Raw genomic sequence first — 52,646 nt, 5'->3', positions numbered from 1 at the left:
GACGCCGGGGGCGTTCGCGGTGCCCGCGCCAGGGACCGGGCAGAGCAACTACCTGGCCAACTTCACGAACTTCCGCACATCCGCCCAGACGCGCGGCCCGCTGTACCTGTTCGATCGGCTCTCCCATCGGGGCGGCCTGTCCGGCACGGTCAGCACCGCCCAGACGGTCGGGCTGAGCCTGCCGTCGCGCGTGAGCGACAAGACGCAGGTGCAGATATTCCTGGAGATCAACACTCCGGTCGGGTCGACCTCCCGTACGGTGTCCATCTCGTACACCAACGAGGCCGGCGTGTCCGGGCGCACGGCCAAGTTGTGGAACAACACCACCATCAACAACCAAATGGCCGGCAGCCTGTACGGGCCGTGCGACCTGCAAGCCGGTGATCTCGGCGTGACCAGCGTGGAGACCCTGACCCTGTCCGGGTCGACCGGCACCGCCGGGGACTTCTCGGTGGTACTGATGCGCCCGGTGGCCGCGCTTAGTGCGGTCATCAGCAGCGGCGTCAGTTCCGGCGACCAGATCACCCTGGCCACCGGTGGCCTCTACGACCTCGGCGCAGACCCCTGCCTGATGCTTGCCGGCATGCTTGACGGCGGTTTCGGTGAGGTCGGCCAGGTCGCGGTCTGTCAGGGGTGACGGCGCATGTCGATAGCCAACCGTGACGCACTGATCGCCGGCCTGGCTGGCGGCGTTACGTACGCCGTCGTGAAACGCTCGGGCTCCAACGCGGCGCTCGTCGAGCCGGCCCGCCAGGACGCCTGGGGCTACCACGGCAGCCCGCCACCCGGCACGGTGCCATCCACCGCGACCATTTGCACCAACGTCACCACGGGCGCGATCCCGCTGGCCACCGCCGCTGCCGGCAAGAACTGGTACATCGCCACGTGGACCGCCGCCAACGGCGACAGCGGCGGCGAGATCTCGCTGTGGGACCGGCTCTGCCACCGCACCGTCGCCGGCAACACCACGACGAGCAGCCTCGGGATGCTCCTGCCCGCGCGGGTCACTGACTACTCGACGGTGTGCGCGTTCGTCACCACCACGGGCGGCATGAGCTTCACGTCGGTGCAACTGGCGTCCTACACGAACCAGGCCGGCACCACCGGCCGGGTCGGTGCGACGAGCACCGGTGCCAGCTACATGACTGCCGGCGGCGTGCCCACCCTGCAATTGCCGCTGGCGTCCGGTGACACGGGCATTCAGGCCGTCGCCAGCTTCACCCACGCCGGCAGCACCGGCACGATCAACCTCATCTTGGCCCGCTGCCTGGTGCCGGGCCTTGCGCCGATCGCCGAGGCGGCCACCATGCAGGGCTGGTCGAGCATCGTCAACGCCGGCCCCGACCCGTGCCTGTATGTCGTCCATAACGCCAGCGGCGTCGGCGCAAACCGTCAGGTGCACGGCCTGATCCGCGCGTTCCAAGCCTGATCCGCGCGTTCCAGGCTGACCGGCCGGACCACCGCTACCGGGGAGGGGCGTCTACCGCATGGCCGCTCCGGCACCGAGCCTGCTCACCGTCGCCGAGGTCCGCGCCCTCAACGACCTGTCGGTCTACGCGCCGCAGGACGCGCTGGTCGACCCGGACCTGTTCGGCGCGCCGTCGGCCGCCGCCTACAGCGGCACCGCCGACCTGCCGGCCAGCACGACGCTCGCCGACACGGGCAGCAAGACCGCCGCCGGCCAGGCTGGCACCACCAACACGAGCAGCCTCGCGCTGGTCGCCGGTCGGTACGCCACCGGCACCGCCGCCGTCGCCACCACGTCCAACACGCTTGGCGACACGGGCGGCAAGGCCGGCGAGGGTGCATTCGACTTCCCGGCCACCAGCGCGGTCGACGACACCGGCGTGCACGGCCCGCGCGGCGGCGCGGTCAACGTCGCGGCCACCGCGACCATCGTCAACCCCGGCGTGCACCGTGGGGTGGGCAGCGGGCAGGTCAGCGGCGCCGACGTCATCGCCGGGCAGGCCGGCGCGGGTGGGCACAGCGGCGCTGGTGCCGCCACGGCCGCGGCGAGCATCGGTTCCACCTCGACGGTGGGTCGGACCGGTGGGGTCGACGAGCCGGCCAGCGCCAGCACGGCCTCGACGGGGACCAAGACCGTCGCCGGCACCGCCGCCACGGTCACCACCGCCAGCGCCGACGGTGCCGGCGCGCACACCGGAAACGGCACCGCCGACCTGCCGGCGACCGGCAGCGTCGACAATCAGACCGCGCCGACCGGCGGCGGCGTCGACCTGCTTGGCGCCGCCGACCTCGCCGCCGAGGGTGGTGGCGAGCACACCGGCCCCGCCGCCGCGGCGAGCACATCGAGTGCCCAGGCTGCCGGCGGCAAGACGGTTGATGGCAGCGCTGACGCGCCGGCAACCGCCACCCTGGATGCGCAGGGCACCCAGGGCCGCACCGGCAGCGCCGACGTGGCCGACCTCGCCCTGGCCGCCGCGCAGGGCGCCAAGTCCGACGCCGGCAGCGCCGACGCGGGCGGCGCCGGTACCGGCAGTGGGACCGGCGCCAAGGCCACCGGCGCGCCGTACGCGGTGTCGGCGTTCGCACTGATCGGCCTGCCTGGCTTCACCGGCCGCATCGGCACCGCTGCGGACCTGCCCGGTGCCGGTTCGATCGACGCGCCGGGCGCCACTGACCGGACGGGTACGGCCGACGTGCCGACTTCGGTGGCGATCGATTCGACTGGCGCCGCTGCCGGCGGCGCCTTGTTCGACACCATCCCGGTGACCGTTTACCTGGCCGCGTCCGGGCACGCCACGTTCCAGAAGGTGGCCGCCGGCACCGCCGCCACCACGGCCGCCAGCCGGATCGCCAGCCACGGCGGGGCATCCGAGCCCGGTCCCGCGGACGGCATCACGGTCACGCTGATGGTGGCGGCGGCCGGTCGTCGCCACTCCTTTGGAGCCGGCGCCAGCTCGTCGATCACTATCACCTCGACCGCGGCCGGTAGGCGGCGCGCCATCGGCACGGCCACCGCGGCGGCTTCGACGGCTCTGGCCTCGCACGGCGCGCTCAGCGCTTTGACCGTCGGTGCCGCGGTCGAGACCGGGCACGCCAACCCGGTACGGCCGGTCAAGACCGTCAGCCCACTGGCTGCGACCGAGACCGACGCCGCGCAGCCGGTCACCCGTACCCGTACGGTGCGCCTCGGCACCGCGGTCGAGACGGACACCGCCCACCCGGTACGGCTGAGCCTGATTGTCCCCGGCGTCGCGGTCGAGACCGACACCGCTTTCCCGGTTAGCCGCGTGCGCGCGGTCAACCTCGGTACGGCCATCGAATCCGACATCGCCCCGCCGCTGCGGGTGCTGACCCGCCACGTGGTTCGTCCCCGTACCGGCTACGTGATCCGCCCGCATGCAGCCCCGTCCAGCCGCTACGTCATCCGTCCCAACGCCGGCCTGGTGGTTCGGCCGCTCTAGCGAGAGGGGCCGACGTCGATGCCGATCCCGTTTCACACCCACCTGATCGACGTCCTCGACCTTGATGTCGCGCAGAGCGACGACGAACCCTACGGCGACGACACCGAGGCCACCCGCACCGTCAGCTCGTCGAACGTGCGCGCCGTGCTCAGCCGGGCAGTCAGCGGCGCGGAGATCATGCAGGGCGGTGAACAGTCCAGCGTGTACCGCCGGTTCAAATGCGACGAGGTGCCGCTGACCCACACCTCGTGGGTACGCGACACCGCGGACGGCACCGTCTACCGGGTGGTGTGGGTCGATCACCGCACCGTACTCGGCATGAAGTACGTGACCGGCCAATTGCGTCTGGTGGAGGGTCTGCCGTGATCGGCGAACCCGAAGAGCACTTCGGCGAGGCCGCGAAGCGGCACTGCCTGGTCGTCGCCGAGCACGTGGTCGACGAGACCAGGAAGATCGCCGCCAAGAAGTTCGCTGGCAGCTCGGGCCGGCTTGCCGCCGGCTACCAGGCGCAGGAGTTCGAGAACGGCGCGGCCATCGGCAACCCGTCGTCGCCGTTCTGGTCCTACGTCGAATTCGGCCACGCCATCGCCAACCAGTACGGCGAGGTCGAGGGCGAACGGGTCGGCCAGCGCGCCCACGTCCGGCCCGCCATCGAAGCCGTCAGAAAGCTGCGGTCATGACGCTGCCACGGGTCTATGTGGACGCCGAGGATGTGGTCAAGAGCTGGCTGCTCACCACGTCCGTCGCGCCCCTGGTCAGCAACAAGATCTACATGGCGATGCCGAAGGGCACGCCGCTGCCCAGCGTGATCCTCTCGCGGGTCGGCGGCTCGCCGCAGGCCGGCAGCGATGTGCCGGCCGACGAAGCCCGGATCAGCTTCGACATTTACGCCAGCCAGCGCCCGCAGGCGAAAGCCATCACCGCCGCGCTGGTCAGTGAAATCGAATCTCTTGCCTACCTCGACGCGGTGGTCACACCGGTCGGGCGTCTCGACGCGGCCGAAGTCATCAATGTGCTGTGGCTTCCTGATCCCGTCAGCGACACTCCGCGATACATCGTGGATGCACGAATGGTTGTACGCGCCGTCTAACCGCGGCTGAACCCCTCGCCCCCGGAAGCAGGTTCCGGGGGCTTTTCCATGCCCAAGGTCCGGAGGAAAAGACCATGGCGAACTTCCACTCGGCTGCGGTGCGCTTCGGTAAGCCCGGCCTGCTCTACATCGCGCCGCTCGGCACGCCCGAGCCGACCACGGAGACCGACGCTTGGCCCGCGCCGGTCGCCCCGGCCACGGTCGGCTGGGTGCCGCTCGGCTACACCGACGCAGGTAGCACCTTCACTTACTCGACCACCATCGACAAGGTCGAGGTCGCCGAGGAGCTGGAGCCGATCGCCTACACGCCCACCTCCCGCGAGGCCAAGGTGGACGTGTCGCTGGCGGAAATGACCTACCGCAATCTTCAGATCGCCTTCAACGGCGGCGTGATTCTCGGGGACGGCACCTCTTGGACATTCGAGCCGCCGGACCTGGGCACCGAGCAGCGGGTGATGCTCGGCTGGGACGCGAGCCCCGACCCGACCAACAACGACCTGCGCTTCATCTTCCGGCGCGTCCTCAATGGCGGGTCGCTCAACATCGACAACAAGAAGGGCACGCAGAAGCAGCTCATCGTGTGCTCGTTCTCGCTGGAGAAGCCGACCGACGGCTCCAAGATCCTCAAGATCATGGGCTCGGACACGCTCAACCCGGACGAGACCTGATCCGGTGAATCCACCGCGCGCCTGGCGGGGCCGCGCGTAACAAATAGCCCCGCCTGAACCGCCGCCGTGAGGCTTATCAGGCACATAGCAAAAGGGGCATGTTCGTTGAGCTATAAAGATTTTGATAGCTGGCTGGCCGAGCAGCGTGGCGAGGTCACGTTCACCGTCGGCGGCCAGACCTACACCGGCCGCAAGCGCGTGCCGTGGCAGAAGATGAACAAGTACCTGATGTCGCTCGGCGAAGACACCGACGGCATCGAGTCCACCAAGGACTTCTTCCGGATGGTACTGGTTCCGGCCGACCGGGAGCGGTTCGTCGCGGCCATCGACTACGACGGCGACGACGATGAGCAGATCCTGGCCTCGGAGCAGGTGGGAAAAATCCTGGACTGGCTGCTGGGCATCTACACCGGCAAGGGCGAGAAGGACAAGCCGGTCAGCACCGACAGTCAGCCGTCCAATGTGGTGTCGCTGAACCCGAAGGCCAGCTAGCCGGTATCGACACCCGGCAGATCAGCGAACTGGTGCGCTGGCTGCTGGAACGCTACACCGGCAAAACCGCCGAGCGGCGCCGGCTGATCCTGTCCCGCGCCGCCGCGTACTGGGGCGCGGTTGAACGCGCGCTCATGCAGTTCTCCAAACTCAGCGCCCGCCAGGCATTCCTCGTCATGGAGGAAGCCGTGGTCGACGAGATGCGCAAGCAGCGCCTCGACCTCGCTGCCCGCGTCGACTTCACGCCCGAAGGCGAGCAAATCACCGAGACGCGTCTGCTGCTCGATGAGGACTACGAACAGGACCTGAGCATCCGCAATCTCGGCGCCGCAATGGGCGATGGCCTCGTGGAGGTGAGCTGATGGCGACTGTCATCGAAGAAGCACTCATCGCCATCAAGCCGGACTTCTCCAGGTTCAAGGAGGAGCTGACCGCCGGACTCAAGGAAGCCACCGCCGGCACCAAGGTCAAGGTCACCGTCGAGGCGGACACCGCAGCCGTGGTCGCCAAGGTCAGGGCCGCGGCGGACGAGGCCGGCAAGACCACCGCCAAGGTCAAGGCCGATGTGGACACCGCGCCGGCCAAGGCCAAGCTCAAGGCGCTGTCCTCCGAGAAGGTCACCGTCAAGGCTAAGGTCGAGGCCGAAGGCGATTTCATATCGCCGGTGCAGCAACGCATGTTGCGGCAACAGGTCACCGATCTGCTCGCAGCGCAGCGGGCCGCCCAGAAGCAGATGGGGTCGGCCGAGGCTGAGGCATACCGGGAAAAGGCGCGCCGGGAGGCCGCCGCGACGGCGGCGTCGGTCGCGGCGACCAAGAAGCGTGCCGACGCCGAGGTGGCCGCGTACGCCGAGGACTACCGCCGCGCGCAGGCGCAGCGCGCCAAGATGGGCCGCCTAGAAGAGCAGGCGTACAACGAAGATCGGCAGCGCACGGCTAAGAAGGTCGCCGACGCCCAGAAGCTGCAACAGGACATCGAAAAGGCCGAGCGCGCCGCGCACGCCGAGAACGACCGTCGCAACAAGAAGGCCGCCGACGACGCGGATGCCGCCGCAGAGAAGGCCCGCAAGCAGCGCGAGGTCCTCGGCAAGGCCGAGGCGCAGGCGTACCGGGAAAACGCTAAGCGCGAGCAGAACGAGCGCACCCAGGGCTTCCGGAAGTTCGCCGAGTACCTGAACGTGCTGCCCGGCATCGGCGGCGTCGGCCCGCACGCGGCCCGCACCATCGCCATCGGCATCACCGCCGGGGCGCCGCTCATTGGCGCCGCGATCAGTTCTGCGGTCGCGCTCGGCTTCGGCGTCGGTGGCATCGCCACCGGCATCGTCATCGCGGCCAAGGACTACCGGGTCAAGGCTGCCGCGACCAGCCTCGCCGCCGACATGGGCCAGACCCTGCAAGGCGCGGCCCGGCCGTTTGCCGACGAGCTGGCGCTGGTCATCCCGCAGATCGGCATCGACTTCGCGGCGCTCAAGCCGAAGATCGCCGACGTACTCACGCCGCTCGGCAAGACACTTCCCAAGATCGAGCAGGGGCTGGCCGGGTTCGCCCAGGCGGCCCTGCCCGGCATGGCCACCGCGGCGCGCAACGCGGCACAGTACATCGACGCCATCGCCAAGAAGGGGCCGGCGATCGGCAAGGCGTTCGGCACGCTGGTCGCCGACCTGACCGACCCGAAGGGTGTCGGGTTCCTCAAGGGACTCCTCGACTTCATCGACGCCGCGGTGGTCGACATCGGCAAGTTGGTCAAGGCGTTCACCGACCTGTACGCGGTGCTTCACCCGGTGCTGTCGGTCGTCGGCGATGTTGTGGACGGCGTCACCTCCCTGGTGGGTGGGCTGTCACAGATGGGCAATCCCGGCTTCGCGGCCGGCATCCTCACCATCGCCGCCGCGTACACCGTGTTCGGGGCGCGGGTTCGGGCGGCGGCTATTGGCGTCAAGACCATGTGGGCCGAGGCCACCGCCGCCGCGAAAGGCTACAACGCCACTACCTCCGCCAGCAGTGTCGGCTTCGGCATGTACACCGGGCCGGCTGGCCCGCAAGCTCAGCCTGGTTTCTTCGGCCGCATGGGCGCGCTGGCGAATAGTCGACTGGGTACCGGCGTCATTCTCGGCGCTTCGCTGGCGGCCACCGCTGGTGGTAGCGCGCTGGCCAATGCGGGTCACCCGATCCTCGGCGGCGCGCTGTCCGGCGCCGGTGTCGGTGCCGGTGTCGGCATGTTTGGCAGCCCGGTTGCAGCGGCTGGTGGCGCCGCGGTTGGCGCGGCCGTCGGCAGCGTCACCGGTGCCATGTCCGCACAGAAGCAGACCTCGGACACCCTCGCGTCGTCGCTCAAGCAACTTGCCGACAGCTACAAGTCCACCGGCCAGATCTCGCAGGAGTTTGTGAGCCAGTTGGCGGCCGGCGACTCGGCGCTGCGTGACCTGGCCCTGCACTCCCATAAGTACGGGGTGGAACTGCCCAGCGTCGTGCAGGCCATCGCCAGCGGCAGCCCCGAGGCGATCCAGGCGCAGATCGACGCGATCCGCACGAAGCAGGGTGCAGCCGACAAGACTCCCACCGGACTGGCGGCCCTGTCGCCGATTCTCGCCGTCAAGAAGTACTTCAACGAAAAGGACTTCGACGCCGCCGCCGACGCGCTGACCGACGACAAGGCCGCCGCCGAGGCTGTCAAGGCCGCGATGGACGCGTTGACCCCGGCGCTTGACCAGAACGCGGTGTCGTGGAAGAAGGTCACCGACGCGATCACCGCCAACAACACGGTCTTCTCCAACTTCCAGAGCCAGCTCGGCGACGAGTTCAGCCCCGAGGTCAAGACCGTCAACACGGTCGCCGACGCGTACGCCAGTTACCTCAGCGCGCAGCGCAGCGCGGACGACGCCCGGTACAGCGCGGCGCAGACCGCGCAGTCCACCGCACAGGCCAACGAGAACGCGCTGCACGGTGTCACCGAGGCCGAGCACGGTCTGGCCGAGGCGCACTACGCCACCGAGCAGGCGCAGAAGTCGCTGACCCAGGCCCGCAAAGACGCGATCCAGAACCTCAAGGATTTGCAGCGGCAGGTTCGCGACATCGGCGACAACGAGGAAGAGCTGAAGATCCGGCTCGTCGAGGCGCAACTGGCCGAGGTACAGACCCGCGGCCTGCCCGCCGAGGCGCTGGCCCGTCGCCAGGCGGTGGTCAGCCTCGACGAGGCCCGCAACGCGCTCGCCGACTTTCAGGCCGACGCGCCGGCCCTGCGCGACAAGCTCGCACTCGCGCAGAAGCAGGGCGTCGAGGGCACGCCCGACGTGGTCGACGCTAAGCACAGCCTTGCCGAGTCGCGCCGCAACGAACTGGAACAGCAGCGCAACCTCAAGCTGGCCCACGAAAACTACGCCAACACGCTGGAAAGCAGCCGGCACCAGAACGAGCTGGCCCGGCGGGCGGTTGACGACGCGAACACCGCGTTTGACAAGCAGGGGAAGGCCCTCGGTGATCTTCTGGGTCACCTGAACCTGACCAAGGATGCGGCCAAGGCTCTCTACGAAAACTCGAAGCTGCTCGACCACCAATTTAACTTGCAGATCACCGACAACGGCTCTGCGAAGATCAGCCTCGATCACATCTACCAGCAGTACCAAGGGCTGGCGCAGCTCGCGAAGCTGTACGGCATCGACGTTGTGCAGTGGACGCCACCGTCGACTGGTGAGACAGTGCCGTTCGGCCCAGTGCCGCAGCACAAGGGTCCCGTCCAGTTCAAGGCGGCCGGCGGCCTGGTCGGCGGCTGGTCGCCGCACGACGCGGCCGACAACATCCCGGCGATGCTCAACGCCGAAGAGTTCGTGGTCAACGCGAAGTCCACCCGCAAGCACCGCATGGCACTGGAGGCCATCAACGCCGACCGGTTCTACTCGGGCGGCGGGTTCGTGCTGCCGCTGAACAAGCCGATCGACACCTGGTGGGAGCCGATCCAGCAGAACATCAACGCCCTGATGGGCTCGGCCGGCGTGTTGTCCTCGGCGGCCGGCGGCTCGTCCGTCGCGGCGGTGCAGAACTGGCTCAAGGGCACCGTCGACCCGCTGCCCTACGTGATGGGCGCCAACGGGCCGACCGCCTACGACTGCTCGTCGCTGGTCGGCGAGGTGTGGGCGCGGCTGACCGGCAACGCCGACTACAAGCGGTACTTCGTCACCGGCAACGAGCGGGCGTTCCTGACCGCGCACGGGTTCAAGCCGGGCACCGGCACGTTCACCGTCGGGTTCAACGCCGGGCACACGATGGGTAACCTCGGCGGGCTGAACTTCGAGGCGGCCAACTCCCGCGACGGCATCCTCATCGGCCCGCACACGTCGAACGTGCTCAGCTTCCCCAACGTCATGTACCTGCCGCAGCTCGGCGACAAGTTCGTCAGCGTCCCCGGCGGCGGCACGGCGGCACCCAAGGCGGCCAACGTCACCGTCGGCGGGCTGTGGGGCGGGATCATCAAGCAGATCCTGACCAGCGCGGCCCGGGTCAACTCGGGCATCGCCGGGGGTGGCGACCCCGGCAAGGCGGCCGGCACCGGCGTGAACCGGTGGCGGGCCACCGTCGAGCAGGCGCTGCGGGACAACGGATTCCCGGCCAGCAACGACTACGTCAACGCGGTGCTGCGCCAGATCGTCACCGAGTCCAGCGGCAACGAGCTGGCGATCCAGAAGGTGCACGACGTCAACTGGCCCAACAACCTGGCCCGTGGCCTGATGCAGACCACGCCGCCGACGTTCTTGCAGTACGCCTTCCCCGGCCACGGCAACATCTACAACGGCTACGACAACCTGCTCGCCGCGCTCAACTACGTCAAGCACCGCTACCACGGTGACGTGCTCGGGGTACTCGGCCACGGGCACGGCTACGACGCGGGCGGCTGGCTCAAAGACTTCGGGTACAACGCGACCGGCTCGCCCGAGGCGGTGCTGACCCCGACCGAGTCCCGCGCCTACGTCAAGCACGCCGAGGCGGTCAGCAGCAACGGCGGCGAGATGCGCCTCGACGACTGGACGATCAACCGGCTCGCGCAGGCGCTGTCCACCCGCCCGGCCCACCTCAACCTGGATGGCCGCAGGGTCGCCGACGCGGTCATCCCGCACCTGACCCGGAGGTTCTGAGTGGGTACCACGCTCTCCCTCGTGGACGGGGCCGCCGAGGTCCGGTTCGCCGCCGCCGGGATGAACTACGACAGCCCGTACAAGTGCAAGAGCTACGACTTCGGCTCGCCGACGATCCGCGAGGTGGTCACCGACGCGACCGGGGTGTCCGGCACCGTCGACCTGTCCAGCCTGACCGGCTCGCGGCAGGTACAGCTCGCGCTGACCGTGTGGAACGACGACGCCGGCACCCGCCACCAGCACCTGGACACGCTGCGCGCGATCTGCCAGCCGGCGCGGCGGCCCTGGCTGTACGCGCAGTGCGACGGCTGGGAGCAGCAGCGCCGCATCCAACTGCGGGCCACGCCGATGACCTGCACGGTGGGCAGCAAGAACACGTCCTATCTGGAGGTGTCGCTGGCGTTCGCCGCGCCGACCGGGCTGTTCGAGGCGCTGGAGCCGGTCGTCACCGGGCCGGCGTACCCGCAGACCGGGGCCGGGTTCTCGCTCGACCCCGGCGACGCCGGCAGCGCGGCGCTGTACCTGGCCCCCGGCGACGCGGGCAGCCCGGCGCTCAGCCTCGCCGCGGGCGACGGCGGCAACCTGCTCACCATCACCAACGTGGGCAGCGCGCCGGCCGCGCCGGTGTTCACCATCACCGGGCCGTGCGCGTCGCCGCAGATCATCAACTACACCACCGGCGTGCGGATCGCCTTCGGCAACTACACCGTGCCGGACGGGCACTCCGTGGTCATCGACGTGGCCCGCCGCACCGTCCTGCTCGACGGCGACCCGGCGCAGAGCCTCTACAACCGCGTCGACTGGTCGGTGTCGCGGTGGTTCCTGCTCGAGCCCGGCACGACCACCCTCGCGTTCGCCAGCGGCGACGACGGGGCCAGCGGGCAGTTGGTCGTCCAGCACAGCCCGCGCTTCTTCTAGCCCCGCTGCCCACCACCGCCTCCACCGTCCGAAAGGGTCGCCGTGGCCGACACCTTTGTGTACTCGAACGACCAGGCCAACATGCGCGACTACGCCGTGTGGATGCAGGCGCCGGCCGGCACCACGGCCTACAACTGGTCGGTCGGTGACCTGCGCACGCTGATCGCGCCGGCCTGCCCGTCGGCGGGTGTGGCCAACCCGGACGACTTCAACGTCACCACCACGTCGGCCAACACGGTCACCGTCTCGGCCGGCGTCGGCGTCACTGCCCCCACCGGCATTGCCGGGGCGTCCGCCCAGGAGCGGTACGTGTTCGCCGCGTCCGGGCCGGTCGACGTGCCGATCCCGGCCAACGGCGGCGGCACGTCGCTGTTTCACCGGCTGATCGCCCAGGTCGACGACCAGCAGCTCGCGATGGGCGTGTCCGACAGCGCCTGGTGCTACCGGCTCATGCTCGACACCGGGTCCGGCATGCCCAGTGCGGCCAACATGAACGCCATCTCGCTCGCCCAGGTCAAGGTCAACCCCGGTCAGTCGTCCGGCTACACCATCACCGACCTGCGCGACCCGTGCGGACACCAGTGCGGGGTCACCCTGTCCCGCTCGACCAGCCTGGCCGTGCCCAACGGATCGGGCGAGGCCGACCGCGACGGCATCCACTTCATCGCCGAAGACGACGACCCGTGGCACCTGACCACGCTCAACTCGGGCGGCACGCAGATCTTCCTACGCCACCCCGGCATCTGGGACCTGCAAGTCAGCGCCGTGTTCAGCGGCGTCACCACCTGGGGCGAGATCGGCATCGGCGTCAACGGCATCACCGGCACGCTGCTCGCACAGAACAAGGGCGACGCGATCCCCAACGGCAACATCCTGACCGCCACCGCGCTCGGCGTGAAGATCATCCCCGGCGCCGGGTACTACGTGGAGCCGTACTCGCTGGCCGGCAACACCGGCGTCACCATGACCGGGTTGCGGTTCTCCGCGTACCGGCGGATGTACCGGGCGAGCTAGTGACCGTCGCGTCCCACCCGCCGATCTATACGGCGACCGCGAGCAACGCCACGTCGGCCGTCGTGCACGGCATCTACGCGCCACCCGGTGCGACGCTCTGGGTCATCACGACCTCGACCGCGCTCGGCGGCGCGTACAACAACGGCGTCACCAACATCCAACTGGTTGACGGCGGACCGTGGTACACCACGTACCCGCTCGCCCCGAACTACCTCCTCAACACGAACGCGCCCAGCCCCGCCGGCATGATGGTGTGGACGACCTGGATCGGGCAGCTCGGGCTGAGCAACGCGACGCTGACCGTCTCCTTCGGATACAGCGCCAACGCGCGGGTCGACGTCACGGTCTGGACCGGCGCCCGCGACCCGCTGCACGCGTGGCTCGCCAACTCCGGGCAGAGCGACACGACGGCCACCCCGCCGTCGGCTGGCTCGATCGAACCGACCGAAGACGGGTCGGCCGCTATCGTCGCGATGTGGTGGAACTCGTCGGCCACGCCGGTCACCAGCCCGGACCCGGCCCAGTGGACGACCCTCTACACCGGCGCGGCCAACGGCGGCACGACCGCCGTCGTCTGGCGCAACGTGAACGCCGGAACGGTCACCGCGCCACAGTGGACTTTCGCCGCGCCGGTCACGTCGATCGCCCAGGTGCTCGGGCTGCGCGCCCCGGCCAAGTTCGCGACCCTGGTCGACGACTTCAGCGGCACGTCCATCGACTCGACGCTCTGGACCGACGGCGGCACCCAGGGCACCGGCACGCTCGACATTCCGGTCTTCGGCGCGGTCTACTCGCAGACCACCTACGACCTGACCGACTCGGCGCTCACGCTGCACGTGGGCGCCGTCGACTACGAGTCGGCCGGCGGCGATCACGAGATTTACATCCGCCCCAACGAAAACACCGGGCCGTACGTCGGCTGGCTGTTCGGCACCGGCAGCGGTGACCGATCCGCCTTCCAGCAGGTCTGGTGGCGATCCCAAGTGGACGGCGTCCTCGTGTACAACGAGGTCCCGTACCAGCCGTGGGTGCGCTTCCGGCAGGACGCGGCCGGCATCTTCTACTTCGACAACTCACCAGACGGTCGCGTGTGGACGACCGCCGTCACGTCGACCCTGCCGATCGATCTATCCAACGCCGGGTTCGGCATGTACGGCGCGATGTCGATCGACAGCGTCAACGTGCCCGCGCCGCCACCACCACCTCCGCCGCCGATCTGGTCCGGCCCGGCGGTGGCCGACCTGCCGGCCGCACCCACCCAGGCACTCGTCGTCGGGCCGTGGCGCACCGGCGTGAACTACGAGCTGGCCCAGGCGTCCGGCCGGAAAATCACCCTCAACCTCACCGAGCCGTCCACCATCGAGTTCCAACTGACCGGCTACCCCGACCCGCTCACCGGCCGGTTCGACGCCACCCAGATCGGTGAGGGCGTCACCGACGTGCTCTGGCGCCGCAACGGCGTCGACATGGTGCTCTGCCGGCTCGCCGCCGCCGACGACCGCATCGACGCCAACACGCACACCGTCTCCTGCCGGTGCGTCGACTACCGCGGACTGCTCGACCGGCGCCTGGTCTACCAGGACACGTCCGGACCACTGGCCAGCTCGGGCTACAAGTCGTTCCCCGACGGCACGATGCTCTCCGACATCGTCTGGACGCTGATCAGCGACACCCAGGGCCTGCCCGGCGGGGCGCTCGGCCTGACCAAGGGGATCTGGCCGGTCAGCACGCCGATCTACTCACCCGGCTACCAGGTGCCCGACGGCGACACCGTCTGGGCAGCGATCAAGCGGATCGGCGCGCCCGGCCCGGTGTCGATCGTGGCCAGCCAGCACGACAACGACACCCAACTCGACGTGCTCATGGTCAACCTGCCCGGCTTCGACATCGACATCGACCCGGCCAAGCGGGTCAACCTGTACTACTCGATGCGCGGCGCGGACAACGGGGTGCGCCTGGACTTCGCCGCCGGTTACGGCGGGGCGATCCAACAGGTCAACCGCACCCTCGACCTGGTACAGGACTACGCCAACCTGGTGCGGGTATCCGGCGGCAACGAGTTGACCAAGAACCCGATCATCATCCCGGCCGCCGGCAGCCCCGAGGAAGCCGACCTGCTCCGCCGCCCGGAAGGCCGCTGGGAAAAGAGCGAGGGCAACCCCAACGTGCTCACCCCGGACACCCTGCTCCAGTTCGGCGCGACCGTCTACGACCAGTACGCCCGGCTCCAGCCCGTCTACGACATCACCCTCGCGCCCGGCGTGTGGGACCCGGCGCTGATCGGGCTCGGCGACATCGTGCACGTGTCCATCACGTCCGGCCGGCTGCAAGTCAACGACAAGCTGCGGGTCACCTCGATCGCCATCGAACTCGACTCGTCCGACCGGGAAACCGTCACGCTGACCGTCGGCCGGCTGCGCCCCAACATGCTCAAGTTCCTGTCCAACTCCGTCCGCGACCTGAACCGACGCTGAACGGAGGCCAGCCCGCGTGACCATCTACAAGGTTGATTGCTCAAACCACGATTGGCAGCGCGGCGGCATGGACCTCGCGGCGATGCGCCGCGACGGCGTGGACGTGTTCATCCACAAGGCCACGGACGGGCCGAAGCATTACCGCGACCCGTACTTCGCCCAGGCGATGCGGCGCGGCCGGACCGCCGGCATCCCGATCCTCGGCGCGTACCACGTGCTGTGGAACACCAACGTGGTCGAGCAGGTCGACTGGTTCATCGACACCGTGCTCGCCGCCGCACCATGGGCGGCGACCGAGCCGTTCGAGTGGATGTGGGACTGCGAGCCGTTCGCCTACAACGGCGGCGCGCCCAGCCTCGCCACCATCAACGCCGCCACCGCGCACTTCGTCACGCGGCTGCCCCACCACCAGCCGCTGGCCTACTGCCCGAAGTGGGTCTACGCCAGCCTGCGCGGCATCACCTGCCCGGTGGTCGCCTCCAACTACGGCACCAACCCGAGCGCGCACTACCGCAGCGCCTATCCCGGCGACACCAGTGGGCGCTGGGCCGGTTACGGCGGCATCACGCCGCACGTCCTGCAATTCGGCTCCAAGACCACGGTCGGACGCCAGCCCACGGTCGACGCCAACGCCTTCCGCGGCTCGCTCGACGAGTTCAAGGCGCTGATCCACCCCGGCGCCGTAACCGCCATAAACGCAACGACGCCGGCATCCACCAGCGCGCCCGGAGAGGACGACGACGTGCACGTAGAACTTCCACCCGGCGAGCGCGCCCTGTTCACCTCGCACGCCGTGGTCGGCGGCAAGGGCTGGCTGTGCCTGTCCGCCGCGTTCGGCGACTGCGACGTGCGGGTGGCCCGGTTCGTGGGCGGCAAGTCCTGGACCGACGCGCAGGTGCAGGTCAGCGACACCGGCGCCCACTGGTCGTTTCCGCTGGACGGCGCGGCCGGCGACAAGGTCACCGTGGAAAACCACGGCCCCGGCCTGCTCGCCATCGACACCTTCGCGGACCGCCCGTGGTCGTAGCCGCGCTGTGGCCTGCGTACGCGGTAGCCAGCGAAGGGGTCGACCTCGGCGCGCTCGCCCAGTACGGCGCGGTCGGGCTCATCGCCGCCGGCGGCATCTGGTTCGCCAAAGGCACCGTGCAGCGCGAGCGCGAGCGCGCCGACCGGCTCGAAGACGACAACAAGCGGCTCAACGCGCTCATCGTCGACCGGGTCATCCCGGCGCTGAACAGTGCCACCAACGCCGCCGAGGAATCCGGCCGGCTGCTCAACGCCATGCAGCGCGAGCGCGAGGTGCGTGCCGAGGTCGCCCGTCGCCGTGCCGCGCCCATCGACCCGGAGGTGCTGTAAGTGCCCGCTTCGGGAGCCGACATCGAAACCCGCGTGATGGTCATCGTCGAGATGCTGGAACGCGCGGTGGCCGAGGTCCGGCGGCTGTCGGCCGACATCAAGACCGACGACGACAAGCACGAGCAAACCTTTCCGCCGCCACGGGAGCCCAACCCATGACCGACCCCAACGTGCCGGTGCCGCCGACCCTCGGCGAGTTCCTGGCAGAGATCCACCGCGACGCGCAGCGGCTACGCGGCGACGTGTCGGCCGCCGAGCTGGCCCGCCGCAAGGCCACCATGGTCATGTTCGGCCTGCTCTGCGTGCTGACCGTCTGCATGATCGCCGTGCTGATCGTCGCCGGGCAGAACAACACCATCGCCAGCCAGACCCGCGAAACCAACGCCCGCATCGCCGACTGCACCACCGCGACCGGCACCTGCTACCGGCAGGGCGCGGCCCGCACCGGCAGCGCGATCGCCGCGATCCTGCGTGCCCAGATCGCGCTGGGGGAGTGCTCGCGCCTGTACCCCGGTGAATCCGGCCCCGACTTCGACAACAAGCTGCGCGATTGCGTCTACCAGCGCATCGCCACCGATCCCGGCCCGCCGACCGTGACCCCGTCGGTCAGCCCGTCGCCGAGCCGGTGAGTTGATCGTTGTGCCCACCGTGCGCCACGTCGTCATGTACTCCGGCGGCATCACGAGCTGGGCCGCCGCGCGCCGGGTCGCCGACGAACACGGCACCGATGATCTCGTGCTGCTGTTCGCGGACACCAAGGTCGAAGACCCGGACCTGTACCGATTCAACGAGGACGTGGCCCGCGACATCGGCGTGCCGATCACCGTGGTGGCCGACGGGCGCACACCGTGGCAGCTCTTCCGCGACGTGCGGCACATCGGCAACACCCGGATCGCGCCGTGCTCGCACAAGCTCAAGCAGGTGCCGTGCCGGGAATGGCTGGAGGCCAACACCGACCCGGCCGCCACTACCGTGTATGTCGGCATCGACTGGACCGAGACCCACCGCCTGCCGGCCATCCGGCGCGGGTACGGGCAGTGGTCGGTCGCCGCACCGCTGTGCTCGCCGCCCTACGTCGAGAAGCGCCACCTGATCGAGCAGGCCAGGGCGCGCGGCATCGAGCCACCCCGGATGTACGCCCAAGGGTTCGCCCACAACAACTGCGGCGGCGCCTGCGTGCGGGGCGGGCAGGCGCAATGGGCGCGACTGCTGGAGGTCAACCCGGAGCGCTACGCCGCCGAGGAGCGGGCCGAGGCTGAGATGCGCGACTACCTCGGCAAGGACGTATCAATCCTGCGGAACCGGCGCGGCGGCACGCTTAAGCCGCTCACGCTGACCGCGCTGCGCGAGCGCGTCGAGGTTACGCAGGACGTCGACCGCGATGACTGGGGCGGCTGCGGCTGCTTCACCGAACAGGAGAGCGCGTGACCGTCTACAACAGCCTGCCGCCCGAGCCCGCCCCGGACAACACCGACGCGGAACCCGCAGTCACCATCGGCATGATCTCGACCGCCGTCGCCGCGCTGCTGACGCTGATCGTCGCGCTCGGCCTGCCGATCAACGACCACGTCCAGGCCGCCCTGCTCGCCGTCATCGCCACCGCCGCGCCGATCGTCACCGCACTGTGGACCCGCGGCCGGGTCTACTCGCCACAGACCGTGGCGCGGCTACTCGCCGCCGCCCGCAGCAAGTAGGATCTGCTCCGAGACGCTCGATGCACCAGGGGGTACGCCCCGCTCCCGACTCCGGTCGGGAGCGGGGCGGCTTTTTGCATTCCGCACCTTGCAGGATGCATGGGTGTATTCATTCACCCGCCGGAGTCTTCCGATCAAACCGGCGCGTACCGCATCCTGATGGGCAATCCCCGCGAGGCCCCAAACCCGCGAGGCGCACCGCAGGGAGACACAACTGAAAAGGTCGACGCGACGTGGCCTGGGCAGGAGCGGGCGCGTCGACCCACTGCCTCCTCGCCCACCAGGCCCGGTCGGTCGCACCCGGCCGGGCCGCAACTATGCGTCGCTCACCGGTCCTGCCCGCCGGGGTAGGTGTTGCGGGGTAGCTTCATCTGCCGCGCCCGCGCGGTGTAGATCGTGTCGACCGGCCGCTCCAGCGAGCGGGCGATCTCCCCGTCGTTGAGCCCGAGCCGCCACAGCCGGTACACCTCGGCGTACCAGCGCGGGCGCGGGATGCGCCGGATGTAGGTCGAGCCGTCCCGGCGGGTGCAGGTGATGACCAGATCCGCGAGCGGATGCGTCCCGTCCCCGTCATCCACGCCGGGTTCAACGATCAACGGACGGGCAGGTCGCGGGCCGCGCAGCAGCCGTCGCAGCCGTGCACGCCCATCCAGCCCCGACCGACACGGTAGTGGTAGGCGAGGTCGTCGGGGTCCGGGTGGCCGGTGCCGTGCGGGCACAGCCGCTCCATCAGGCCCCGGTCGCCGCGCCAGTTCAGCCGCCAGCCGCGCATGTGGTGCGCCGACGGGCGGTGGACCACACAGTGCTGTCCCGCGCACAGGTCGGGGGTATGGACGTTGAACAGGGTGGCGTCGCCGACCTGCACGCCCAGTTCGGCTTCGGCAGCGGAGCCGATGAACCACACCGTGTCGTCGGTCGGGTCCGGGATCATCTGGGTCACGACGCTCCTCGATCGTGATTACGTCAAGCCGTGCGTACGTCAATATTGGCCTCGGGGCGGTTGGCAAGGAAGCTGCGCATCGACATGAGCACCCCGGCCCGCGTCGCCGGGTCCATCCCAGGTAGATCGTTGGTGACGTAGTCGATGACCTCGTTGATCGCTTGCCGTCGGTACATGCACGGGTCGCACAGGAATGTGCCGTCCGGCAGCCACCACGCGGCGGCCCTGCCTCGGTGCCAGCGGCAGTCCCCGTGAACCGGCATGCGCGCCGGACCGCCCTGACCGGCCATGACGTCTCCTCTTTGGTCGGTAACGGTGATTCTGTTAACCCGGCTGCCGTCAGTTCTGCCGCAGCTTGTTGGCGTGCTCGGCCGCCACCCGCCACAGGCGGTCCAGGCCGCCGCGATGGAACTCCACCCCCGCACCCTCGAGCGTGTCGTAGATCGCGGCGGCGACGCGTTCCCGCTCGGACAGCGGCATCCACTGCTCTTTGGTCAGTGCCGTCGTCAGTCCATTGAAGATCAGGCCGTAGACGCCCTGGTCACGTGCCATATCGCCCTCCCTGTTGGTCGATAACCGCGACTTACGTCAAGGTGCGTGCGGCCCCGCGGCGGGCTCCACGAACAGCTCCACCATCCCGACCTGCCCGTCCGGCGGCGTCCGGCCCATCTCAACGGCTCGCACCGCCATCGACCCCTCATACGCCGGGTGCAAGTAGACCAGAGCGACCCGCCACACCCCGCCCTCGTGCTCCGGCGACGTGTGCGAGATCAACGACCCAACCGGCGGCAGCACATCGTGGTAGCAGTCGCCCAGGTCAATGTCGCCGCTGTCGCGTTTCCAGTACAGGTGCAGTCGCAGCATTAGCCCTCCGTTGGTCGATAATCAGGAGGTATGTCAACCTGATGCGTTCTCGATCGCGTTGTCGATGGCCGCGCGCAGCCAGGCGAGGTCGACGTGCTTGTCGCGGTACAGCGAGGTCAGCCGGCGGGTCACATCGTCGAGCATCTCCGGGCCGAATCGGTCGGCCAGCGCCAGTAGCTCGGTGATGATGGCGGCGGCCCCGTCGGTGTCGAAGATGTAGCCGACCCGCACCCGGTCGGTGGTCTTGTTGATCCGCCCGTCGAGCGTCATGAAGATCGCCTGCCCGCCCAGCACGCCGCCGCGCACGGTGTCGATCGTGCAGACCTCGGTGTAGTCGAGCAGGATGGCGTCGGTCGCGTCGATGACCGTCGCGCCCCGGTCGTGCGGTCCGCCCGGCCCGGACATCGAGCCGCCGAGCTTGCGCGGATCGCTGGCTCCACTGGGCTGCGCCGCCGCGTACAGATCGCCCATCGGCCTGCGCTTACGCGGGTCGCCGTACCGGCCCTTCTTGGTGCTCATCGAGCCTCCGTTGGTCGATAACATCGAAGTATGTCAACTACTCGGGGTCGATCAGCGCGAAGGCGTCCTCGAAGCCGTTGACGTACTCGATGCCGTACTGGCCGGTGCGGAACTCGGCGCGCAACTGCTTGGCCTTGGCCCAGATCGTCTCGGCGGCCTCGATCCGGCCCTGCCGGCGGTAGTAGCACGGGTCGCACCGCATCGAGCCGTCTTCCATCAGCCACGCACCGGGCCGGTTCGGATGGTTGGCGCACGGCCCTCTGACCTGCATGAACACTCCTCAATGGTCGATAACCTGAATTCGTCAACTCAGCACGAGCCGGTTGTCCTCGGTATCGGTGATGACCCACGCCAGCCCCTCGACGTAGCGACCGTGTGCGTTGAGTGCGAACATCCGCTCACCCCACACGACCACCTCGGGTGGCTGGCCGTTGGCCTCCATCGCTTGCAGGGCATGGGATTCCACGCGGCCCAGCTTTCGGCCGTTCGCTAAGTACAGGTCCATCAGATTGGCCCCTTGCCCCGCGTCTCTGCGATGCGCCGAAAGTCTTGGATGTCCTCCGGGGTCGGCGGGTCGCCCATCCGCTTGACGAGCATCCCGTGCACGATCACCCACTCGCTCTCGGGCAGGGCCGCGTACAACTCGGCGACCGTCTCGCCCGAACGCACCTCGGCAACCGGCTCGTCCGGCTGCCACGACGCAACCTGCATGAACACCTCCCTTGGTCGATAACGGATTTCGTCAACTAGAGCCGCGTCGGCGTGCCGGTCCGCTCGTGACACTTGACGCAGTAGCCCTTGCGGATGTCGTTGGCGTTGTACGAGGTTCCACCGCACTTCGGGCAGGTGATCGACGGCTGCTCGGCGGCGACGCTGCCCAACTCCTGGCCGCGCTTGCGGGCGGCTCGCATCTCGGCGTCGAGATAGCACTTGGCCGCCATGCGCTCGGCCGCCCCGAGCAGCACCGGCTCCACGGCATCGGCCAGCTCACCGTACGGCACGCGGGCGCGCACCTCGGCCGGCAGCTCGACGCTCCGCAGGGCGTTGATGAGGTCGTCTCGGATCACGGGGCATGCCCCTCCCACTAGTGCGGTCCCTACGTCAACTCGTCCGGCGTCACGCCCAGCCACCGCTCGTACCGGTCACAGATCGGTGCCAACCACCGGCCGGGCATCAGGTGGATGCGGTGGTGCCACCGTTCGCGGGCGCACCGCCGGAAGAACATGGTCGGGCAGTACAGGAAGTGCGCCAGGGTATCGATCACCTTCCACATCCGTCTACTCGTCACCGCCACAGCCGCCGGTACCAGGTCGGCGACGGACCGGTGGTTGGCCACAGCGCGGGCAGTTTTCGGCAGTCCTCTCAGTACGCCGCGTCGGTGGCGCGCGGCTCGTGCCACCACGCCAGCCGCCAGCCATGCGGCGCGCGGGCGTCGCGGAAGGCGAGCAGGCAGCGGTCGGTGTGGTCGTCCAGGCGTTCCAAGAAGGCGGCGAAGCTGTCGCCAGGCAAGATCGGGACAAGGACCTCGCCCTCGTGGCCGATCGCGCGCAGGCGCGCACGAAACGACGCGTCACCCAGCAGGCGGGCGAGGTCGAACCCCAGGCTGCGCCGCGCGGGATTGGCCCCAGCGTCGATCATCGGCTCACCGTTCACGTCACCCCTCCTCACGCAGCATCTCGACCAGTGCCGCGATGCCGTACATGGTCGCCTCGGCCGACCAGAACTGCTGGTCGGAGATGGCCTTCTGCCGGTAGAAGTCTTTCTTGGCCAGGATGCGCACCTCGGTCTCGGTGTAGAGCTGGGCCCGCTCGCCGCGCAGCTTGGCCATCGCACCCGGCTCGCCGTGCTTGGGCGTGCCGATCAGCGCCAGGTACTCGCCGGTCACCCGGTTGAACCGGGCGCTCGCCTCCTCGTAGGCGGCGAGCGCGGCGGACCACTTGTGCAGGAAACGGGCGAGCGGGCTCATGACTCTGATCCAACCCCATCGCGCCCGGCCTCTTACTCGACCTCGTCGGTGTGGTCGCCGTATACGCGCTTCGCGTCGCGGAACGCGATGGACAGCAGCACGAACGACACCCCGCACAGGGTCAGCGCGGTCCAGGTTGCCCAGTTGCCGCCCGGCCGGATGAAGCGGGCCAGGGCGGCGACGGTGAACATGCACGTCACGAACGCGGCGCTGAGGTAGCGCAGGCGGCGCGTCGCCGGGACGCGGCTGGTCACCGGTCCACCGCCGCCAGTGCGATCCGGTGCGCGGACTTGACGTGCTCGGGTAGCTCCACGCCTTGCAGGGCGTCGAGCAGGTCGAGCATTGCCCGGCGTGTGTCGTGGCACGGGCAGATGCACGCCGCGCCGCACCTCTTGCACTGGGCCGGCTTGCGCGGCACGCCGGGCGCCAGCTCGGTTGCACTACAGGCGTCGTGGTCGTCGTGGCGGCAGTGCGTGGACCAGTAGTGGTGCGCGCCGCCCGCGAACAGCACGTCGAGCTTCGCGCCGTCCGGGACGTGGATCCTGTCGCTCATCGTCGGCCCTCCCGCCGGTCCCGGCGCGTGATCAGCACGGCGCCGCCGACGACGACCCCGAGGAGCGCGCCGGTGCCCCCGGCGAGTCCGGCCAGCACGGACACCGCGACTGGGCTCACGCCGACCCGTCCTGGTCCTCGGGTTCCGCCTCGGTGTTGGTGGCGAAGAAGGCGATCGTGGTCATGGCCAGCCCGAACGCGTCACTCGGGTTGCCGGCGCACTGGGCCAACTGCTGCGCGACGCCCCCCGCGACGCGGGTGAACGCCTCCATGTCGCCGACACCCTCCCCGATCAGGTGCCGCGCGTAGCCGTACGCCCAGGACGCCATGTCCCGGGACATGGCGTGCGCGTGGTCGAGCGCGGCGACGTGTCGCGGGTCCATCTCGGGGATCGGTTTGCTGAACTCCTGCCAGTCCTCTGCGGGCTTGCTCACGGGTACTGCAACGACGACGTTGTCGCCCAGCAACGGCGACAGGTCGACTTTCACCGCCTTGGCCTTGAACGTCTCGGGCCGGTCGGTGCGGTCCCAGGTGACCACCTGGCAGTCCGAGGTGCCGCAGAAGCCCTGCGCGTCGAACGCGAACACGGGCGGGGTGTCGCAGCCGGGGCAGCGCGGCGAGCGCAGGACCAGTCCGCTCACCGTCCACTCCCACGGGTGAACCACGGCCGGACCAGGTCGGCGTCCACGGTCATCCTCGCGCGTTCCTCGCCGCGGAAGACGGTGACCGTGATTGTGAGGCCGTCCTGACGGACGACCCGCCCGTACAGCGACTGGCGCAGGCCGGGCAGGTTCACCGCCACTTCCTCGTTCTCGGTGAACCGGGGCAGGTCATGAGTCGGAGATCGAGACATCTTTCGCCCTCCTGTGCATCCGCCACATCCGCAGCTTCGCCGCGTTCCTGGTCGGGCCGTCCGCGGATTCACCGCAGCCCGTGCAGGTGACGAGCACCTGCCCGCTCGGCAGGGTGGAGAAGTCAAGCCTGACGACGTGGTCGCCGTTGTGGCGACCACGTCGTCTGCCGTCCGTCGTTGTCACCGTGGTCGTTGTCACCGTGGTCGTTGTCGACTTGCGGGTCGCCTTCTGTGCCGGTCGCGGCGGCCTGGTGCGGATCTCCTCGTGGCTGCGCAGCAGCCGCAGGTAGGCGGCGCCGCGGGTGCCCGCGACGGCCGAGGCCGACCCGCACGAGCAGGCCGCCTCGACCGTCCCGTCGGGTAGGTCCACGTAGGTCAGCTTGTGCTTGCCGGTCGGCTTGCAGTACGTGCAGTCCACCGTGTTCGGGTACGGCGTGGCCGGGGCCGGCATGACATTGCCGTCCCCGGCCCGCGCCACGTAGCCACAGGTCGCCTCGTGCAGCGTGAACCCCACCTGCGGGCGTGCCCGCTTGTGCTTCTTGCGCCTCTCCCGGCGCACCGTCACGCACAGCCCGTCCAGGTGCCCGCCACCGGCCGGCCCGACCGCCGCCAGACTCACGCCTGCTCCACCGCCCTCCGCATGCAGCGCCGGCACTTGGGCATCGTCGCCGCCCGCTCGTACTCGCGCTGACTGCCGCCGCCCAGCCATTCACTCCAATAGCCGCGCGGGAACATGCCGCAGGCGGCCACCCGGTTCAATCCACCATGGGCACCGGCGGCCAACGCGTGCGCAATCATGCCGGTTTCCAGGTAGCGCCAGTGCCAGCCGGTGCGCTCGGCGTCCTCGCGCACCCGCTCCAGCAGCCGGCGCATCTCCGCGCCGGATTCGGTCACGCCCCCGTACACGTCGTACATGCCTAGGCCGCCTCGCTCAATTCGACGGAGGCCGCGACGACCGCAGCGGCAGTCTCGTCATCCTTGGGCGGCAGGTAGACGTAGGGGAATGGCTCGTCGGCGGGCCGGAACTGCAACCTCTTGTCGGAACCGCTGTGCTTGTGCCGCCACGCCTTGAGGATGAGCGCGGCGGCGATCCACTGCGGATACGCCCGGTTACCGCCGTTGACGGTCCGGCCGTTGATGAATTTCTGGCGCAATTCCCAGGCGTAGTCCGTCTCGGGGGCGTTGCCGGTGCGCAGCGCCTCAAAGAATTCATCCACCCGCGTGTCGCCGGGAAGCGCCTGGCGGATCAGATAGATGGTTGCCACCAGCGCGTTCGCGTTCGCCCGGCGCAGCGACTTGCGAATGTGCTTGGCCTCGACCACGGCGGCGCGCAGCGGATCGCCGGCCTCGCGGATGAAGCGGCGCACCGCAGAGTTGCTGATCCGCCGCGTCGAGGCATGCGCGCGGGTGTTGTCGCGCTCGATGCGCAACAGCATCGCGGCGGCCCCGGTGAGAATGCTCGGATCGGCCTCGCCCTCCACTTTCGCGTTCTGCGCGGCGGTACGTGGCTGGCCGGTATCGATGCAATCGAAGTTCTTCGGGGCCATGCCCACCGTGCAGGCCATGAACTGCTTCTTGCCGGTGCGCCTGATGGCCGCGAACCGCGATTGTCCATCCTGGAAGACGCCATTCCAGTCCACCGCGACGCCCTGGTGCGTGGAGGCGAGTTCGCCTTCGTTTTCGATTTCGTCGACGAAGTACTGAATCCGACCCTCGGACTCGTCGCGGTTATGCGTGTTGATGGATTCCAGCACCTTTTCGGCCGCTTCGGGAGTGACCCAGCGCCACCGGGTTTCCGGAAACTGGGTGGGCGTCAGGAACCAGTCCAGTTCCAGTTCCTTCTCCGCGTACGGTCCGGCCGCGCGCTCGGTCAGCGCCGCCTGCTTGGCCTTCTTGGTGGCCTCATCGGACAGGCGCTTCGCCTCGGCCTCGGCCTTCTCGCGTTCCTCGGTGAGCCGCTTGTTCTTGGTGGCCCGGTACCGGCGCTCCCACTCGGCCTCGGCCGCGGCGAACCCAAGGTCGTTGAGATCCTTCCACCGCTTGCGGATCTCGGTGACGCCGTTGCGCGGGCTGCCGTGGATCTCGATCTTCTTGGCCGTCCCCGGTGGACAGACCCGGTACCACCACCGCACGCCACGATCACGCGGCGCGCTCTCTACGACCCACCCGATGCGGCGACACCGCGCGATCATGTCGAGCACGTCGCCGTTGTAATTCGACAACTTTCCCTACCTCTCAGCCCGAGCCGGGCCACCAGGGGTGACTACTAAGGTAGGGCAACGAGGGCACGCAACGTAAGTAACGCCATCGGATGAACATCACCCGGCAGGCGTAACCGAGCGCAAGGTCACCCGTTGGCGGGGACAACGAGGGAAGGGGCGCGGGCGTGACCGAAGTCGAGGCCGACGAGCGACGTGACCAGGACAACGACCTGGTTACGCTGTTCCTGTCGATGCCGCCGGAGCGGGCCGAGGCGCTGCTGACCTCGATCCACGACCACAAGGCCGACGGCAACATCGGCGCCGTCTGGATCAACGCGCGGCACATCATCGCCGGCACCACCAGCGGTCGGCTGCCCAGGCCCGCCAAGGTGTCCGGCGTGGTCACCGGCGCGATCGACCAACGCACCTGGTGGGGCTGGAACGCGCTGTTCCTGGCCTTCGTCGCGGTGGCGGCACTGTGCTTCTCGGTCGCCGACCAGCCGACCCGCACCATCGCGGTCTTCTTCGGGATGGCCTACCCGTACGTGCGACACATGAGCTGGCGCTGGTCCAGGCGGCGGTTCACCAGCCACGACCGGCACGAATAGAGACGTGCGCCCCGGTTGCAGTTGGCTGTGGGAGGTCAGCCGGGGCGTACCGCACCAGCGCGCCGCCAACCACTGGGAGCCGCACGCCCCGGCGGCGCGTCCGGCGCGGGGCGGGCATGCAGACCGCGGGGAACGCGGCCTGACTCCCGCCCCGCGCCACCCCCTAGTAGAACCGACGGAGAGTGGCCCGCAGTGAGCGCTACAGTAACCGCCATGACGACCGACGATGCCGGGATCGGCCGGCAGGTACGCAGATTCCGGCTGGCCGGCGGCATGAGCCAGCAGCAGCTCGCCGACGCGGCCGGGTTAAGCCAGCCGTTCATCAGCAAAATTGAAAGCCTCAAGAAACCGGTGACCAGCCGGCACACGCTGCTCGCGCTGGCCGAGGCGCTGCACGTGCCCAGCCAGGAACTGCTCGGCATCCCGCTGCCCGCGTCCACGCGCGAGGATCTGGTCAGCCTGTCCGCGGTCGCCGGCATCCGCGCCGCGCTGGACTACCCCGACGAGCCGGTGATCTGGCGGCCCCGCCGCGAGCTGGTCGTGCTGGCCCGCACCATCATGGCCGCGCGGATGGCGTGCGACTACGGCCTGATCAGCGCCGGTCTGCCCGCGCTGCTCGCCGAGACCCGCGCCGCGCACGACGCCGGACACCGCTGGGCCGGTCCGCTGCTGGTGCGCGGCCTGGTCGCCGGCTCGCTGACCCTGCGCCCGATCGGCTGGCAGGATCTCGCCATGCGGCTGGCCGAGGCCGCTCGGCGGGTGGCCACCGACACCGGCCACGCCGACGACTACGCCGCCGCCGAGTTCGCCTACGCGCAGGCCCTGCTCGCCTCGGGCAGCCGCCGCCGCGCTAGGTCGGTCGCCGTACAGGCCGCCGACGCGCTGCCGCCGACCGAGCGGGTCTGGGCCGGCATGCTGCACCTGCACGCCGGCCTGTGCGCGTCCAGCGCGGGCGAGCAGGGCGGCGCGGCCTCACACTTCGAGCAGGCCGAGACGCTGGCCGCCACCCCCGGCGACGAGGTCGACCCGTGGCTGATGGAGTTCACCCGCGACAACGTGCGCACCTGGCGGATCGCGGGCGCGCTGGAGGCGAACGGCACCGACCCCGACCGGGCGGTCAACCTGTCCCTGCAGGTCAACCGGACGCACCTGGTCACCCGCCAGCGGGCCAGCCGCTTCGACATGGACGCCGGCCGGGCCTGGTATCTCGCCGGCAAACCGGAGCGGGCCGTCGCGTTCTTCCTGCGCGCCCACGAGGTCGCCCCGCAGGAGACCCGCACCCGCTCCTCGGTGCGCGAGATCGTCGGCCAGATGCAGCGCGACGCCAGGGGCGGCGGGTCGGCCGAACTGCGCCGGCTGGTGCAGGCGATGGGGGTGGCGGCGTGAGCGAGCACCACCACGTCGTCGCGATGGCCTTCTTCGGACTGCTCGGGCTGGCGGTCGGCACGTTCAGCCAGCAGGCGTTGCACAGCGATACGCCAACCGCCATCGGGCTGTGGTTGGCGTGCGGACTGATGCTCGTGGTCGGCCTCGGCGCCAGCTTGGTGTTCTGGCGACTGATGGAACCGTCGCGTCCGCGCGACGACAACCAGGAGGACTGAGATGCGTACCTACACCTTCCCCGAGCGCCGCCCGCCGGCCGGTGGCCCGTGGGACGACGAGCCGGACAAGGCACAGTGGATCGATGAGGCGACCGGGTTGGACTGCCTGATCGTGCGCAACCACTTCGGCGCGCTGTGCGGGTACGTCGGCGTGCCGCCATCGCATCCCTGGCACGGCAAGGACTACGACGACGTGGACGCCTTCGCGCACGGCGGGCTGACCTTCGCCGGCGCCTGCCAGGAAGGCGCCGAAGACGGCCCCGGCATCTGCCACGTGCCCGAGCCGGGCCGGCCCGCCGACGTGTGGTGGCTCGGGTTCGACTGCGGCCACTACATGGACCTCAGCCCCGGCATGCTGGACAGCCTGCCATCCGACCTGCGCGAACAGATCGAGGCGCACCAGACCTACCGCACCTTCGACTACGTACGGGGCGAGGTCGCCGGGCTGGCCGTGCAGGCGGCAGCGGCGGCCTCGCACCCGTCCGAGGAACATGACCACGAGTCATGATCCGGCCACGGGCAACGCATTAGCGTGCGCCTATGGCTATCTTCCGACGCCGTAAGGCTGCCCGCCGCCGGCATCCCGGCACACCGTTGCGTACCCGAGCCGCCGTCCCGCCGTCCTGGACGCACCCGACCATGGAGCTTCCCGTGCTTGGCACCGACACCGCCGACCTGGTGCGCGGCTACGTGCTGGTGGGGCGGTGAGCATGCTCGACGACCCCGCGTTCCACAGTGGCCGCGACGTGATGGCCCGCGCGCAGGAGATCCTGTCCATCCACGAATACGGCCACGACGGGCGCTGCCTGGCCTGCAACACCCCGCAGTGCCCGCTGCGCGAGGACGCGGTGCGGGTGTTCTACAGCCGCTACGCCGACCTGCCCGCGCGCCGCACCACGGGCAGCCGGCCCGAGCTGGCGCTGATCCTCGGCGTGCCGATCACCGCGCCGATGTTCACGCCCCGGCTGCCGACGTGGGCCGGCGGCCAGCGGCAGGTCTGCGGCGGCTGCGGCGGACGTGGTAGCAAGACCGAAGAGGTGCAGCGCCGCGACACCTGCGGATCGTGCGGCGGGCGCGGCTCGCGGCGCAGCGGCAAGGTCGACGTGACCTGCGGCGGCTGCGGCGGGCGCGGCGCTGTGCACCGCACCAGCCGGGTACAGGTCGCCTGCCGATCCTGCGGCGGAAGGGGATACCGATGAGCAACGACCCCGGCGACGACAACGCCGATAGCGGCGAGCTGAGCCGCTACACCGACCCCGGACAGCCGCCTCCAGGCTTCCACGCTATCGCCTGCCCGGACTGTTCGCTGGGTTACCTCAAGCCGTCCGGCGCGGCCAAGGCCGCCGCCGCGGGCACCCAGACCGGTACGTACTGCACCGCCTGCGGCGGGCGGCGCTGGGTGTGGGCGCGGCTGTCCCACTAGCACACGAACCTCTCGGCCCGCTTCCCCGTCGGGTCGAGACGCACAGAGGCCCGGCCATCCCGCAGAGGGGTGGCCGGGCCGTTTCGTCGTTCGGGGCGCGGGCTACCCCGGCCCGATGCCCGCGCGCACGAAGGCGCGCATCGCGTACCCGTACATCTTCTCGACCGCCTCGCGGTAGGACAGGTTGCGGCCCTGTCCGTTGAGCACCAGCGGCGGGCGGGCCTGCTCCTGGTACGCCACGGCGACCAGGTCGAAGAACACGGTCGAGTTGCTGACCTCGGTCACCGCGATCCACTGGTGCGTGAGGTGGATCGGGCGGGTCGGCAGCTTGATGTGCGCGACGACCCGCTGCCCGTCGAGGCGCTCCGGTAGGGTGCGGGTCTCGCCCTGCCAGGGTCGGGCGGAGGTCATCGGCCCGCCTTCCTGCGGCCGGCGTTGGTCTTGCCGGGTGGCGGTTGGGTCTGGTCCTGGAACGGCTCGACCACCTGCGTGACGCCGTGCGAGTTCCTGTCGCGCTCCTTCCAGTACGACTGCCGGTCGGACAGGTGCCGGTTGCAGCAGACCACCGGCCGGCGGGCCTCCTTGCCGTCCATGTAGAAGAACTTGATCGTCCACGTCGCGACGCTCCGGCACGACGGCGCGCAGGTGATCTCGTCGCCGCGGGCCATCCGGTCACCCATCACGCCGTAGCGCACCCGCGTACCCATCAGCCGCCGCCGGTGATGTCGTCGTCGGTGACCTGCCGCCCGCCGAGCTGCTGGAACAGCACCCCGTACAGGAAGCCCTCGACCCACGCGTTGGCCATGTAGTTGGTCACCTGCTTGCGGCTCGCGCTGGCCGGGGGCAGGTTCATGCCCGCGCGCTGCACGCCCATGTACGTCACGCTGATCAGGTCGGCGATCGACGCGTACGCCGCCTCGGGGTCAACCCTGTCAGCCTTCCATGCCTCGACCTGCTTGACGACCTCTTGCAGGCGCTGGAAGTCGGGGTGGCTCGGCCGGAACGGGAACTGCTCGGCGAGGTGGCGCTCGAAGTCGTTGTCGTCGCTCATGCGGTCTCCTCGCTGTCTCCGGCGCGGCGCCCCTGGTCGCAGGTCGGCCAATACCGCGAGCCGCGCAGGATGCGGCCTACACGCAGCACCTGCTCGTTGGTCATCGGTGGTGCGCTGTCGACAAGTGCCCGTATCGCCTGCTTGGTGCTCTCGCGCATCGGCGGGGTGTTCGGATTCTGCGCATCAAGCGCGGCGCAGATCAGGTCAATGCGGTCGTCCATTAGGGGCCTTCCTTTGTGATCGCCTTGAGCGCCGCAGCGCGCAGCAGTGCCGACACGTTGATCCCGGCCGACTTGGCGGCCTCGCGCAGACTGGCCGCCTCGTCACTGGTGAAGCGCAACGAGATGACCGTGTCCAGTCGCTCGGGTTCACGACTGGACACTGGCTCGCCCCACATATCCGGGTCGTCGCGGTGCTCGTAGTAATACTCGGCCAGCTCGGCTTCGGTCATATCGCTCGGGTTCTTGCCGGTCCGCGGGGCTGGAGCCACCGGCCCATAGACGGCCACCGGCGTCCCGACCTCGGGCTCGCCAGAGATGTCGATATCGGCCTTCGCCATCGCGATCAGTTCCTCTAGGCGCTCCCGGCTGATGGCGGGACGCGCTCTCGCCCGTACCTCTTCCGCGATCTCCTCGGCGCGTTGCTCGGTCAGTCGCTCGCCGTCCACGTAGATCTCTTCCTTGTCGAGGTTGACGTCGGGGCCGACGGTGTACTTGTGCCCCTCGTTCGCCGCCCCGAAAATGGGACGGAGCGGCGAAACCTGGCTGACAGACCGACGCCGCAGGTTGTCGGCATGGGCGCGGGCAACTGCATCCCAGAATGCCGCGACGCACTCCTCCCTCATGCGGCGTCTCGCAGCGGCAGCAGCGCGGCGCGCAGCACGTCGAGGGCGTGGCGTACCTCGTCCTCGTCGGTGGCCACCGGGCGGCTGTGGCGGGCCAGCTCGCGGTACATCGCGGCCCGGATCAGATCTGAGCGCGAGACGCGGTCGCGGTCGGCGATCGAGTCGTAGACCGCTAGCAGCGCCACCGGCAGCCGCAGGCTGATCTGGGTGGTCTCGGCATGCGGCGACAGCGGCGTGACCTCGAATGGCGCGAGGTAGCCGGTACGCGGCGCGGGTAGGTCGAACACGGCGGAAAAGTCGCCGCTGTCCATCGCGGCGCGGATGTCCTGCTCGGTGAGGTCCATGGTCGCAGTGTACCCCGCTGGGATACGAGATCCAGTAGACGCCTGTCGTCCGATCGGGTGGACCGTTGCCACATTCCGGGGCATACCGGACTCAGGCTCGTTGAGCAGAGCATGTCGCTGACCGAGCTGGCCGTACTGGGCATCGTGTCGATCCCGGCCGGCGTGCTGGCCGGTAGCGGCCTGGCGATGGTGATCGTGCGGGTCGGTACGCCGAAGCGACGGCCGGCGCCGCGGGCGCGGCATAGGGCATCAACAAGAGGGAGACGGTCAAGAGTGGTTGACGATCATTTCGATGAGTTGGTGGCCGCGATCAAGGCCGAACTAAAGAAGGAATGGAGTTGCGCGATCCCGGTACAGCGGGCGGACACGGACTTGATCGCCTACATCCGGAAGGCGGGGCGGCGGGCCGTGCGAGAGATGGGCTACACCGTTGAGACATTCGTGAGCACGCACGAGCGCTCTGACGGGACCGTCTTGGTCTACACGGTGATCAATGAACCCTTGCCGCCAGACGTGGAGGGGCGGAACCGCGAGACACTGCTCGCAGCTCTGGCGGGCATCCGCGCGGCCAGATCATCGGAGCAGGCGACATCGTAGGCTGCGCATGGATCGACCCTCGCCACGTTCGGGATGGCGAGGGTCGATCGGTTCAGGAGGCGGACTACTGAGCCTTGCGCTGGAACGGCACCACGTTGCCGGTGGCCTGGGCAATCTTGCGGGTTGGGTCCCAGTTCCTCATCGCGATCTTGTTCTTGTTGCGCTGCTCATCCATGTCAAGGTAGATCTCCGTGGTCTTCTCACTCTTGTGGCCCAGCGCTTCCTGCACGGACCGGATGTCGCGCTTCTCCTCGTAGAACTCGTTGGCGAACGTCCGGCGCAGGGTATGCCACGCTTTGCCGTCCAGGTGTTGCACGCCAGCCGCGACCAACAACGGCTTGAGGCAGACGTACAAGTTGGTGGCTGGCCGGTTCGGGATCATCGGCCAGTCGGGGTTCATGCGATCAAACCGATCGCGGTACTTGCCTTGCAGTCGGCCGGGCACGACGTACCAGTCATCGCTGATAGTGCCGTGCCGTTCGCCATAGATGCCGTGCCATGTTTGCAGCTCCCGCTCCAGCGGCGGGTTGAACATGGCCACGTGTTCATCGTCCGCCTTGTCGCGCGGGAAGTGGATCTCCTTATCGGCCCACTTCACGTGACCCCACCGAAGGGCGGCGATTTCGGAGACGCGCATGCCAGTGAAAAGCGCAAGCGCGACGGCCATGCGGTCCCGTGGGTGAGTCTCACCAGCTAGTCGCATGACCTCCATGCCCACCTCGATCGTTAGCGGGCGCTTGCGCTCGCCGCTCTTGCGCTTCCGCTTCGCGTATTCGATATGAGCTGTCGGGCTGATCTTGCCGTGGAAGTACCCCCGCGTCTGCCAGTAATGAACGAACCGGCTGTATGCGGTCCGGTCCACGTTCAGCGACTCCTCGGAGCGGCCGTGCAATTCCTGCCGGCGCGACGCCGGCACCTTGAGCGCGATGCCCCCCTTGCTGAGTCGTAGGGCCTCATCGATGTGCGTGCGGTCGAGCCGGGTGATCGGCATCCGCTCGCCGGTGACGTTGACCAACACATCGAGCGGCCGGGCGTAGGCGCGCCGCGTGCCGGCCGACCGGTGCGTCAGTCCCTTCTGTAGGAACTCGTCGGCGGCGGTTCGCATGTTAACGCTCAATTCAGACAAACCTCCTGATCAGTATTGAATAACAACACACAATGCCCTACAGTGCCTCATAGGACTTCATTGCCGATAGGGTATCGAATCGCTCTAAAATACGGAAATTGAACTTCTCTTCTTTCAGCCTCTGACCTGCGGATATAGACGTCAAGAAATAGTTATTTTTCCGTAATAAAATCCAAAGTGGACAGAACTTTTGGTGGAGGCTCGGGTCGACTAAACGGCTACTTGCGCGCCAGTCGCGCAGCCTTATTGGTCCGGAGCCTCCGCCCGCGCGATCAACCGCACGACGTACGACAGACTCCCGGTGTAGGTGGTACCGAGCCCGGAGACCACGTCCTCGCGAGCGTTCGGGAACAACCAGTTCCCCGGAAGCACAACCCGGTCACCGACCTGGAGCGGGCTACCGCGCCAGGCGTACGCGTATCCCTTACTGCACCGAATGATTTGATCTCCGTCAGCCGTCTTTTCGCGAAGTGGTGGCTCGATTGGTTTCGGGCGTCGCTCCTGCTCCAATTCCAGCACCCGCCTGTGGAGCCTGGTGATCTCCGCTCGGTCGCTTTCGTCGGAATGCCGCCGTCCTGCACTCCAACCCTCTTCATAGGCGCGGTCCTCCGCGGTCGCATGAACACTGCAGGCGCGAATACCTGGGCCATTCAAAATGGAGCGGCAAGGCTGGCCCGATTTCGTCGGGCGGCCACACCTTCGTTCATCTGTCATGTTCCGATCGAACTGCCCACTGGGCGCCCGCTTACTTATGGCGCGCCGCCAGGTCACCCGATCGGGAGAGCGGGGCCCGGGGTTTTTCCATGTCCGCCCGGCGTGTCGATCTTCACCCTGCCCCCGCGCCGACGCCCGAACGGGTGAACCCGTAACGGTCCCGAGTGGACAGGAGTGGACAGGGGTGGACTCGACGTCACCCTGAGTCATAACCCCAGCTTGCGCCGCGTTTCCGCCCTGAGTAACGTGACGAACACCGCCAACCGGAGCACAACAGTCCGGAAGGGGCAACAAGGCAAACGTACGAAGTTTTTTGAACCAACGGGCGGATACATGAACATACCCATCAATACGGACAGTCCGGAGCCGGTCGACGCACCGAAGGTGAGGCTGTCGCTGGCCGGCGGCTTCGGGGTCTGGCTGCCTCCGCTGATCTCGCTCGCGGCGGCGGCGTACCTGCTCACCGTCTCACCGAAGACCGTCAAGAGGTTGATCAAGAAGGACAAGCTCGCCGCGCACAAGGTCGGGGCGGACGGGCGCAAGTTCGCCGTGGTGACCGAGAGCGTCGGCGCGTACCTGAACGACACCGTCGTGACCCCGGCCGACCTGGACGGCGACGACGAAGGCGACGACGTGTACGGGACCGACCGATGAAGACGACCAGCGCGGACGACCTACTCACCATCGACGACATCGCCGCCGTGCTGAAGGTGTCCCCGGCGACGGTCCGGGCCTGGCGGGTGCGGGGCAAGGGGCCGCGCGTCACCAAGGTCGGCAAGCACGTGCGATTCCGTCGCGCCGACTTTGACCTGTGGCTGGCCGCCTGTGCCGAGCCACGACCCGCACCGGTCAGGCACCGTCGGCCCGCCGCCTAGCACCCACCACTCACCAACGCCCATGAACCAGCCCCTATGAGGGCTGTCTTTGGCGACCCCGCAAACAAGAAAGGAGGACGCCTGAAATGAACCGCACCAACCGCCACCTGCTCGCCGCGATGCCCCGCTGGGCGCGCGCCAACGGGTGGGAGCGCGCCGCCGCGCCGCGCTGCTGGCGGCGAACCGACTGGACCGCGGAAGTGTCCTGGACGCCCGACGGACACATGTCGGTAACGCTGCTCGACCGGCACGCGTGGAACACGGCGCGCCGGTCGCAGGTCGACGTGACCTCGGTACAGCAGGCCGCCGACGTGCTCGCCGCGCTGGGCCTGCTACCGGCGACCTTCTCCTCTATCTACCGGTTCGGTCGCGCTGCCGGCTGGAGGGACGGCGTAGACGCCATCCTCCACGCCGCTGGCCACGAGCAGCGGGCCGGTGCGGCGTGCTGAGGATCTTCACCATCGGCGCGTTCGTCGCGGCCGGCGCGGAGTCCGCCGCGTACCTGGTCACCGACGACGGGCACTGGATGGCGGCCTCGCTGCTGACCTACGTCGTCGGCGGATTGGCGTACCTGAACCTGCGGCTGCGCCGGTCGCTCGACGCCGACGAGTACGACGCCGAACCCGACGAGTACGGCGACGGCGACGTGTACCACACCGACCTGCACCGCGCCCCGCTGGACGAGTACCTGGTCGACCAGCTTGACGCGGACGCGATGGCCGGGCGGATGCGGGCGCTCGACCGCAACCCGGCGGTGCATTGGATCGGGGCGCAGGCGCGCGAACGCGACCGGGTGCCCGACATGCCGGCGCGGCAGCGGCGGGCCTGGGCCGATCTGGTCGGCGAACTGCAAGACGACGACGAGGCGGTGTCGCCGTGGTGATGCCCCGCAACGACCCGACCCTGCCGCAGGTGTGGCTGGACGCCGCATCGGCGTTCCTGCGGCACCTGCCGTCGCGCGGGCTGGTCCGCGAGCAGGTCGCCTACGGGCTGAGCGTGCTCTACGACCTCGGCTACGTCATGCACCCCGACGAACACGACCGGATCTGCCAGGACTACGCCGACCGGCTACGGACCTGCGAACGGGCCGCCGACGAGCTGGTGCGCCAACTACACGGGGGAGAAGACCTATGACCACATACGACATCACGAGCCGGTTGCACGGCGGCAACGCCGAGAGCGCCGAGGCCAACGAGTCCATCGAGCCGGACAAGGCGCGGATGCGCCAGGCGGTGCTGCGCTACATCGAGAGCCGCGGCCTGGTCGGCGCGACCTGCGACGAGGTGGAGCACGCACTGCGGATGCGACACCAGACGGCGAGCGCCCGCCTGACCGAGCTGAAGCGCGCCAAGCAGGTCGTGGCCACCGAGCGGCGCCGGCCGACCTGGTCCGGGCGGATGGCAAGGGTCTACGCGGCAGCCGGCGACGACGGCGAGGTGGCGGCGTGAGCGACCACAACGATCCACCGTGCGGCTCATGGGTCGATTGGTACAACGTCATGGAATCCGCCATGCGCAAGGCCGACGGCTGCGATGCGCCCGACGAGAGGGTCACCGTCTGCGCGCGGTGTCTGGCCGGGTACGCGGTCAAAGAGCTGTCCGCCACCGGCCTGGTCGCCATCACGGAGTGGACATTCATCGGTACCACCGAGGGCGGCGGGCGGGTGTACGTCGCGCTCAAGCCCGCGGTCTACAGCGAGACCGACGAGGTGCCGGCGTGAGCGAGCACCAGATCTGCGACATCTGCGGACACCAGACGTACCCGGCGGTGCTGTGCGGTCGTGGTTCGCGGTGCATGTTCTCGGCCAGCTCGACCCGCCCGGCGGCGGCCGGCACGCACCTGCACTGCCTGTCGGACTGCTGGTGCACCGACGGCGGCTGCCTGACGGCACCGCTGCGTGAGGTGGCCGACAGGTGACCGGCCCGACGCTACTCGACAGCCTGCACGCCGCGCCCGAGCCGAAGCGAGATCGGTGGGGTCGCCCGTTGATCCCGCATCCGCAGACCGGCAGGGAGATGGCATTCACCCGCGTCACTACGTTCGCAAAGTCGATCAGCGACACGTTCGCGCTGACGAAATGGGAGTTGAGGATGGCCCTCAAGGGGCTGACCCTGCGGCCGGACCTGTTCAGCCTGGTCAGTGTTACACCGACCACCGACAAAAAGACCCTCGATCAGGTCGCGGTCGACGCCAAGGAGGCCGCCGGCTCGTCGGTCGCGGCCCGGCAGGGTACCGCGAAGCACACGATCACCGAGCGGGTCGACCGCGGCGAGGACGTGGTGGTGCCGCCCGAGTTCGCCGCTGATATCTCGGCGTACTCGCGGGCGCTGGCGGCCGGCAAGCTCGCGGTCGATCCGAACTGGATCGAGGGCCTGGTGGTCATCCCGGAGTTCAACCTCGCTGGCAGCTTCGACCGGCTGCTGCGACCGCTGTGGCGGCCGACCGGCCACCTGGTCGGTGACCTTAAGTCGGGTAGGGACGTGATCTCGTTCGGCATGTTGGAGATCAGCGTGCAGTTGGCCTGCTACGCCCACGGCGCCGCGCTGTGGGACACCCGTACCCAGACGTACCGGCCACTGCCGCCGATCGACCAGGACGTGGCCGTGGTGATGCACATGCCGGTCGGCTCGGGCACCTGCGACCTGTACGCGGTCGACATCAAGGCCGGCTGGGAGGCCGCGCAGTTGTGCGCCGACGTGCGCCGCTGGCGTACCCGCAAGAACCTCGCCATGCCCTGGGCGGACTGGCGGGCCGGCGACGAGGAATCGGTCATTGCCGAGATCCGCGCGGCCGAGTCGGTAACCGAACTGGAACTGATCTGGCAGCGCGCAGTCTCGCGGGGTGCGTGGACCGGCGAGCACACCAGCGCCGCCAAGGCGCGCAAGTACGACCTCTCGCACACCAATTAGGAACCACACGAAGGAGAGAACGCACATGGCAAACGACCTGCTCGACAGCCTCGGCAACGACGCGCCCGACGGTGTCGTCGACTTGCTCGACGGACTCGGCGAGGGCGCGGACGCGTCCGCGTGGATGCCGACTGAGGCTGGTCAGGGCGTACAGGGCACGGTGGTCGCGGTCAGCAAGACCACGTCCGAGTACGTGTCCGACCCAATCCCGGTGATCACGCTGGAGACCGCGACCGGTGAGAAGGTGCGGGTCACCGGTTACCAGTCGGTACTGCGCCGGGAGATCGAGGAGGTCGACCCGCAGCGGGGCGACCTGTTCGCCTGCAAGTACCTGGGTCGCAAGTCCACCAAGGACGGCAAGCGGGAGTTCCACGCGTACAAGGCAGCGGTGCGCCGCGGGGCCGGCACGCGGGCCGCCAGCACCGGCAACAAGCCGCCGTTCTGACCGGCGCCTGAGCGCCGCCCACCGGCGCGGGGTCTTCGTGGCCCGAGGAAGCGGGTCGGTGGGCGGTTCTGGGGTTCTGATCATCCGCATTCAATCCACCGGGGAGTGTCGCATGGAGCTTGATCTCGGCGCGCCTGTTCAACTGGCCGAATCCGGCCTGATACCGCTGCACCTTCTCAACGCCCACTACGTCATCGGTCGCGAGCCGGCCACCCGCTGGGCGACGCTGCTGGCCCGCAGCGAGCCGTGGCTGGCCGTCGACATCGAGACCGAAGGGGTCGGGGCCGCCGCGATGCGCGTCAAGGCGGTCACCGTCGGCACCGCCAACCATGCGGTCATACTCGACCCACGTGACCCGGTCCAGGCGGACACGGTTCGCTCGGTCTTGCAGACCGTACCGACAATCGTGTTGCACAACGCGCCGTTCGACATTCCGGTCCTGGTCCGCCTCGGGCTGATGCGGTCGGTGGACATTCGCAAGGTACGGGACACGCTGGTGTACTGCCGACTCGCCGAACCGGACGAGTTGACCAGTAAATCGCTGCTCGCCGCAGGTGGCCGCTACCTCGGCGGCGAGGTTAACGACGTACTGACCAAGGCGTTCAAGGATCTTGGCCTGACCAAGACGGTCGGGTTCAAGACGTTCGACCTGGACCGCGGCATCTACCAGCGCGGTGCGGCGCTGGATGTGATCGTGACCGCTCGGCTGTACCCGCTGGTGCGGGAGGCCGCGTACCGGCGGCTCACCGAGGGGCATCCGTTCAAGGGCAGCGGGGTGTCCGGTGCGGACGCCTGGGAGTTGGTCGACCGCGAGCAGGTGATCAACCGGATGTTCATCGCCCGCGCGGCCAAGGGGCTGCGCGTCGACCTGGACCGCCTCGACGCGTACCGGGCGTCGGTGCTCGCCCAGCAGGACAAGGACCGGGCCGCGCTGGAGACGGTCGGGGTCAAGCCGGGCAACGGCGGGTCGTTGACCCGGTGGCTGGAGGAGCGCGGCGCGCTGCCGGCCGACCATCCGCGCACCGCCAAGACCGGGGCGGCGTCAAGCCAGGCCGATCACCTGAAGGTGCTCGACCACCCGATCGCGCAGGCGTTCGTGCGGCTGAAGATGACCGAGAAGGTGGAGAAGGACTATCTACAGAAAGTCGTCGACCTGGCCGACGACGCGACCGGCTGCTACCGGGTACACCCGACGACCACGATCCTCGGTGCGGCGACCGGTCGGATGTCGATGTCCGGTCCGCCGTTGCAGCAGTTCCCGGCCGAGGCCCGCGGCATCGTGCTCGCCGACGAGGGCGACCAGTTGACCTCCATCGACTGGTCACAGATCGAGCCAGTGGTGGCGGCGAACCTGGCCAAGGACCACAAGGTGCTGGCCGGCTACGAGGACGGCAGCAGCGACCTGTACTCCACTGTCGCGGCGGTGGCCGGCATTACCCGTAAGCACGCCAAGGTCGTCGTTCTCGCACAAATGTACGGAGAAGGGATGAAGAAGCTCGCCGCCGACCTGGGCATCAGCCAGAACGCCGCATACCGGCTGCGGGACACGGTGTTCAACGCCATGCCCGGCGTGGCCAAGCTGATCACCAAGTTGCGCAACATCGGCGACCAGCACCGGTTGGTGATCACGCTGTCCGGCCGCATCCTGCCGATCCCGATCGGCCAGTTCGGTGTCGCCGTCCACAAGGCGGTCAACTACTTCGTGCAGGGCTCGGCCTACGACGTGCTCGCGGAGGCGCTGGTGCGCATCGACGCGGCCGGGTTGTCGGATGCGGTGTACCTGGCGATGCACGACGAACTGGTGGTGTCCACCGACGCGGCCGACGAGGTCGAACGGATCATGCGGACCCCGCCCGAGCGGTTGTGTCAGATGGCCGGGCGGCACCCGGTGCTGCGTACCGACCGGGCCGACCTCGGCGAGCGGTGGGCGGCGGCGTGAGGTACGCACTCGACCAACACGGCGACCGAGTTGAGTCAGCACCTGGTCTGCGGGCCATCTGCCCCTGCTGCGAGGCCCCGGTGATTGCTAAGTGCGGTGACATTTTGACATGGCACTGGGCGCACATGTCCATTGAGGACTGCGACCCGTGGGCAGAGCCCAATAACGAGTGGCACCGAGGGTGGCAGATGCTCGTGCCACCCGACCGGCGAGAAGTACGCATCGGTAAGCACCGCGCTGACATGCTGACCCGCAGCGGGCGGGTCATCGAGTTGCAGGACTCGTACCTGCCGCCGACGGAGATCCGGGTACGCGAACACCACTACGGCAACATGCTGTGGATCTTCAACGCCATCGAACCGTATGCCAATGACCGGCTACTCATCCGGCCGCGAGATGGGTACGTCAGCTTCCGCTGGAAGCAGCCTCGCAAGAGCTTGGCGTGGTGTCAGCGTCCGGTACTGCTCGACATCGGCTACGGCCAGTTGCTGCACGTGAAGAAGATCCACACTGAGGCGCCCTGTGGTGGGTGGGGCCGAATCATCACCTTGGACGGCGCCTTGTGATCGCCACCGACAAGTTCGCCGCCACGTTCGCGCTGATGCCGCCGGGCGACCGGTCGATCATGCCGACCATCGCGCGCACCGCGGCGCGCAACGGGTACGCCGTGGTGCCGATCGCGCCCAACGGCAAGACGCCACTGTGCACGCTGACCGCGCGACAGGCCAAGGCCGCCGACAAGGCCGCGCAGGAGGCGGCACGCGAGGCCGGGCGCGGCAACTGGGAGGACGCCCGGCACGCCTGCGGCATCGCGCACGCCATCACCGACCCGGCGGTGGCCGACCGGGTGTTCAAGCGGCTCACCAAGGAGCGCGGCGGCCCGATCAACATCGGTGTCGAGGTCGGCCGCTCGCGCATGGTCCTGGTCGACGCGGACACCGACGAGCAGGTCAAGGCGTACATCGCCACCTGGCAGGCCGAGCAGCCCGATATGAATCTCGCCGTCATGATGCCGACCGTGTCCACGCCGGGCGTGATGCAGACCGACGAGAACGGCGTGGAGCAGTGGCGACACAAGGACGGCGGGCACTTCTGGTACGAGCTGCCCGACGACTGCAACCTGGACGGTTTGCCCGGCCACGGAACCTTGCGCGACGACACCGGCTTTCAGGTGTACTGGCGCGACCACCAGGGCCTGGTGCCGCCGTCGCTGCGGCCCGAAGGTCCCTACATCCTGCGCGGGCAGGTCGGCAAAGCCCCGAAATGGCTGCTGGACCGGATCTGGATGGCCGCCGAGTCGTGGGCGCTACGGCGGGCGCAGCAAGCCGCCAAGGTCCGTTATGACGGCGACCCGATCGACATTTGGAGCGCAGCCACGCCGTGGGCGGACCTGCTGGAGGCGGATGGCTGGACGAACACCGGCAAGGTGGACCGCTGTAGTTGCCCGATCTGGACCCGACCAGGCGACGCGGCGCACTGGAAGAGCGCCACCACACACGAGCCGGGCTGCACCAACTTCGAGATCAGCGAAGACCGTGGCGGCTTCATGCGGCTGTGGACAGACAGCCCGCCACAGTTCCTTGCCGACTGGGTGGCGCGCTCCGGTAAGAAGTCGCTGAGCAAGTTGCAGTACCACGCAGCGCGCCACCACGACGGCGATGTGCGTGCCGCCATGTCCGATCTGGAAATCAGCGCGATCTACGGCGAGGACGGCGAGATTCGCGACGAGCTGCTGGCCATGCTCGACGCGCTGGCAGCCGGGGACGAACCGTCACCGGTGGTTCCGCAACCGGAAACAACGGTGCCGATCGCGGAAACACACTCGCAAGCAGAGCCTGCCGGCACGTACGCCGACGACCTGGGCGGGTCCGCGCCGGACTCGACCGCCACGGATTCGGCGGCTGCGGACTCGACCGCCACGAACTCGGCGGGGACGGACTCGACCGCCACCGATGACGGTCCGGCGGCGAGCACAGAGTTGCCGGGCATCGAGGCGTACCGCGACGAGTTGGCCCGCAACCGGCGGCTGCGCTTCGAGGTCAGTCAGCTCTACATCCGCGACCGGGCAAAGACCATCTTCGAGGAGATGCAGGGCCACGCCGATGCCCGCGGCTTGCGTGCCCGGCTCGACGCCGCCACCGACCGGGCCAGCGAACTCCCCGACGACGAGCAGGAGGTCCGGTGGCGTGTCGACGGGCTGTGGATGCAGGGCCAGCGCGTGATGCTCGCCGCGAAGATGAAGGTCGGCAAGACGACCGTGAACATCAACCTGGAACGCTCGCTGGTGGACGGCAAGCCGTTCTGCGGACAGTTCGAGACCACGGCCATCACCGGCAACCTGCTCGTGGTCAACGCGGAAATGACCGGCCGGCAGTACCGCGACTGGCTACGGAAGGCGCCGATCGACAACCGCGACAAGATCCTGGCACTGCACCTGCGCGAGGCGCGGCTGTCCGACTTCAACCTGCTCAACCCGGTCGCGCGGCGGGAGTTGGTGGCGTACCTGAAAGATCACGGGGTCACTGCGCTGCTGCTCGATCCGCTTGGACCGCTGTTCGCGGCGGCCGACGTGGACGAGAACTCGGCCAACGACGTGGGCCGCTGGTTCGGCGGACTCAACGACGTGGTCGCCGCAGCCGAGGTCAGCGACCAGTTCCTAACCCACCACTTCGGGCACAGCAATGAGCGCACCCGGGGTTCGTCCAAGTTGATGGACACTCCCGATGCGATCTGGTTCTACACCGCCGACGACGAGACGCCCGTCGAAGACGACGAGGACGACAGTGGCCTGCTCGCCAACATCGCGCTGGCCCAGCCGGCGCGGTACCTGCGCGCCTTCGGCCGTGACGTGCAGTTGCCCCGCAGCCGGGTCGAATACGACGACGACACCAAGCTGCTGAGCATCCCCCGCATCGGCGACGGGCCGCGGTCCGCGACGCAGAAGGCCGGGGCGGCATCCAACCGACGGCGGGCGCTGCTGGACCGCATCGAACGAGTGGTGGCCAGCCGACCGCCGAGCATCAAGTACAGCGACCTCTGGGCGGTCATCGGCGGCAACAAGGACGAGTTCCGCGACGGCCTGGAGGCGCTGCGGGAGTCCGGCAGGTTGGTCGAGACGCAGGGGCCACACCGCGCCCGAATCTTCGCAATTGCGGTACCCAACGACACACCCACGACATGAGTCGTCCCAACCTGTCCCAACCGTCCCCGGGACCACTGGGACAGGTCTGTGTGTCGTCCCGTCCCAATCCCCCTACGGGGGGGGATTGGGACGGGACGACACACACAGACACAAACCAATACTCGTCTATATCGCGCCGAGAGGTTAGGGACACGACATCATGACCGCCCCCGACACCCGGCTGACCCTGTCCGAGTGCCCCCGCTGCGGCGGCCCGACTCTGACCGGCTGGGCCGACGGCTTGTTCTGGCGGGTCGACCGGTACACCGTGCCGCCCCGCGCCGCCACGGTTCTGCGCCGCTACGGCGTACCCGTGCTCGTCGTCGACCACCGCCACACCGGCCTGTGGGCGCAGCCCTGGACCCCTGACCACGACCTGACCACCCCTCGCCGCCATCTCGTCGCGCCGCACGTCTGCGGTTCGGCGCACGCCCGAGGAGAGGAGTTCCGATGACCGACCAACCCGTACCCGAGATACCCCGCCGCGCCGAGGACGGTGTCGACCACGCGTTCTACACCGTCGAGGTGCTGCCCGACCCGCCCGCGCCACCGTTGCCACCGATCGACGTGCGGTTTGCCGCTGCGGTTCCACTGTGGCGGCAGGCCAACGCCCGCGACTGGGCGCTGACCCTCGACCTGGCGACCGGCGCCTGGTCGGTGGCCTGCCCGGACCAGGTCGCCAGCGCCGGGTACGAGCCGCCCAGCGCGGTCTGCACCGGCGTGGTCAGCGCGTACACGCCCGAGCAGACGCTGACCCGTACCGGCGTGACGGAGATCGCCGACGCGGTGGTCCACATCCGGGCCTTCCTCGGTTGGCCCGAGGTCGAACCCGACACCGAACCCGTGGCCGTGTCGGACGTGTCCGATGTAGCCCGTATGGATGAATTCGCTACGATCGCCCCAGGAGGCACTGCATGATCGCCGACCCGTTCACCTTCGACGCGTCGACCGCCCCGGTCGAGCCGACCGCCACCCCGACCGTCCCGACCGGACGGATGCCGCGCTGGCTGCGCGAGACCAGCGCGCATCTCGGCCCGGCCGAGTACGAGGACAAGGCCGACGGTCGGCGCCGCAAGCAGACCTGGCTGTGGAACAACGGCGACACGGGCGTCATCCGCGACCGCTACACCCACGTCGTGCAGTGGACCGCGTTCAGCCCGCGCGGCAGCGTCACCTTCCGCTCGGTGAGCGAGCCGACCGAGGCGCAGGTGCGCGCCGCGGTCAACCTCGCCGACCTGACCGCGGACCCGTGGCGGGCGCCGCTGACCGGCGTTGAGGTTCGGGGCGCGGCGTGAGCGAGCACCGCGACCCGGACGGTCGCCGCCGCGAGTACTGCTTCCGCTTCCGCGCCGAGGGCTGGCGGGCCGGGCTCTCGGTCGTGTTCCTGTTCGCCTGCGTGTTCGTCGGCGCGGTGACCATCGGCATCGGCCTCGCGGAGGGGCTGCTGTGGCTGCTGCACCTGTAGCCCTCGCCACGCCCGAGCCGGACCCCGGCGGGTCCGGCTCGGGCCGGTGGGGGCGCAACCGCACCAACTACGCCCGCGGCGCGTACTTCGAGCGCACCGTGGCCGCCGCACTGACCGGCGACGGGTACGTGGTGTACCGGGCGGCCGGTAGCCACGGCAAGGCGGACCTGGTCGCGCTCAAGGCCGGCGAGGTGCTGCTGGTGCAGTGCAAGCTGCCCGGCCCCGGCGGCGTGCCGCCGGGCGAGTGGAACGCGCTGTACGAGGTCGCGGTCCGGGTCGGTGCGCTGCCCATCGTGGCGTACCGGCCCGGCCGCAGCGGCGTGGCGTACCTGCGGATGACCGGGCCGAAGTTGCGCCGCACCCGACTGGCCCCGGCCGCTGCGTGGAGCCCCGATCAGGTCGGGACCCAACCCCTACCACCACAGCGCCCTGGAAACGTCTCAGATTTCTCTGCCTGACGGTCGGATGGGCTATTGCAATCCAGTGTCGACCCGACCGATTCCTGAAAGGACTCGTCCGTGACCCTCCCCCACGCCTGCGGCCGATGCGGCACCCGATGGGCCGGTGACAGCACCTGCCACTGCGGTAGCGGCTGTCACCACTCGTTCTCCTCGCCCACCGCCTTCGACGAGCACCGCATCCGTAGAGGCGCGGGCGAAGGCACTTGCGCTGACCCCGCCACCGTCGGCCTCGTACGCGTCGACCGCATCGGTTACCACGTGTGGGGCTACCCCCGCGACGACGACGCGGTCGCCCGGCTCCGTGATGCCGCCGCGGTGGAGCGCCGATGACCAGAGACCCGCTTCTCGTCCACCTGCGCAACTTGCGCCTTGACCGGGGCATGTCCATCGAGGACCTGGCCACCCTGCTCAAGATCTCCAAGGCGACCCTCGGGTCCTGGGAGCGCGACGAGCGACACGTCTCGTACGCCGAGCTGACCCGGTGGGCTCACCAGCTCGGCGTACGCCCGGTGCTGCTGCCGCTCGACGACACCGACTACGGCGCCGTGGTCGACGTGCTGCGCGGCCTGGCCACCCTGGTCGCGCTTAAGCCCAGCGTGGACGCGCTGGCCGGCGCGGTCCGCATCGCCAAGGTCGCCTCCACCGTGGACAGCCGCATCGAGCGACTGGCGGCAGCCGCATGAACGCGCCCGACGAGTTCCCCAACGCCGAAGACCTGATGACCCCCGGCGAGGTCGCCGACGTGTTCCGGGTCGACCCGAAGACCGTGGGCCGCTGGGCCAAGGAGGGTCGCCTGGACGCGATCCGCACCATCGGCGGGCACCGCCGCTTCCGCCGCTCCCAGATCCGCGCCATCCTCAACGCGCCGCCGCCGGTCGACACCCGCTGGCCACGGCGCCCGCCGGTCGGCCGGCAGGAGTCCGCATGACCCGACTGCCCGCCGCCGTACTCTGCGAGGCCACTTGCGCCGCGCGGGGCCGCCACCAGTCCGGCTGTGTGGACGAGCAGTGCCCCGGCTGCCTGCGCCGCAAGGCCGCCGACGGGCTGCGGCTGTGCCCCGTGCACGCCGCCTGGCTCGCCGACGACGCCCGCGGGGCACCCGACCTGTACGCCGACCTCGGCCTGGTGCTGGTGCGCCGCGGCCGCGACGGCGAGCGGATGTCCGGCTCGCCGACCGGCGCGCCGGTACCCGACGACGACGTGATGGACGCCCGGCTCGCCATCCGCGTCACCCTCATAAACCTCGCGAAGCTGATCTGCACCGAGCGCGGCGTGACGCCGCCCGTGCGGTTTGTCGACGACCGGCCCTACCTGGACAGTCGCCCCGACGCGCTGGGCGAGTTCGTCGCCGGCCACGCCGAGTGGCTCGCCGCCCATCCCGACGCCGGCACGTTCGCCGACGACCTCAAGGCGGTCACCCACGGCAGACCGTACGGACTTGCCTACCCGTCCGGCTCGGACCGTCTCTACATCGGCGACTGCCCGCTCATGCTGGTCGACCTCGACGGCAACGAGTCGGTCTGCGGCGCCCGGCTGTACCAGTTGCCCGACCGGCCGCTGCTGCAATGCCCCGGCTGCGGCACCGACGAGACCATCGAGTGGTGGCAGCGCCAGATCGTTGGCACCGTGCGCGGCATCTGCGACGCCTACGCCGTCGCCGCCCACCTGGCGCTGTGCTGGATGCGTCCGGTCGACCCTGCCACCATCCGCACCTGGGCGCACCGCGGCCACATCAACCCGGTCACCGTCGCCGCCCCCACGCCGGCCGACCCGGACCGGGTCACCGTGGTCCGTGACGACAAGGGCCGCACCCAGTACGTCATCGCCGAGGCCACCGCGCACGCCGAGAAGGTCTGGGGGCCACCGTACCGCCCGAACCGGACACGCGAACGGCGTCGACTTGACACAGTGGACGCACCTGAAACACCCTGAACGTGAGGCTGAGCCGACGTGTCGGACCAGCTCAGAAGAATGTCGCGCGGCCCCCAGACCGCCCCCGAGGCTCTGCCGGTCGCTGCCGGGACGTGGGCCGCTCGCTGGGGCATCTTCGAGCGGCCCACGATCACATCCCCCGCCGCTGCGTGGTAGAGGAGTTCGGTCGTCCTCGTCGGCCTCATAAGCCGAAGATCGCTGGTTCAAATCCGGCCCGCGCAACGCTGCAAGTCGACCTGCGGGTGGACGATGCCGCGCCTCGGGGTGGCCCCCTACAGCTAGGCGCGGCATCGTCCATTCGTGACACGCACAACACCTATCCACCGGAGGATTCATGCTCTCGCTCGACGCCGCCGTCCAGGTCGCCGTCCACCTCGCCGTCAGCCTCGGCAACCTGCTGGGCGGCCTGCTGTGAGCTGGTCGCTGTCGGCCTCCGGGCACTGCCCGGACCAGGACGCCGAGCGCACGTTCCTCGACGAGCTGCACGCCACGCTCGCCGACCCCGTCGCGGGCGCCGGTTCGGCCACCATCTACACCCAGTACCACGGCCAGGTGAACCTGCTCACCGAGGCCGACACCACCGCCGACGAGGCCAACCAGCCGGTCGCACCCGAACAGCGCAGCGGCACCGCGACGCTGTCCGCCGACACCGACACCCAGTAGCCGGCGGTGCCCGCCCGCCACACCCTCACCAGCGGGCGGGTCTGGGTCTGGGTACACGGCATCGGCGCACTGATCTGGACCGGGCTGTGCTGGCCCGGCCTGACCACCTGGCGCAACAGCGTGCCGTTCGTGGTCTTCATCAGCCTGTACGCCATCGTGCTCTCGCATGTGGTCGGTGCGGTCGCCGCACTCTCGGCGCGCAAGGCCGACCCCAACGACAACGCGTAGGAGACCGATGTGAGCGCACTCGGCAAGTTCATCAAAGCGGACGTGGCCCTGCATCTACTCCGGGTTGCCGCCGCCGGGCTCGGTCTGTACGCGGCGACGCGCGGACTCAAGGCCGCCCTGGGTCACGGCGACAAGGACAAGGACGCCGCCTGACGGGGGTGGGGGCCTTCGCATCTGCCCGCAGGGGTGGGGGCCTTTGCGCACGCGGGCAGGGGTGGGGGCCTTTGAAAATGCGCCCGCGCCAGGCGAACCCGAAAATCTAGCCGGTGCCAAGCTACGGCAAACCCTGCCGGGTACCCGGCTGCCCCGGCCTCGGCGGCGCGTGCGACCGCCACGCCAAGGCCGTCGAGGAACGTCGCGGCAGCCGGCAGGCCCGCGGCTACGACGCCGTCTGGGAGCGGGTCCGCCGTCGCTACCTCAGCCGGCACCCGATCTGCTGTCTCTGCGGCGCGATGGCCGTGGTCGCCGACCACTACCCGACCAGCCGCCGCGACCTGGTCGCGGCCGGTGTACCCGATCCCGATGCCGAGCACCGGCTACGTCCACTGTGCCTGCCCTGCCACCGGGTGGAGACCAACCGCCACCAGCCCGGAGGATGGAACGCCCGGTGAGCCACGCTGAGCGCACCCCGGCCGACGTGATCGCCGAGGCCATCGCCTCCACCGCCGCCACGGTCGACAACAAGGGCGCCTACTGCTCGGGCTGGGTCCTGGTCGCGTCCTGGATGGACAGCGACGGCGACTACTGGCTGACCCGACTGTCCGACGACCGGCAGCCCCGCTGGCAGACCATCGGCATGCTGCGCACCGCCCAGATCTACTTCGAACATGAGATGAACCAGGCCGCCGACGAGGACGACTAGGTACGCGTACACGTGCATCGCGTTCGGGTACCCGCGTCGCATCTGCGCGGCACGCGCGTTGCATCTGGTCGACCTTTTGCATTTACGCGCGACGCGCGCATTGCATCTAACCGCGCATTGCATCTGACCGACCTGTTCGGCTCGGCCGTTTTCGCCGGCCAAGCCCCCGGCGGCCCGCGGGCGAGCTGGCCCGGTGGGCGGCAGACATCGACGTGGGTCGTGTGTGACTGGCGTGGCAGTAGTGATCCCTGTGACAGATGTCCGATTCAACCTGGCGGTCGGGCCGTGCTGGGTACGGCCGGCTGGTGACGCCTCAGGCCGTGCTGGGTACGGCCGGCTGGTGACGCCTCAGGCCGTGCTGGGTACGGCCGGCTAGTGACGCCTCAGGCCGTGCTGGGTACGGCCGGCTAGTGACGCCTCAGGCCGTGCTGGGTACGGCCGGCTGGCCAGGCTGTGCATGGCAATGCGGCCCACCTTCCGGATGGGAAGGTGGGCCGCTAGGTGGGTTGCTGCTTACCTGCGTCGTCGGCCGCGCAGGTACTCGACTACTCCGATTGACACTGCGAGCGTTCCCAGGTACGTGACTAGGAACCTCATGGCGTCACGTAATCATTGCTGGCCTGCATGGCGCGCAGATGCTCAGGTGCGATTGTCGACAGCGCTTCGCGTGCGAGCTTCTGGTGCCTTGACGTAGTGGCCGAGTAGCGCACATCGGGTATTACGACGGAACCTGCGATGGTTACCCACGCAATGGGAGTGCCGTAGCTGAACACGACATACATCGGAGCGTGCGGCGCAGCGTTACGGCCTTCGCCGGTAAGGTAGCGCTCCTTACGCTCCGATTGTGCGTCACGTAGCGCGCTAGCGTACGGGCCAGGAAGCTTGCCAGTCTCAGGCATGCCTGAGAGCACAAACAGAGTTTCGGCGCGCAGGTTATCGGCCACAAAGGCCGTAAGCCTGCTCATGTAATGGCCAGCGTTAGCGATGGTGGACTTCATTATTCGTTCCTTCCGTCTGCTGTGCAGTCAAGCTGTCCGCACTCATGGCAATATGCGTCGTCGGACAATGGCGTTAAGTCGTCAATCGGCACTGTAACTTTGCGGTCGTCGCCGATGGCCGTGACGATTACCTGCGTTACGTCGTCGTACCATTCCCCATCGGCTGTCTGTGCTTCGCATTCTTCGCCAGACTCAGGGTCGAGTGTCAGGCACGTAAAGGGTTCCCACTGCTGTGCGTAGCCTCGCACAGCGAAGGCAATACCCGGATATCCGTTCACGCGATAGCGTGCGCTCATGTCGAGTGTCATGCTGCGTTCCTTCCTGCTCCTGTAGCCTTCGCCATCGGCGCATGGTCGGGCCTGAGGAAACTGTGCCGATACGTCAAGCGTGCGTGCGTAGTCGGTCCGCATGATGGCAGGCATGTTCGGCTCTACCCAGGAGCTGCCGATGGTGTGTTTGCGTTCCCACCCCATCGCTTTAGCCGTGCTCTCTCGGATCATGTCGAGCGCTACGGCCCAGCCCAGGTGGGCCGAGCAGACGTAAACTTGCACGTCGTACCCACCCAGCCCGAGTCTCCACCATGGTGCGCGTACGGCGCAGCCGGCTTTAGCGCACTGCTCGGATGATCCCACCTGTTTGATCCGGATGGGGTCGAGCGTCCCCCAGCCCGTCGGGTTGACGTCAAAATATTCGGTCGTCACTGCGTATTCCTTCCTGCTGGCCTCATCAGCGCACGCGTCACGTGCGGACACAGAGCGCATGGCGCTCTGTGTTTCGGTCTCAGTAGTCGTTGTTGCGGTCGTCAAGGAACGCGCGATACGACATCGGTTCGCACTGCTCCAGCCAATACACAGTGTTGAGTGTCTGATCTTCAGTCACTGCGTACGACAGCGTCGCTTCCCGGCCGAACACTCGGCCCGATACGACCGATGGCGCATCGTCACTCAGGTGGGCCGCAATAGCGGCTTCTTCCAAGTGGTACGCGCACAGCTCGTTGTCGTCGCACGTGCACTCGTACATGTCGCCATAGATGGCGTCCGGGGCCTGCTCCAGTTCAGTACGGTACGCCTGCACAGCGTCTGCGTATTCCAGCGTCACGTACGGCGCAGACTCGGGCAGGTATCCGGCCGTATTGCGGCCGACCGACCATGGCGTCACGGTACTGCTGTGCACGTAGTCGAGCAGTGCCCGAAGCTCACTCTGTGCAGCCTGGCATGCCTGAGCGTGCGCGTCGTCGCTGTCGTCGGCCGCGCCGAAACTGTATGTCTCAGGATGCAATGCGATATCGGCGCACTGATCAGTGATTACGTCTGCGAAGTCGGTCGTAATGGTGCCCGTGCTGGCGAAGGCTGCGAAGTCTTCGCCAGCGCCGTACGGCGCCTGGTATTGCGCCGCAATGGCCATGGCGATACGTGTATTGATGGCCAGCCCGAGAGCTGCACACTCCGCAACCTGCGCCGCAATATACGGCGCCGTAGTGTCGGCAGGTTCCGGCTGCATGGCCTCGGGTGCGCCGTGCTTAATCGTCTGAGCAGTCACGATTACTTTTCCTTCCTTGACTTGCGTACATAGTCGAGCAGTGCGGACACGATTACGTCTGTGAGTGTCCGGCCGTCGTCGGCCGCGGCCCGCATGGCTGCGCGCCAGAGAGCGTCTGGCACTCGGACTGATCGGGCTGGAGTGCTCATGCTGTGCGGCGCCACTGCTCCAGTGCGCGCCGTACCGTGCCAGCGAAGGCCAGGAACGCTGCGCATGCCTGCATGTCGCCATCGGCCGTAGCTTCGCGCGCAGCCTGTATCGCTCCGCTGTGCAGCCTTCGGGCTGTCGCTGTCGCTGTGTGCTGGGTGCTCATGCTGCGTTCCTTCCGTCGTCGCTGGCCTTTGGCCTGAGCGTGCGCACGCTGTCAATACAGGTATGGCGCATGCGCGGCCCGGCCGTGCCCGAGTGTCCGAGTCCGCAGCGTCAATACAGGCTGCGCGGCCTAGCGTGTTCGGCCGATCGGGTGACAAAGAGCAGGCCCGCGGCCTTGCTCCAGCTCTCGGCCGGCTGGTGACGCCTCTACGGCGTGACCGGCGACCGGCGAGGCGTACGGCGTGACCGGCGACCGGCGAGGCGTACGGCGCCGAATGGTGCCATGAATTGTCGCGCGTGAATGCGAATAGGAATGGTCGCCGAATAAGCCATTGATGGTGGGGGATGTCCCCCTGATCAATTCGGCCGGCGGAC

Annotated in this window: 83 protein-coding genes and 1 tRNA gene (1 of these 84 running past the window's edge); 53 read left to right on the top strand and 31 right to left on the bottom strand. The window is 68.8% G+C overall.

Annotated elements, in window-relative coordinates; all coding sequences use genetic code 11:
• The 19 genes from VE326_11515 to VE326_11425 form a co-directional block, all read left to right on the top strand.
• On the top strand, positions 1-637 hold the 3' portion of the coding sequence (locus VE326_11515; GenBank protein ID HYJ33838.1) for a hypothetical protein. Its footprint begins 185 nt before the window's first position; 637 of the gene's 822 nt are visible here — the last part of the coding sequence; its start codon lies off the left edge, out of view; it ends in the stop codon at positions 635-637.
• A 6-nt stretch (positions 638-643) separates the two neighbouring features.
• Complete coding sequence (locus VE326_11510; GenBank protein ID HYJ33837.1) at positions 644-1,429, top strand: hypothetical protein; 786 nt, start codon at positions 644-646, stop codon at positions 1,427-1,429.
• A 58-nt stretch (positions 1,430-1,487) separates the two neighbouring features.
• Positions 1,488-3,428 (top strand): hypothetical protein, encoded by a 1,941-nt coding sequence (locus tag VE326_11505; GenBank protein ID HYJ33836.1) that lies wholly within the window; start codon positions 1,488-1,490, stop codon positions 3,426-3,428.
• Between the two features lie 18 nt (positions 3,429-3,446).
• A complete protein-coding gene (locus VE326_11500) occupies positions 3,447-3,794 on the top strand; it encodes a hypothetical protein (GenBank protein HYJ33835.1) in 348 nt (115 codons plus the stop codon).
• Positions 3,791-4,108, top strand: coding sequence for a hypothetical protein (locus VE326_11495; GenBank protein ID HYJ33834.1), 318 nt, complete (start codon positions 3,791-3,793; stop codon positions 4,106-4,108). Before VE326_11500 ends, VE326_11495 begins: the two co-directional genes overlap by 4 nt.
• The gene (locus VE326_11490) at positions 4,105-4,518 is read left to right on the top strand and encodes a DUF3168 domain-containing protein (GenBank protein HYJ33833.1); all 414 of its coding nucleotides are present in this window, start codon (positions 4,105-4,107) and stop codon (positions 4,516-4,518) included. Before VE326_11495 ends, VE326_11490 begins: the two co-directional genes overlap by 4 nt.
• 74 nt (positions 4,519-4,592) lie before the next feature.
• Entirely contained in the window at positions 4,593-5,186 is a 594-nt protein-coding gene (locus tag VE326_11485; protein ID HYJ33832.1) for a hypothetical protein, read from the top strand.
• A gap of 105 nt (positions 5,187-5,291) precedes the next feature.
• Positions 5,292-5,678, top strand: a complete 387-nt coding sequence (locus tag VE326_11480) for a hypothetical protein (GenBank protein HYJ33831.1) — start codon at positions 5,292-5,294, stop codon at positions 5,676-5,678.
• A 32-nt stretch (positions 5,679-5,710) separates the two neighbouring features.
• Complete coding sequence (locus tag VE326_11475; GenBank protein ID HYJ33830.1) at positions 5,711-6,040, top strand: hypothetical protein; 330 nt, start codon at positions 5,711-5,713, stop codon at positions 6,038-6,040.
• Positions 6,040-10,803, top strand: a complete 4,764-nt coding sequence (locus VE326_11470) for a transglycosylase SLT domain-containing protein (GenBank protein ID HYJ33829.1) — start codon at positions 6,040-6,042, stop codon at positions 10,801-10,803. The genes VE326_11475 and VE326_11470 overlap by 1 nt, the downstream gene beginning before the upstream one ends.
• Positions 10,804-11,721, top strand: coding sequence for a hypothetical protein (locus VE326_11465; GenBank protein ID HYJ33828.1), 918 nt, complete (start codon positions 10,804-10,806; stop codon positions 11,719-11,721). It begins immediately after the preceding gene.
• A 42-nt stretch (positions 11,722-11,763) separates the two neighbouring features.
• The gene (locus tag VE326_11460) at positions 11,764-12,735 is read left to right on the top strand and encodes a hypothetical protein (GenBank protein ID HYJ33827.1); all 972 of its coding nucleotides are present in this window, start codon (positions 11,764-11,766) and stop codon (positions 12,733-12,735) included.
• Positions 12,735-15,209, top strand: coding sequence for a hypothetical protein (locus VE326_11455; protein HYJ33826.1), 2,475 nt, complete (start codon positions 12,735-12,737; stop codon positions 15,207-15,209). Before VE326_11460 ends, VE326_11455 begins: the two co-directional genes overlap by 1 nt.
• A gap of 16 nt (positions 15,210-15,225) precedes the next feature.
• Positions 15,226-16,236 carry a GH25 family lysozyme gene (locus VE326_11450; GenBank protein HYJ33825.1) on the top strand — a complete coding sequence of 337 codons (1,011 nt, stop codon included), beginning with the start codon at positions 15,226-15,228 and terminating at the stop codon, positions 16,234-16,236.
• On the top strand, positions 16,227-16,565 hold the full coding sequence (locus VE326_11445; protein ID HYJ33824.1) for a hypothetical protein: 339 nt from the start codon (positions 16,227-16,229) through the stop codon (positions 16,563-16,565). The genes VE326_11450 and VE326_11445 overlap by 10 nt, the downstream gene beginning before the upstream one ends.
• Positions 16,566-16,724 (top strand): hypothetical protein, encoded by a 159-nt coding sequence (locus VE326_11440; protein HYJ33823.1) that lies wholly within the window; start codon positions 16,566-16,568, stop codon positions 16,722-16,724.
• Positions 16,721-17,194, top strand: coding sequence for a hypothetical protein (locus VE326_11435; protein ID HYJ33822.1), 474 nt, complete (start codon positions 16,721-16,723; stop codon positions 17,192-17,194). The genes VE326_11440 and VE326_11435 overlap by 4 nt, the downstream gene beginning before the upstream one ends.
• A gap of 19 nt (positions 17,195-17,213) precedes the next feature.
• Complete coding sequence (locus VE326_11430) at positions 17,214-17,993, top strand: hypothetical protein (protein HYJ33821.1); 780 nt, start codon at positions 17,214-17,216, stop codon at positions 17,991-17,993.
• Entirely contained in the window at positions 17,990-18,259 is a 270-nt protein-coding gene (locus tag VE326_11425; protein HYJ33820.1) for a hypothetical protein, read from the top strand. The genes VE326_11430 and VE326_11425 overlap by 4 nt, the downstream gene beginning before the upstream one ends.
• A gap of 326 nt (positions 18,260-18,585) precedes the next feature.
• On the opposite strand, the gene VE326_11420 is transcribed toward VE326_11425, so the two are convergent.
• The 21 genes from VE326_11420 to VE326_11320 form a co-directional block, all read right to left on the bottom strand.
• Complete coding sequence (locus VE326_11420; protein ID HYJ33819.1) at positions 18,586-18,837, bottom strand: hypothetical protein; 252 nt, start codon at positions 18,835-18,837, stop codon at positions 18,586-18,588.
• A gap of 14 nt (positions 18,838-18,851) precedes the next feature.
• The gene (locus tag VE326_11415) at positions 18,852-19,199 is read right to left on the bottom strand and encodes a hypothetical protein (GenBank protein HYJ33818.1); all 348 of its coding nucleotides are present in this window, start codon (positions 19,197-19,199) and stop codon (positions 18,852-18,854) included.
• Between the two features lie 23 nt (positions 19,200-19,222).
• On the bottom strand, positions 19,223-19,489 hold the full coding sequence (locus tag VE326_11410) for a hypothetical protein (protein HYJ33817.1): 267 nt from the start codon (positions 19,487-19,489) through the stop codon (positions 19,223-19,225).
• Positions 19,490-19,538: 49 nt separating this feature from the next.
• Entirely contained in the window at positions 19,539-19,751 is a 213-nt protein-coding gene (locus VE326_11405; protein ID HYJ33816.1) for a hypothetical protein, read from the bottom strand.
• Positions 19,752-19,787: 36 nt separating this feature from the next.
• A complete protein-coding gene (locus VE326_11400) occupies positions 19,788-20,063 on the bottom strand; it encodes a hypothetical protein (protein HYJ33815.1) in 276 nt (91 codons plus the stop codon).
• A 33-nt stretch (positions 20,064-20,096) separates the two neighbouring features.
• On the bottom strand, positions 20,097-20,582 hold the full coding sequence (locus tag VE326_11395; protein HYJ33814.1) for a hypothetical protein: 486 nt from the start codon (positions 20,580-20,582) through the stop codon (positions 20,097-20,099).
• Between the two features lie 37 nt (positions 20,583-20,619).
• Complete coding sequence (locus tag VE326_11390; GenBank protein HYJ33813.1) at positions 20,620-20,859, bottom strand: hypothetical protein; 240 nt, start codon at positions 20,857-20,859, stop codon at positions 20,620-20,622.
• A gap of 27 nt (positions 20,860-20,886) precedes the next feature.
• Positions 20,887-21,087, bottom strand: a complete 201-nt coding sequence (locus tag VE326_11385) for a hypothetical protein (protein HYJ33812.1) — start codon at positions 21,085-21,087, stop codon at positions 20,887-20,889.
• Positions 21,087-21,293: a hypothetical protein gene (locus tag VE326_11380; GenBank protein HYJ33811.1), complete on the bottom strand. Its 207-nt coding sequence runs from the start codon at positions 21,291-21,293 to the stop codon at positions 21,087-21,089. Before VE326_11380 ends, VE326_11385 begins: the two co-directional genes overlap by 1 nt.
• Positions 21,294-21,328: 35 nt before the next feature.
• Entirely contained in the window at positions 21,329-21,649 is a 321-nt protein-coding gene (locus tag VE326_11375; protein HYJ33810.1) for a hypothetical protein, read from the bottom strand.
• A 29-nt stretch (positions 21,650-21,678) separates the two neighbouring features.
• Complete coding sequence (locus tag VE326_11370; protein HYJ33809.1) at positions 21,679-21,855, bottom strand: hypothetical protein; 177 nt, start codon at positions 21,853-21,855, stop codon at positions 21,679-21,681.
• Positions 21,856-21,944: 89 nt separating this feature from the next.
• On the bottom strand, positions 21,945-22,235 hold the full coding sequence (locus VE326_11365; protein HYJ33808.1) for a hypothetical protein: 291 nt from the start codon (positions 22,233-22,235) through the stop codon (positions 21,945-21,947).
• Between the two features lies 1 nt (position 22,236).
• Entirely contained in the window at positions 22,237-22,548 is a 312-nt protein-coding gene (locus VE326_11360; GenBank protein HYJ33807.1) for a hypothetical protein, read from the bottom strand.
• Positions 22,549-22,580: 32 nt separating this feature from the next.
• Positions 22,581-22,802 (bottom strand): hypothetical protein, encoded by a 222-nt coding sequence (locus VE326_11355; protein HYJ33806.1) that lies wholly within the window; start codon positions 22,800-22,802, stop codon positions 22,581-22,583.
• Positions 22,799-23,101, bottom strand: a complete 303-nt coding sequence (locus VE326_11350) for a hypothetical protein (GenBank protein ID HYJ33805.1) — start codon at positions 23,099-23,101, stop codon at positions 22,799-22,801. The genes VE326_11355 and VE326_11350 overlap by 4 nt, the downstream gene beginning before the upstream one ends.
• A complete protein-coding gene (locus VE326_11345; protein HYJ33804.1) occupies positions 23,098-23,220 on the bottom strand; it encodes a hypothetical protein in 123 nt (40 codons plus the stop codon). The genes VE326_11350 and VE326_11345 overlap by 4 nt, the downstream gene beginning before the upstream one ends.
• Positions 23,217-23,741 (bottom strand): hypothetical protein, encoded by a 525-nt coding sequence (locus VE326_11340; protein ID HYJ33803.1) that lies wholly within the window; start codon positions 23,739-23,741, stop codon positions 23,217-23,219. The genes VE326_11345 and VE326_11340 overlap by 4 nt, the downstream gene beginning before the upstream one ends.
• Positions 23,738-23,953: a hypothetical protein gene (locus VE326_11335; protein HYJ33802.1), complete on the bottom strand. Its 216-nt coding sequence runs from the start codon at positions 23,951-23,953 to the stop codon at positions 23,738-23,740. The genes VE326_11340 and VE326_11335 overlap by 4 nt, the downstream gene beginning before the upstream one ends.
• The gene (locus tag VE326_11330; GenBank protein ID HYJ33801.1) at positions 23,931-24,572 is read right to left on the bottom strand and encodes a hypothetical protein; all 642 of its coding nucleotides are present in this window, start codon (positions 24,570-24,572) and stop codon (positions 23,931-23,933) included. Before VE326_11330 ends, VE326_11335 begins: the two co-directional genes overlap by 23 nt.
• Complete coding sequence (locus tag VE326_11325) at positions 24,569-24,868, bottom strand: hypothetical protein (GenBank protein HYJ33800.1); 300 nt, start codon at positions 24,866-24,868, stop codon at positions 24,569-24,571. The genes VE326_11330 and VE326_11325 overlap by 4 nt, the downstream gene beginning before the upstream one ends.
• 2 nt (positions 24,869-24,870) lie before the next feature.
• A complete protein-coding gene (locus VE326_11320; GenBank protein HYJ33799.1) occupies positions 24,871-26,154 on the bottom strand; it encodes a hypothetical protein in 1,284 nt (427 codons plus the stop codon).
• A 185-nt stretch (positions 26,155-26,339) separates the two neighbouring features.
• On the opposite strand from VE326_11320, the gene VE326_11315 reads away from it, so the two are divergent.
• From VE326_11315 to VE326_11290, 6 genes are all read left to right on the top strand, one after another.
• Positions 26,340-26,762 carry a hypothetical protein gene (locus VE326_11315; GenBank protein ID HYJ33798.1) on the top strand — a complete coding sequence of 141 codons (423 nt, stop codon included), beginning with the start codon at positions 26,340-26,342 and terminating at the stop codon, positions 26,760-26,762.
• Between the two features lie 213 nt (positions 26,763-26,975).
• Complete coding sequence (locus VE326_11310; protein ID HYJ33797.1) at positions 26,976-28,148, top strand: helix-turn-helix transcriptional regulator; 1,173 nt, start codon at positions 26,976-26,978, stop codon at positions 28,146-28,148.
• Positions 28,145-28,363, top strand: coding sequence for a hypothetical protein (locus VE326_11305; GenBank protein ID HYJ33796.1), 219 nt, complete (start codon positions 28,145-28,147; stop codon positions 28,361-28,363). Before VE326_11310 ends, VE326_11305 begins: the two co-directional genes overlap by 4 nt.
• Position 28,364: 1 nt before the next feature.
• Positions 28,365-28,871, top strand: coding sequence for a hypothetical protein (locus VE326_11300; GenBank protein HYJ33795.1), 507 nt, complete (start codon positions 28,365-28,367; stop codon positions 28,869-28,871).
• A 202-nt stretch (positions 28,872-29,073) separates the two neighbouring features.
• Positions 29,074-29,562, top strand: coding sequence for a hypothetical protein (locus VE326_11295; GenBank protein ID HYJ33794.1), 489 nt, complete (start codon positions 29,074-29,076; stop codon positions 29,560-29,562).
• Complete coding sequence (locus VE326_11290; GenBank protein ID HYJ33793.1) at positions 29,559-29,786, top strand: hypothetical protein; 228 nt, start codon at positions 29,559-29,561, stop codon at positions 29,784-29,786. Before VE326_11295 ends, VE326_11290 begins: the two co-directional genes overlap by 4 nt.
• Positions 29,787-29,888: 102 nt before the next feature.
• Here the strand turns inward: VE326_11290 and VE326_11285 are convergent, their stop codons facing one another.
• The 6 genes from VE326_11285 to VE326_11260 are packed head-to-tail and all read right to left on the bottom strand — an operon-like array spanning position 29,889 to position 32,025.
• Positions 29,889-30,197: a hypothetical protein gene (locus VE326_11285; protein HYJ33792.1), complete on the bottom strand. Its 309-nt coding sequence runs from the start codon at positions 30,195-30,197 to the stop codon at positions 29,889-29,891.
• The gene (locus VE326_11280; protein HYJ33791.1) at positions 30,194-30,493 is read right to left on the bottom strand and encodes a hypothetical protein; all 300 of its coding nucleotides are present in this window, start codon (positions 30,491-30,493) and stop codon (positions 30,194-30,196) included. Before VE326_11280 ends, VE326_11285 begins: the two co-directional genes overlap by 4 nt.
• Positions 30,493-30,837, bottom strand: a complete 345-nt coding sequence (locus VE326_11275) for a hypothetical protein (GenBank protein ID HYJ33790.1) — start codon at positions 30,835-30,837, stop codon at positions 30,493-30,495. Before VE326_11275 ends, VE326_11280 begins: the two co-directional genes overlap by 1 nt.
• A complete protein-coding gene (locus VE326_11270) occupies positions 30,834-31,058 on the bottom strand; it encodes a hypothetical protein (protein ID HYJ33789.1) in 225 nt (74 codons plus the stop codon). The genes VE326_11275 and VE326_11270 overlap by 4 nt, the downstream gene beginning before the upstream one ends.
• Complete coding sequence (locus VE326_11265) at positions 31,058-31,681, bottom strand: hypothetical protein (protein HYJ33788.1); 624 nt, start codon at positions 31,679-31,681, stop codon at positions 31,058-31,060. The genes VE326_11270 and VE326_11265 overlap by 1 nt, the downstream gene beginning before the upstream one ends.
• Positions 31,678-32,025 carry a hypothetical protein gene (locus VE326_11260; protein HYJ33787.1) on the bottom strand — a complete coding sequence of 116 codons (348 nt, stop codon included), beginning with the start codon at positions 32,023-32,025 and terminating at the stop codon, positions 31,678-31,680. The genes VE326_11265 and VE326_11260 overlap by 4 nt, the downstream gene beginning before the upstream one ends.
• A gap of 111 nt (positions 32,026-32,136) precedes the next feature.
• Here VE326_11260 and VE326_11255 point away from each other — a divergent pair, with 111 nt between their 5' ends.
• Positions 32,137-32,622: a hypothetical protein gene (locus VE326_11255; GenBank protein ID HYJ33786.1), complete on the top strand. Its 486-nt coding sequence runs from the start codon at positions 32,137-32,139 to the stop codon at positions 32,620-32,622.
• 64 nt (positions 32,623-32,686) lie between these two features.
• Here the strand turns inward: VE326_11255 and VE326_11250 are convergent, their stop codons facing one another.
• The gene (locus VE326_11250; GenBank protein HYJ33785.1) at positions 32,687-33,727 is read right to left on the bottom strand and encodes a site-specific integrase; all 1,041 of its coding nucleotides are present in this window, start codon (positions 33,725-33,727) and stop codon (positions 32,687-32,689) included.
• A 1,068-nt stretch (positions 33,728-34,795) separates the two neighbouring features.
• On the opposite strand from VE326_11250, the gene VE326_11245 reads away from it, so the two are divergent.
• The 27 genes from VE326_11245 (at position 34,796) to VE326_11115 (ending at position 49,422) form a co-directional block, all read left to right on the top strand.
• Positions 34,796-35,116, top strand: coding sequence for a hypothetical protein (locus VE326_11245; GenBank protein ID HYJ33784.1), 321 nt, complete (start codon positions 34,796-34,798; stop codon positions 35,114-35,116).
• Positions 35,113-35,337, top strand: a complete 225-nt coding sequence (locus VE326_11240; protein HYJ33783.1) for a helix-turn-helix domain-containing protein — start codon at positions 35,113-35,115, stop codon at positions 35,335-35,337. Before VE326_11245 ends, VE326_11240 begins: the two co-directional genes overlap by 4 nt.
• An 86-nt stretch (positions 35,338-35,423) precedes the next feature.
• Positions 35,424-35,786, top strand: a complete 363-nt coding sequence (locus tag VE326_11235; GenBank protein HYJ33782.1) for a hypothetical protein — start codon at positions 35,424-35,426, stop codon at positions 35,784-35,786.
• The gene (locus VE326_11230; protein ID HYJ33781.1) at positions 35,780-36,220 is read left to right on the top strand and encodes a hypothetical protein; all 441 of its coding nucleotides are present in this window, start codon (positions 35,780-35,782) and stop codon (positions 36,218-36,220) included. The genes VE326_11235 and VE326_11230 overlap by 7 nt, the downstream gene beginning before the upstream one ends.
• The gene (locus tag VE326_11225; protein ID HYJ33780.1) at positions 36,217-36,471 is read left to right on the top strand and encodes a hypothetical protein; all 255 of its coding nucleotides are present in this window, start codon (positions 36,217-36,219) and stop codon (positions 36,469-36,471) included. The genes VE326_11230 and VE326_11225 overlap by 4 nt, the downstream gene beginning before the upstream one ends.
• Complete coding sequence (locus tag VE326_11220; GenBank protein ID HYJ33779.1) at positions 36,468-36,785, top strand: hypothetical protein; 318 nt, start codon at positions 36,468-36,470, stop codon at positions 36,783-36,785. The genes VE326_11225 and VE326_11220 overlap by 4 nt, the downstream gene beginning before the upstream one ends.
• Positions 36,782-37,057, top strand: coding sequence for a hypothetical protein (locus VE326_11215; protein HYJ33778.1), 276 nt, complete (start codon positions 36,782-36,784; stop codon positions 37,055-37,057). The genes VE326_11220 and VE326_11215 overlap by 4 nt, the downstream gene beginning before the upstream one ends.
• Positions 37,054-37,254, top strand: a complete 201-nt coding sequence (locus VE326_11210; GenBank protein ID HYJ33777.1) for a hypothetical protein — start codon at positions 37,054-37,056, stop codon at positions 37,252-37,254. The genes VE326_11215 and VE326_11210 overlap by 4 nt, the downstream gene beginning before the upstream one ends.
• The gene (locus VE326_11205; GenBank protein ID HYJ33776.1) at positions 37,251-38,246 is read left to right on the top strand and encodes a hypothetical protein; all 996 of its coding nucleotides are present in this window, start codon (positions 37,251-37,253) and stop codon (positions 38,244-38,246) included. The genes VE326_11210 and VE326_11205 overlap by 4 nt, the downstream gene beginning before the upstream one ends.
• A gap of 25 nt (positions 38,247-38,271) precedes the next feature.
• Positions 38,272-38,691: a hypothetical protein gene (locus tag VE326_11200; protein HYJ33775.1), complete on the top strand. Its 420-nt coding sequence runs from the start codon at positions 38,272-38,274 to the stop codon at positions 38,689-38,691.
• A 112-nt stretch (positions 38,692-38,803) separates the two neighbouring features.
• Positions 38,804-40,630: a DNA polymerase gene (locus VE326_11195; GenBank protein HYJ33774.1), complete on the top strand. Its 1,827-nt coding sequence runs from the start codon at positions 38,804-38,806 to the stop codon at positions 40,628-40,630.
• A complete protein-coding gene (locus VE326_11190; protein HYJ33773.1) occupies positions 40,555-41,196 on the top strand; it encodes a competence protein CoiA family protein in 642 nt (213 codons plus the stop codon). Before VE326_11195 ends, VE326_11190 begins: the two co-directional genes overlap by 76 nt.
• Positions 41,193-43,811 (top strand): AAA family ATPase, encoded by a 2,619-nt coding sequence (locus VE326_11185; GenBank protein HYJ33772.1) that lies wholly within the window; start codon positions 41,193-41,195, stop codon positions 43,809-43,811. The genes VE326_11190 and VE326_11185 overlap by 4 nt, the downstream gene beginning before the upstream one ends.
• 160 nt (positions 43,812-43,971) lie before the next feature.
• Positions 43,972-44,265 (top strand): hypothetical protein, encoded by a 294-nt coding sequence (locus VE326_11180; protein HYJ33771.1) that lies wholly within the window; start codon positions 43,972-43,974, stop codon positions 44,263-44,265.
• Complete coding sequence (locus tag VE326_11175; protein HYJ33770.1) at positions 44,262-44,729, top strand: hypothetical protein; 468 nt, start codon at positions 44,262-44,264, stop codon at positions 44,727-44,729. The genes VE326_11180 and VE326_11175 overlap by 4 nt, the downstream gene beginning before the upstream one ends.
• Positions 44,726-45,106 (top strand): hypothetical protein, encoded by a 381-nt coding sequence (locus tag VE326_11170; protein HYJ33769.1) that lies wholly within the window; start codon positions 44,726-44,728, stop codon positions 45,104-45,106. The genes VE326_11175 and VE326_11170 overlap by 4 nt, the downstream gene beginning before the upstream one ends.
• Complete coding sequence (locus tag VE326_11165) at positions 45,103-45,276, top strand: hypothetical protein (protein HYJ33768.1); 174 nt, start codon at positions 45,103-45,105, stop codon at positions 45,274-45,276. Before VE326_11170 ends, VE326_11165 begins: the two co-directional genes overlap by 4 nt.
• Complete coding sequence (locus tag VE326_11160; protein HYJ33767.1) at positions 45,258-45,734, top strand: Holliday junction resolvase; 477 nt, start codon at positions 45,258-45,260, stop codon at positions 45,732-45,734. Before VE326_11165 ends, VE326_11160 begins: the two co-directional genes overlap by 19 nt.
• 329 nt (positions 45,735-46,063) lie before the next feature.
• Positions 46,064-46,420 (top strand): helix-turn-helix transcriptional regulator, encoded by a 357-nt coding sequence (locus VE326_11155; protein ID HYJ33766.1) that lies wholly within the window; start codon positions 46,064-46,066, stop codon positions 46,418-46,420.
• Positions 46,417-46,665 carry a BldC family transcriptional regulator gene (locus VE326_11150; protein ID HYJ33765.1) on the top strand — a complete coding sequence of 83 codons (249 nt, stop codon included), beginning with the start codon at positions 46,417-46,419 and terminating at the stop codon, positions 46,663-46,665. The genes VE326_11155 and VE326_11150 overlap by 4 nt, the downstream gene beginning before the upstream one ends.
• Entirely contained in the window at positions 46,662-47,669 is a 1,008-nt protein-coding gene (locus tag VE326_11145) for a hypothetical protein (protein ID HYJ33764.1), read from the top strand. Before VE326_11150 ends, VE326_11145 begins: the two co-directional genes overlap by 4 nt.
• 146 nt (positions 47,670-47,815) lie before the next feature.
• Positions 47,816-47,891: transfer RNA gene (locus VE326_11140), tRNA-Met, on the top strand.
• 189 nt (positions 47,892-48,080) lie between these two features.
• On the top strand, positions 48,081-48,332 hold the full coding sequence (locus VE326_11135; GenBank protein ID HYJ33763.1) for a hypothetical protein: 252 nt from the start codon (positions 48,081-48,083) through the stop codon (positions 48,330-48,332).
• 6 nt (positions 48,333-48,338) lie between these two features.
• Positions 48,339-48,560, top strand: coding sequence for a hypothetical protein (locus tag VE326_11130; GenBank protein ID HYJ33762.1), 222 nt, complete (start codon positions 48,339-48,341; stop codon positions 48,558-48,560).
• Between the two features lie 9 nt (positions 48,561-48,569).
• Positions 48,570-48,713, top strand: coding sequence for a hypothetical protein (locus tag VE326_11125; protein HYJ33761.1), 144 nt, complete (start codon positions 48,570-48,572; stop codon positions 48,711-48,713).
• A gap of 113 nt (positions 48,714-48,826) precedes the next feature.
• Complete coding sequence (locus VE326_11120) at positions 48,827-49,171, top strand: HNH endonuclease (protein HYJ33760.1); 345 nt, start codon at positions 48,827-48,829, stop codon at positions 49,169-49,171.
• A complete protein-coding gene (locus VE326_11115; protein HYJ33759.1) occupies positions 49,168-49,422 on the top strand; it encodes a hypothetical protein in 255 nt (84 codons plus the stop codon). Before VE326_11120 ends, VE326_11115 begins: the two co-directional genes overlap by 4 nt.
• Positions 49,423-50,015: 593 nt before the next feature.
• Here VE326_11115 and VE326_11110 read toward each other — a convergent pair.
• The 3 genes from VE326_11110 to VE326_11100 form a co-directional block, all read right to left on the bottom strand.
• Positions 50,016-50,420: a hypothetical protein gene (locus VE326_11110; protein HYJ33758.1), complete on the bottom strand. Its 405-nt coding sequence runs from the start codon at positions 50,418-50,420 to the stop codon at positions 50,016-50,018.
• A complete protein-coding gene (locus VE326_11105; protein ID HYJ33757.1) occupies positions 50,420-51,121 on the bottom strand; it encodes a hypothetical protein in 702 nt (233 codons plus the stop codon). The genes VE326_11110 and VE326_11105 overlap by 1 nt, the downstream gene beginning before the upstream one ends.
• Before the next feature lie 79 nt (positions 51,122-51,200).
• Positions 51,201-51,959, bottom strand: a complete 759-nt coding sequence (locus VE326_11100; protein HYJ33756.1) for a hypothetical protein — start codon at positions 51,957-51,959, stop codon at positions 51,201-51,203.
• Between the last annotated feature and the right edge of the window lie 687 nt (positions 51,960-52,646).

This window comes from Candidatus Binatia bacterium (assembly GCA_035631035.1).
Classification (GTDB): Bacteria; Eisenbacteria; RBG-16-71-46; order SZUA-252; family SZUA-252; genus DASQJL01.
Note: the sequence above shows the minus strand (reverse complement) of the source record. Positions and strands in the feature narration are given on the sequence as shown.

Excerpts from the sequence above, each read along its gene's own strand:
- VE326_11510 (HYJ33837.1), top strand. The coding sequence starts at position 644 with ATGTCGATAGCCAACCGTGACGCACTGATCGCCGGCCTGGCTGGCGGC.
- VE326_11505 (HYJ33836.1), top strand. The coding sequence starts at position 1,488 with ATGGCCGCTCCGGCACCGAGCCTGCTCACCGTCGCCGAGGTCCGCGCC.
- VE326_11500 (HYJ33835.1), top strand. The coding sequence starts at position 3,447 with ATGCCGATCCCGTTTCACACCCACCTGATCGACGTCCTCGACCTTGAT.
- VE326_11490 (HYJ33833.1), top strand. The coding sequence starts at position 4,105 with ATGACGCTGCCACGGGTCTATGTGGACGCCGAGGATGTGGTCAAGAGC.
- VE326_11485 (HYJ33832.1), top strand. The coding sequence starts at position 4,593 with ATGGCGAACTTCCACTCGGCTGCGGTGCGCTTCGGTAAGCCCGGCCTG.
- VE326_11470 (HYJ33829.1), top strand. The coding sequence starts at position 6,040 with ATGGCGACTGTCATCGAAGAAGCACTCATCGCCATCAAGCCGGACTTC.
- VE326_11435 (HYJ33822.1), top strand. The coding sequence starts at position 16,721 with ATGACCGACCCCAACGTGCCGGTGCCGCCGACCCTCGGCGAGTTCCTG.
- VE326_11410 (HYJ33817.1), bottom strand. The coding sequence starts at position 19,489 with ATGGCCGGTCAGGGCGGTCCGGCGCGCATGCCGGTTCACGGGGACTGC.
- VE326_11405 (HYJ33816.1), bottom strand. The coding sequence starts at position 19,751 with ATGGCACGTGACCAGGGCGTCTACGGCCTGATCTTCAATGGACTGACG.
- VE326_11400 (HYJ33815.1), bottom strand. The coding sequence starts at position 20,063 with ATGCTGCGACTGCACCTGTACTGGAAACGCGACAGCGGCGACATTGAC.
- VE326_11395 (HYJ33814.1), bottom strand. The coding sequence starts at position 20,582 with ATGAGCACCAAGAAGGGCCGGTACGGCGACCCGCGTAAGCGCAGGCCG.
- VE326_11385 (HYJ33812.1), bottom strand. The coding sequence starts at position 21,087 with ATGGACCTGTACTTAGCGAACGGCCGAAAGCTGGGCCGCGTGGAATCC.
- VE326_11380 (HYJ33811.1), bottom strand. The coding sequence starts at position 21,293 with ATGCAGGTTGCGTCGTGGCAGCCGGACGAGCCGGTTGCCGAGGTGCGT.
- VE326_11370 (HYJ33809.1), bottom strand. The coding sequence starts at position 21,855 with ATGTGGAAGGTGATCGATACCCTGGCGCACTTCCTGTACTGCCCGACC.
- VE326_11360 (HYJ33807.1), bottom strand. The coding sequence starts at position 22,548 with ATGAGCCCGCTCGCCCGTTTCCTGCACAAGTGGTCCGCCGCGCTCGCC.
- VE326_11350 (HYJ33805.1), bottom strand. The coding sequence starts at position 23,101 with ATGAGCGACAGGATCCACGTCCCGGACGGCGCGAAGCTCGACGTGCTG.
- VE326_11335 (HYJ33802.1), bottom strand. The coding sequence starts at position 23,953 with ATGTCTCGATCTCCGACTCATGACCTGCCCCGGTTCACCGAGAACGAG.
- VE326_11325 (HYJ33800.1), bottom strand. The coding sequence starts at position 24,868 with ATGTACGACGTGTACGGGGGCGTGACCGAATCCGGCGCGGAGATGCGC.
- VE326_11310 (HYJ33797.1), top strand. The coding sequence starts at position 26,976 with ATGACGACCGACGATGCCGGGATCGGCCGGCAGGTACGCAGATTCCGG.
- VE326_11300 (HYJ33795.1), top strand. The coding sequence starts at position 28,365 with ATGCGTACCTACACCTTCCCCGAGCGCCGCCCGCCGGCCGGTGGCCCG.
- VE326_11295 (HYJ33794.1), top strand. The coding sequence starts at position 29,074 with ATGCTCGACGACCCCGCGTTCCACAGTGGCCGCGACGTGATGGCCCGC.
- VE326_11290 (HYJ33793.1), top strand. The coding sequence starts at position 29,559 with ATGAGCAACGACCCCGGCGACGACAACGCCGATAGCGGCGAGCTGAGC.
- VE326_11285 (HYJ33792.1), bottom strand. The coding sequence starts at position 30,197 with ATGACCTCCGCCCGACCCTGGCAGGGCGAGACCCGCACCCTACCGGAG.
- VE326_11280 (HYJ33791.1), bottom strand. The coding sequence starts at position 30,493 with ATGGGTACGCGGGTGCGCTACGGCGTGATGGGTGACCGGATGGCCCGC.
- VE326_11275 (HYJ33790.1), bottom strand. The coding sequence starts at position 30,837 with ATGAGCGACGACAACGACTTCGAGCGCCACCTCGCCGAGCAGTTCCCG.
- VE326_11270 (HYJ33789.1), bottom strand. The coding sequence starts at position 31,058 with ATGGACGACCGCATTGACCTGATCTGCGCCGCGCTTGATGCGCAGAAT.
- VE326_11265 (HYJ33788.1), bottom strand. The coding sequence starts at position 31,681 with ATGAGGGAGGAGTGCGTCGCGGCATTCTGGGATGCAGTTGCCCGCGCC.
- VE326_11260 (HYJ33787.1), bottom strand. The coding sequence starts at position 32,025 with ATGGACCTCACCGAGCAGGACATCCGCGCCGCGATGGACAGCGGCGAC.
- VE326_11255 (HYJ33786.1), top strand. The coding sequence starts at position 32,137 with ATGTCGCTGACCGAGCTGGCCGTACTGGGCATCGTGTCGATCCCGGCC.
- VE326_11250 (HYJ33785.1), bottom strand. The coding sequence starts at position 33,727 with ATGCGAACCGCCGCCGACGAGTTCCTACAGAAGGGACTGACGCACCGG.
- VE326_11245 (HYJ33784.1), top strand. The coding sequence starts at position 34,796 with ATGAACATACCCATCAATACGGACAGTCCGGAGCCGGTCGACGCACCG.
- VE326_11240 (HYJ33783.1), top strand. The coding sequence starts at position 35,113 with ATGAAGACGACCAGCGCGGACGACCTACTCACCATCGACGACATCGCC.
- VE326_11235 (HYJ33782.1), top strand. The coding sequence starts at position 35,424 with ATGAACCGCACCAACCGCCACCTGCTCGCCGCGATGCCCCGCTGGGCG.
- VE326_11220 (HYJ33779.1), top strand. The coding sequence starts at position 36,468 with ATGACCACATACGACATCACGAGCCGGTTGCACGGCGGCAACGCCGAG.
- VE326_11200 (HYJ33775.1), top strand. The coding sequence starts at position 38,272 with ATGGCAAACGACCTGCTCGACAGCCTCGGCAACGACGCGCCCGACGGT.
- VE326_11195 (HYJ33774.1), top strand. The coding sequence starts at position 38,804 with ATGGAGCTTGATCTCGGCGCGCCTGTTCAACTGGCCGAATCCGGCCTG.
- VE326_11180 (HYJ33771.1), top strand. The coding sequence starts at position 43,972 with ATGACCGCCCCCGACACCCGGCTGACCCTGTCCGAGTGCCCCCGCTGC.
- VE326_11175 (HYJ33770.1), top strand. The coding sequence starts at position 44,262 with ATGACCGACCAACCCGTACCCGAGATACCCCGCCGCGCCGAGGACGGT.
- VE326_11170 (HYJ33769.1), top strand. The coding sequence starts at position 44,726 with ATGATCGCCGACCCGTTCACCTTCGACGCGTCGACCGCCCCGGTCGAG.
- VE326_11155 (HYJ33766.1), top strand. The coding sequence starts at position 46,064 with ATGACCAGAGACCCGCTTCTCGTCCACCTGCGCAACTTGCGCCTTGAC.
- VE326_11150 (HYJ33765.1), top strand. The coding sequence starts at position 46,417 with ATGAACGCGCCCGACGAGTTCCCCAACGCCGAAGACCTGATGACCCCC.
- VE326_11145 (HYJ33764.1), top strand. The coding sequence starts at position 46,662 with ATGACCCGACTGCCCGCCGCCGTACTCTGCGAGGCCACTTGCGCCGCG.
- VE326_11110 (HYJ33758.1), bottom strand. The coding sequence starts at position 50,420 with ATGAAGTCCACCATCGCTAACGCTGGCCATTACATGAGCAGGCTTACG.